38 protein-coding genes, 2 tRNA genes and 1 pseudogene (2 of these 41 only partly in view) are annotated in these 57,671 nt (G+C 44.6%); 22 read left to right on the forward strand and 19 right to left on the reverse strand.

The annotated features are described in order from the left end of the window. The 5 genes in view from SKC38_RS01130 to SKC38_RS01150 are tightly spaced (at most 32 nt apart) and all read right to left on the reverse strand, a layout consistent with a single transcriptional unit that may run on beyond the window. Positions 1 to 96, reverse strand: partial view of an Ig-like domain-containing domain gene (locus tag SKC38_RS01130; RefSeq protein WP_377974364.1) — the start only. The gene continues 1,527 nt to the left of window position 1, outside the view; the window shows 96 of its 1,623 coding nt (coding positions 1-96); it begins with the start codon at positions 94 to 96; its stop codon lies beyond the left edge, outside the window. Then, on the reverse strand, positions 89 to 973 hold the full coding sequence (locus tag SKC38_RS01135) for a class I SAM-dependent methyltransferase (RefSeq protein WP_377974366.1): 885 nt from the start codon (positions 971 to 973) through the stop codon (positions 89 to 91). The genes SKC38_RS01130 and SKC38_RS01135 overlap by 8 nt, the downstream gene beginning before the upstream one ends. A gap of 2 nt (positions 974 to 975) precedes the next feature. Next, positions 976 to 2,835: a tRNA uridine-5-carboxymethylaminomethyl(34) synthesis enzyme MnmG gene (gene mnmG / locus SKC38_RS01140; protein WP_377974861.1), complete on the reverse strand. Its 1,860-nt coding sequence runs from the start codon at positions 2,833 to 2,835 to the stop codon at positions 976 to 978. 32 nt (positions 2,836 to 2,867) lie between these two features. Next, positions 2,868 to 3,278: an rRNA maturation RNase YbeY gene (ybeY, locus tag SKC38_RS01145; RefSeq protein ID WP_377974368.1), complete on the reverse strand. Its 411-nt coding sequence runs from the start codon at positions 3,276 to 3,278 to the stop codon at positions 2,868 to 2,870. Positions 3,279 to 3,300: 22 nt separating this feature from the next. Beyond that, complete coding sequence (locus SKC38_RS01150; RefSeq protein WP_377974370.1) at positions 3,301 to 3,654, reverse strand: YraN family protein; 354 nt, start codon at positions 3,652 to 3,654, stop codon at positions 3,301 to 3,303. Positions 3,655 to 3,724: 70 nt separating this feature from the next. Here SKC38_RS01150 and lipB point away from each other — a divergent pair, with 70 nt between their 5' ends. Beyond that, on the forward strand, positions 3,725 to 4,474 hold the full coding sequence (gene lipB, locus SKC38_RS01155; protein ID WP_377974371.1) for a lipoyl(octanoyl) transferase LipB: 750 nt from the start codon (positions 3,725 to 3,727) through the stop codon (positions 4,472 to 4,474). Further along, entirely contained in the window at positions 4,464 to 5,177 is a 714-nt protein-coding gene (locus SKC38_RS01160; protein WP_377974372.1) for a 3'-5' exonuclease, read from the forward strand. Before lipB ends, SKC38_RS01160 begins: the two co-directional genes overlap by 11 nt. Here SKC38_RS01160 and SKC38_RS01165 read toward each other — a convergent pair. Genes SKC38_RS01165 through SKC38_RS01175 form a run of 3 tightly spaced genes read right to left on the reverse strand, consistent with a single transcriptional unit; the run spans position 5,172 to position 8,325 of the window. Next, on the reverse strand, positions 5,172 to 5,807 hold the full coding sequence (locus SKC38_RS01165) for an LbetaH domain-containing protein (protein ID WP_377974374.1): 636 nt from the start codon (positions 5,805 to 5,807) through the stop codon (positions 5,172 to 5,174). The genes SKC38_RS01160 and SKC38_RS01165 overlap by 6 nt on opposite strands. Before the next feature lie 3 nt (positions 5,808 to 5,810). After that, positions 5,811 to 6,995 (reverse strand): M14 family zinc carboxypeptidase, encoded by a 1,185-nt coding sequence (locus SKC38_RS01170; RefSeq protein WP_377974376.1) that lies wholly within the window; start codon positions 6,993 to 6,995, stop codon positions 5,811 to 5,813. Between the two features lies 1 nt (position 6,996). Then, on the reverse strand, positions 6,997 to 8,325 hold the full coding sequence (locus tag SKC38_RS01175; RefSeq protein ID WP_377974377.1) for a chloride channel protein: 1,329 nt from the start codon (positions 8,323 to 8,325) through the stop codon (positions 6,997 to 6,999). On the opposite strand from SKC38_RS01175, the gene SKC38_RS01180 reads away from it, so the two are divergent. Genes SKC38_RS01180 through SKC38_RS01190 form a run of 3 tightly spaced genes read left to right on the forward strand, consistent with a single transcriptional unit; the run spans position 8,326 to position 11,932 of the window. Further along, entirely contained in the window at positions 8,326 to 9,741 is a 1,416-nt protein-coding gene (locus SKC38_RS01180) for a DEAD/DEAH box helicase (protein ID WP_377974379.1), read from the forward strand. It begins immediately after the preceding gene. A 10-nt stretch (positions 9,742 to 9,751) separates the two neighbouring features. Continuing rightward, complete coding sequence (locus tag SKC38_RS01185) at positions 9,752 to 10,435, forward strand: tetratricopeptide repeat protein (RefSeq protein WP_377974380.1); 684 nt, start codon at positions 9,752 to 9,754, stop codon at positions 10,433 to 10,435. 6 nt (positions 10,436 to 10,441) lie between these two features. Further along, positions 10,442 to 11,932 (forward strand): GH3 auxin-responsive promoter family protein, encoded by a 1,491-nt coding sequence (locus SKC38_RS01190; protein ID WP_377974382.1) that lies wholly within the window; start codon positions 10,442 to 10,444, stop codon positions 11,930 to 11,932. Between the two features lie 151 nt (positions 11,933 to 12,083). On the opposite strand, the gene SKC38_RS01195 is transcribed toward SKC38_RS01190, so the two are convergent. Both SKC38_RS01195 and SKC38_RS01200 read right to left on the reverse strand, forming a co-directional pair. Then, complete coding sequence (locus SKC38_RS01195; protein WP_377974384.1) at positions 12,084 to 12,593, reverse strand: gamma carbonic anhydrase family protein; 510 nt, start codon at positions 12,591 to 12,593, stop codon at positions 12,084 to 12,086. A gap of 10 nt (positions 12,594 to 12,603) precedes the next feature. Beyond that, on the reverse strand, positions 12,604 to 13,116 hold the full coding sequence (locus SKC38_RS01200; protein WP_377974385.1) for a KdsC family phosphatase: 513 nt from the start codon (positions 13,114 to 13,116) through the stop codon (positions 12,604 to 12,606). On the opposite strand from SKC38_RS01200, the gene SKC38_RS01205 reads away from it, so the two are divergent. The 10 genes and pseudogenes from SKC38_RS01205 to SKC38_RS01250 all read left to right on the forward strand — a co-directional run bounded on the left by SKC38_RS01205 (position 13,109) and on the right by SKC38_RS01250 (position 24,702). Then, positions 13,109 to 17,626, forward strand: a complete 4,518-nt coding sequence (locus SKC38_RS01205; protein WP_377974387.1) for a hypothetical protein — start codon at positions 13,109 to 13,111, stop codon at positions 17,624 to 17,626. The two genes, SKC38_RS01200 and SKC38_RS01205, sit on opposite strands and share 8 nt — an antisense overlap. A gap of 1 nt (position 17,627) precedes the next feature. Further along, a complete protein-coding gene (locus SKC38_RS01210) occupies positions 17,628 to 18,407 on the forward strand; it encodes a lysophospholipid acyltransferase family protein (protein WP_377974389.1) in 780 nt (259 codons plus the stop codon). Then, a complete protein-coding gene (gene recO, locus SKC38_RS01215) occupies positions 18,397 to 19,083 on the forward strand; it encodes a DNA repair protein RecO (RefSeq protein ID WP_377974390.1) in 687 nt (228 codons plus the stop codon). The genes SKC38_RS01210 and recO overlap by 11 nt, the downstream gene beginning before the upstream one ends. Further along, positions 19,080 to 20,546 carry a M61 family metallopeptidase gene (locus SKC38_RS01220; RefSeq protein ID WP_377974391.1) on the forward strand — a complete coding sequence of 489 codons (1,467 nt, stop codon included), beginning with the start codon at positions 19,080 to 19,082 and terminating at the stop codon, positions 20,544 to 20,546. The genes recO and SKC38_RS01220 overlap by 4 nt, the downstream gene beginning before the upstream one ends. A 79-nt stretch (positions 20,547 to 20,625) precedes the next feature. After that, positions 20,626 to 20,958: a helix-turn-helix domain-containing protein gene (locus tag SKC38_RS01225; protein WP_377974393.1), complete on the forward strand. Its 333-nt coding sequence runs from the start codon at positions 20,626 to 20,628 to the stop codon at positions 20,956 to 20,958. A gap of 30 nt (positions 20,959 to 20,988) precedes the next feature. Then, the gene (gene hemB / locus SKC38_RS01230; RefSeq protein WP_377974394.1) at positions 20,989 to 21,960 is read left to right on the forward strand and encodes a porphobilinogen synthase; all 972 of its coding nucleotides are present in this window, start codon (positions 20,989 to 20,991) and stop codon (positions 21,958 to 21,960) included. Between the two features lie 2 nt (positions 21,961 to 21,962). Then, positions 21,963 to 23,132 (forward strand): AIR synthase related protein, encoded by a 1,170-nt coding sequence (locus SKC38_RS01235; RefSeq protein WP_377974396.1) that lies wholly within the window; start codon positions 21,963 to 21,965, stop codon positions 23,130 to 23,132. 107 nt (positions 23,133 to 23,239) lie between these two features. Next, positions 23,240 to 23,554, forward strand: coding sequence for a 50S ribosomal protein L21 (rplU, locus tag SKC38_RS01240; protein ID WP_377974398.1), 315 nt, complete (start codon positions 23,240 to 23,242; stop codon positions 23,552 to 23,554). Positions 23,555 to 23,592: 38 nt separating this feature from the next. Then, positions 23,593 to 23,850: pseudogene (rpmA, locus tag SKC38_RS01245) on the forward strand (50S ribosomal protein L27); the annotation flags it as partial. 258 nt (positions 23,851 to 24,108) lie between these two features. Next, positions 24,109 to 24,702, forward strand: a complete 594-nt coding sequence (locus SKC38_RS01250) for a NifU family protein (protein WP_377974399.1) — start codon at positions 24,109 to 24,111, stop codon at positions 24,700 to 24,702. Between the two features lie 228 nt (positions 24,703 to 24,930). Here the strand turns inward: SKC38_RS01250 and SKC38_RS01255 are convergent, their stop codons facing one another. Both SKC38_RS01255 and tpiA read right to left on the reverse strand, forming a co-directional pair. Continuing rightward, positions 24,931 to 25,608: an HAD family hydrolase gene (locus SKC38_RS01255; protein ID WP_377974401.1), complete on the reverse strand. Its 678-nt coding sequence runs from the start codon at positions 25,606 to 25,608 to the stop codon at positions 24,931 to 24,933. Positions 25,609 to 25,698: 90 nt separating this feature from the next. Next, positions 25,699 to 26,460 (reverse strand): triose-phosphate isomerase, encoded by a 762-nt coding sequence (tpiA, locus tag SKC38_RS01260; protein ID WP_377974402.1) that lies wholly within the window; start codon positions 26,458 to 26,460, stop codon positions 25,699 to 25,701. Between the two features lie 111 nt (positions 26,461 to 26,571). Here tpiA and SKC38_RS01265 point away from each other — a divergent pair, with 111 nt between their 5' ends. From SKC38_RS01265 to SKC38_RS01280, 4 genes are read left to right on the forward strand one after another with little or no spacing between them, the layout of a single operon-like run. Beyond that, complete coding sequence (locus SKC38_RS01265; RefSeq protein WP_377974404.1) at positions 26,572 to 29,691, forward strand: glycoside hydrolase family 3 N-terminal domain-containing protein; 3,120 nt, start codon at positions 26,572 to 26,574, stop codon at positions 29,689 to 29,691. Beyond that, a complete protein-coding gene (locus SKC38_RS01270) occupies positions 29,691 to 30,566 on the forward strand; it encodes a TIGR01777 family oxidoreductase (protein ID WP_377974405.1) in 876 nt (291 codons plus the stop codon). Before SKC38_RS01265 ends, SKC38_RS01270 begins: the two co-directional genes overlap by 1 nt. Then, the gene (locus tag SKC38_RS01275) at positions 30,559 to 31,140 is read left to right on the forward strand and encodes an LOG family protein (protein ID WP_377974407.1); all 582 of its coding nucleotides are present in this window, start codon (positions 30,559 to 30,561) and stop codon (positions 31,138 to 31,140) included. Before SKC38_RS01270 ends, SKC38_RS01275 begins: the two co-directional genes overlap by 8 nt. Continuing rightward, positions 31,122 to 32,732 (forward strand): OmpA family protein, encoded by a 1,611-nt coding sequence (locus tag SKC38_RS01280; protein WP_377974409.1) that lies wholly within the window; start codon positions 31,122 to 31,124, stop codon positions 32,730 to 32,732. Before SKC38_RS01275 ends, SKC38_RS01280 begins: the two co-directional genes overlap by 19 nt. 413 nt (positions 32,733 to 33,145) lie before the next feature. Here the strand turns inward: SKC38_RS01280 and SKC38_RS01285 are convergent, their stop codons facing one another. Further along, positions 33,146 to 34,357: a helix-turn-helix domain-containing protein gene (locus SKC38_RS01285; protein WP_377974411.1), complete on the reverse strand. Its 1,212-nt coding sequence runs from the start codon at positions 34,355 to 34,357 to the stop codon at positions 33,146 to 33,148. Between the two features lie 177 nt (positions 34,358 to 34,534). On the opposite strand from SKC38_RS01285, the gene SKC38_RS01290 reads away from it, so the two are divergent. Next, on the forward strand, positions 34,535 to 48,808 hold the full coding sequence (locus SKC38_RS01290; protein WP_377974413.1) for an Ig-like domain-containing protein: 14,274 nt from the start codon (positions 34,535 to 34,537) through the stop codon (positions 48,806 to 48,808). Between the two features lie 24 nt (positions 48,809 to 48,832). Next, a complete protein-coding gene (locus SKC38_RS01295; RefSeq protein WP_377974414.1) occupies positions 48,833 to 49,723 on the forward strand; it encodes a PorP/SprF family type IX secretion system membrane protein in 891 nt (296 codons plus the stop codon). 64 nt (positions 49,724 to 49,787) lie between these two features. Here SKC38_RS01295 and SKC38_RS01300 read toward each other — a convergent pair whose 3' ends face one another. The 4 genes from SKC38_RS01300 to SKC38_RS01315 form a co-directional block, all read right to left on the reverse strand. Beyond that, positions 49,788 to 50,786 (reverse strand): glycosyl transferase, encoded by a 999-nt coding sequence (locus SKC38_RS01300; RefSeq protein WP_377974416.1) that lies wholly within the window; start codon positions 50,784 to 50,786, stop codon positions 49,788 to 49,790. Positions 50,787 to 50,934: 148 nt separating this feature from the next. Continuing rightward, positions 50,935 to 52,182: a serine hydrolase domain-containing protein gene (locus SKC38_RS01305; RefSeq protein WP_377974418.1), complete on the reverse strand. Its 1,248-nt coding sequence runs from the start codon at positions 52,180 to 52,182 to the stop codon at positions 50,935 to 50,937. Positions 52,183 to 52,472: 290 nt separating this feature from the next. Further along, a tRNA-Leu gene (locus SKC38_RS01310) sits at positions 52,473 to 52,558 on the reverse strand. Positions 52,559 to 52,603: 45 nt separating this feature from the next. Next, positions 52,604 to 52,676: transfer RNA gene (locus SKC38_RS01315), tRNA-Gly, on the reverse strand. 99 nt (positions 52,677 to 52,775) lie between these two features. Between SKC38_RS01315 and SKC38_RS01320 the strand changes: the two genes are divergently transcribed. Next, positions 52,776 to 53,246, forward strand: a complete 471-nt coding sequence (locus SKC38_RS01320; RefSeq protein ID WP_315574624.1) for an Lrp/AsnC family transcriptional regulator — start codon at positions 52,776 to 52,778, stop codon at positions 53,244 to 53,246. 3 nt (positions 53,247 to 53,249) lie between these two features. On the opposite strand, the gene tgt is transcribed toward SKC38_RS01320, so the two are convergent. Further along, a complete protein-coding gene (tgt, locus tag SKC38_RS01325) occupies positions 53,250 to 54,383 on the reverse strand; it encodes a tRNA guanosine(34) transglycosylase Tgt (protein ID WP_377974420.1) in 1,134 nt (377 codons plus the stop codon). Positions 54,384 to 54,656: 273 nt separating this feature from the next. After that, a protein-coding gene (locus SKC38_RS01330) for a PVC-type heme-binding CxxCH protein (protein WP_377974422.1) crosses the window boundary here: on the reverse strand, positions 54,657 to 57,671 show its 3' portion. It continues 591 nt past the right edge of the window; only the last 3,015 of its 3,606 coding nucleotides appear in the window; its start codon lies off the right edge, out of view; the stop codon is at positions 54,657 to 54,659.

The raw sequence follows: 57,671 nt of genomic DNA on the forward strand, positions 1-57,671 counted from the left end.
TGGAGGACTTGCAGTTTGTGCACAACGCTGAAACATGCTCAAGCTAATGAACAGGATAAATGTGACGAATGCGAGTTTTTGCACGAATTTAGGCATGTTCAAAAATATAGATATTACTTGAATAATTACCTGTTTTGAAATAGGCCATTAGGTTAGACCAAAGGCCGACGAAAAAAGAAGTGATTAATTTCTTGCTTCCGGTTTTGTATTCGTGACTCAACAGTGCAATGTAAAAACTGTCGAAAATTTGGCCATGTTGTTTGGCTAATTTAAATCCGTGTTTTTTGGCAATTGACTGAATGGTTTCAGGATTGAAATGATAAATGTGTCGTGGAACATCATAGGCCGCCCAAAATTCTTTAAAATAATCCGCATCAAAAGATTTCGAATTGGGTAAGGCTAAAAGCAATTTACCCCCTGGATTTATGCGTTTTTTGAAGAACTCAAAATAGGCGTCGATTTCATACACATGTTCCAAGACATGCCACAAACTGATCAATTCAAATTGAGGTTCTTCTGGGATGGCCTGTAAATTTGGGAATATGCTTTGACCTGTTAATGCTGCTGCACGCGCTGCCGTTTCGGGATCGAGTTCCATGCCAAAGGTATTCCAACCGTCTTGTTGGCATGCATGTAAAAAGTGTCCATTGCCACAACCGATATCCAATAAATTTTTAGTCCCCTTTTGTTCGCCTTGAATCAAATTTGTTTTTTGTTTCAAGGTTATTTTTCGAACCGCGTGGTAAAGCTTATTGATGAATCCTTTTTGCGTATTGCTGTGGGAGATGTAATTCTCCGACTGGTAAAAATAGCTAGCTTGTTCTGCTTCCGGTCGTGGGTTTGTGAAGAGTAAATCACATGCTGCACAACGAACGATGTTGAAGGTATTTTTTGAAACGGTATAGTCTTTGGCTTGTAAATGTGTGGTCATTTCTGACGAACCACATGCCGGACAGTTTTGTAATGTCTCCATAATTAACGACCCATAAATAAAAGTAAAATCGAAACGTCAGCGGCAGACACACCTGAGATGCGGCTCGCTTGACCAATGGTTTGTGGACGAATCGATTTAAGTTTAATGCGCGACTCTGTGGACAAGGTTTTGATTTTGTCATAATCGAAGTTCGCCGGAATCGCCAAATCCTCCATGCTCTTCATCTTGTTTACCATCAAGCGTTCTTTCTCAATGTAGCTTTCATACTTGACAATAATTTCGACTTGCTCGAGCACTTCTTGCGAATATGCTTCTTTGATACTTTGCCCAATTTCGTGTTGGAGAATTTGTTCAAAACTTAAGTCGGAGCGCTTCAATAAATTAATCAATGGCGCCCCCTCCTTCAATGTTGCTGTACCTTGTTCTTGCAACCAATCGTTGATTTCCGCAGGCTTCACTTTCGTTGTTTGAATGGTTTCAATTAACGCAGCTACTTGTTCCTTTTTGTTCAGGTAAGTATCCAAACGTTCTTGCGTAGCCAAACCCAAGCCGTAGCCTTTTTCGGTTAAGCGCTCATCAGCATTATCTTGTCTTAATAAGGTTCTAAACTCTGCGCGAGACGTAAACATGCGGTAAGGCTCATCCGTACCCTTGTTGATTAAGTCGTCAATCAAAACGCCAATGTAAGCCTCCGATCTCGATAAAGTAAACGGTGCTTTTTTGTGTGCTTTTTGATGCGCATTGATACCAGCCATTAATCCTTGGCAAGCAGCTTCCTCGTAGCCTGTCGTTCCGTTAATTTGTCCGGCAAAATATAAACCCGAAACACGTTTCGTTTCTAAAGTCGCATTCAATTGCGTTGGTGGGAAATAGTCGTATTCGATCGCATAACCCGGTCGGAACATTTTCGCATTTTCAAATCCAGGGATTAAGCGGATGGCTTCGAATTGAATGTCTTCTGGAAGGGATGTTGAAAATCCATTCACATAAATTTCAACGGTATTCCACCCTTCGGGTTCTACGAAAATTTGATGGGAATCTTTGTCGGCAAAGCGATTGATTTTATCTTCTACGGATGGACAATAGCGCGGTCCTAAGCCTTTGATTCTTCCTGCAAACATCGGACTTCGATCAAATCCTTTGCGAAGCACTTCGTGTACTTTTTCATTCGTATGTGTAATCCAACATGAGCGCTGCTCTTGGATAGGTGTCTTCGTCAAATAAGAAAAGGAGCTTGGGTTCTCATCTCCTTTTTGTTCTTCCATTTTGGAATAATCTAAACTCCGACCATCCACACGCGGTGGCGTTCCTGTCTTCATCCGACCTGCTTCAAATCCCAATTGAACCAATTGTTCTGTGATGCCGCCAGCCATGGGTTCAGCCATTCTTCCTCCGCCAAAATGTTTTTCCCCAATATGGATTAAACCATTTAAAAATGTACCATTCGTTAGTACAACCGTAGGTGCAAAATACTGCATTCCCAATCGGGTGTTCACTCCTTTCACTTCGTCGTTTTCAACGATTAAGCCTTCCACAGAATCTTGCCAAAAATCAACATTGATATTTTGTTCCAAAGCCCAGCGCCATTCTTCTGCAAAACGCGCGCGGTCCGATTGGCATCTTGGCGACCACATCGCTGGCCCCTTCGAACGATTCAACATTCGAAACTGAATCATAGTTTTGTCGGAAATGATTCCCGACATCCCTCCTAGGGCATCTACTTCACGAACGATTTGACCCTTTGCCACACCCCCCATCGCCGGGTTGCAGGACATCTGGGCAATCGTTTGCATGTTCATCGTAATCAACAACACCTTTGAACCCATTTGGGCTGCTGCATGCGCCGCCTCACAGCCTGCATGCCCCGCTCCTACTACGATTACGTCATATGAATTCTGCATCATCTTCATTTATGTTTCACGTGGAACACGTATTATCTTTTTGCCAAATAGTAATTTTCCTTATTCGTCATCTGGTCTTTGTCGGCCTTCGCCTTGTCCTTGTACCCACAAAGATGCAACAGGCCATGCACCATGACGCGTTGCAATTCGCTTTCTTCTGTCCCAAATTTTTGCGCATTTTCCAGGATGCGATCATAGGAAATAAAGATGTCTCCTTCAATTATTTTAGGGTCATCCGAATTGTCAAACGTCACGATGTCTGTGTAGGTATCGTGTTGCAAATAATTCTGGTTAATCTCCAATAAATAGCTGTCGGAGCAAAACACATAATTCAACTCTCCTATCTTTTTTTGCTCTTCTTTCGCAACCGCTTGCAGCCATTGCTTGTGCTTGATTTTGTCTTGCAGCTTGAAAGAAACGTCTTCTGTATGGAAACTGATCATATTCGTTTATTAAACCGCGAATTTACGAAAAAGCATCCTCGAAATGCTCGATTTTAACAGCTTGTGGAAAAAAAGTAATGGAAATCGTATCAAACTGTATTTCGCCATGCCATTTTTCTTCCAATTGAAAGCTTTCTGCCGCGTGGTGATAGCGCCGAATTTTGCCTTTTCCTATTTGTTCTTCGGGTTCCCCATAGCAAATCGAATGTTTTGATTTGATTTCAATGAAGAATAACCGTTGGCTTTTTTGCGCAACAATATCTACTTCTGCCTGGCCGCTTCGGTAGTTTTTGTCACGGATATAATAACCCTGTTTTCGTAAATAATCAGTTGCTAGATATTCTGCCCTTTTCCCAAGCCTTAAATGTTTCGCCATTCTTGTATATTTGCTTTCCCAAAAGAACAGGTTTCTTTGGGGCGAACATAACAGTAAGCTGATAATCTCGATGCCAAATAAAAATGTCCAATTTGTTGATTTGGGACTTGTGCCCTACAAGGAAACCTGGGATCTCCAAGAGTCCTTGATGGCGCATACGGCCGGCATTAAATTGGCAAATCGAAATGTGGCTGAGTCGGACTTGAAGTCTACCCCCAACTTCCTTTTGTTCTGCGAACACCCACATGTTTATACCTTGGGAAAGAGCGGGGACGAGTCTCATTTGTTGATGCAAGAGTCTTTTTTGCATACGATTGGCGCTAGCTTTTTCAAGATCAACCGTGGTGGCGATATTACCTATCATGGGCCGGGCCAACTGGTCGGCTACCCAATTTTAGACCTAGAAAACTTCTTTACAGATATTCATTTATATCTCCGCATGCTGGAAGAAGCCATCATGCGAACATGTGCCCACTATGGTTTGGTGGCTGGGCGAATCGAAGGCTTGACTGGTGTGTGGATTGACCCAGAATCTGACAATCCACGAAAGATTTGTGCTTTTGGCGTGAAGGCTTCTCGTTGGATCAGCATGCATGGATTTGCCTTAAATGTGAATACTGACCTATCCTATTTCGGACATATCGTGCCGTGTGGTATTGCAACTAAGGGCGTAACTTCTTTACAGCAAGAGCTAGGCCAAACGATGGACTTGGACGAAGTTAAGCGCCTTGTTTTAGCGAATCTTCAAGCGCTTTTCTTATTTACACCCCAACATGTTTCACGTGAAACATTGCCTAAGCTAGAAACGAATGAACTTTAAAAACACGCTTTTTCTTGATATTGAAACCGTGTCTGGAAAATCGGATTTTTCCCAGATTTCTGAAAAGATGCAAGAATTCTGGCTAAAAAAAGCGAAGAATTTATACAACATTGATGCCTTAAGCCTGGAAGACCTGTATGCTGATCGCGCAGCATTGTTTGCTGAATTTGGCCGGGTAATTGTGATTGGAATGGGCTTTTTGTATGTCAATAAGGACCAACAGCTCAGTATGAAGGTGAAAACCATTGCGCATCATGATGAGAAAGAGCTACTAAAAGAGTTCGGCGCATTTATTAACAAGACATACAAGTCCAAGGAATTGACGCTTGTGGCACACAATGGGAAAGAGTTTGATTTTCCGTATTTGTGTAGAAGAATGTTGGCAAATAATCTTGAAATTCCCAAAGCCCTTCAAGTTCAGGGTAAAAAACCATGGGAAATTATTCACCAGGATACCATGGAAATGTGGCGATTTGGAGATCGAAAGAATTATACTTCCTTGGAATTGTTGGCTGAAATGATGGGAATTGAGGGCGCGAAATCAGATCTTTCGGGCGACCAAGTACATGATGTATACTATAAAGAGGGTAATTTAGCGCGGATTGAATCCTATTGCATGGAGGATGTTATTGTGGTGGCCCAACTGTATTTGCGGTTTCATTTTATGAACCTCGTTGAGCCACACAACATACAAAAACTATAGTATTTTGGCAGGATTTCCGAAAGCACGCTTGCAAGCTGGAATATTTTCTATTACAACAGAGCCTGCTCCGATGGTTGCACCCTTCCCTATTTTAATGCTGCCAACGATTGTCGAGTGAATTCCTACAAATGCATTTTTATCGATTTGTGCTTCTTTCCCGATAACTGAACCTGCGCCGATTTGACTAAATTCTTCAATACTTGCACCTGTTTCAATGATTGTACCTGGTCCAATAATGACGTGATCTGCAATCTTTGTTTCTGCTCCTAGCACGACATTCGCGCCAATGAATATTCCATAAGCTAAGCTCTTCACATTGGCAATTTGCGCACTTGGATGTATCGCGTGAACCGGTTTTGTTTTGCGATCTTCTTCGATTAATTCGATCATTTTCTTACGCTCGGTTGGGTTTTCCAATGCCACAAATACGGCACAAGACTTTCCAATTAAGCCCCAATAACTTTCATCTTCAGTTGTTCCCAATACAGGAATCTCACCAATCATGGTGTCTTTTTTCTTAAGGTCATCGTCAAGAAAACCATAGATTACGACGTTATTTTGTTGGAATATGTGTGCTACTTCAAGTGCAAATGGATTTACTCCAATAATGATTACGGGTAATGATGTCATATATTATTTTATTTTGGCTGTAAAAGTACGTAAATCAAAAGAGGTTTCTCCTGCTTTTGTAAAGATCAAATCACTTATTTCTTGTCCTAATTGAATCGGTTGATCGAATATCCATTGGCTTGCGTCTTGGGTTTCTAATGCATGCATGTTGGAAAGATCTCCTATTTCTTCGACTGTCCATGTGTAATTAATTTGTGTCTGTCCACTTGCCGTTTCTTTCAAGTTTAGACCAATGTCAGCACGAATTTTTCCTGTTGAATCTAAAGGTGCCTGTGTTAGTTTTATGTCGAATATTTGGCGTTCGTTTGTCGCTAAAGCTTCATACGTTTCGATGTCTTCTTGTTGGTAAGTGCCTGTTGCAATACTGTAAAAGGCATCTAATAATATCGCGGCATTGAGTTGGCGTAAAGATTGTTTTTCCAAGTCCCAGCCTGCACCACCTGACTCAAGTAAAAGTAATCCGTAACCTCTTTTTTGAAAGTTATCTCCGAATGCACGTGGATTAAATTCGTCGGTCCATTTAGCTACTTTATTGGGTATTTTTTCTTGTGTTAATCGCGTCAATCGATTGGCTAATTTACCTGCGCGAAGTCGTGAATCTGTCCAGGTTCCTGCCTCATCTCCAGCCGTTGCAAGGAAGGCAATGTGCGTTTGATTTGCCGAATTTCCTACGGAGTATAATCGATTTTGATCGTGTAAATTAAAGGCAAATGTAGGTTGTATGCGGTCTGCCCAATCAGATAATAATCTCGCTTCTGGGCTATAACAATGTTGAGCATCGCGGTTCATATCAATTCCTAATGCCGTTTCACGAGTCCATTGAGAAGCCCCATCCGCGTTTAAATAAGGTATGAAGGAAATGCTTAGATTCTGATGCAATATTTCCCTGATTTCAATAAATCTTGAGTCATTTGAGTTGATAAAGTTGAATATATCGCACAATGCCATGGTTGCCGTTGCTTCATCGCCATGCATTTGAGACCAAGCAATAATTTGAATGGGACCTTGGCCAAATTTCACTTCATGAATCGCTCTTTTTTCAAACGTTTCCCCAATTTTCGTTACCTGTAAATAGGGAGATTTTGTCCATTCTTGTATAAGTTCTTGCCATAAACTTTCGTCAAAACGACGCTTTTGAATTCGTGTTTCTTTGTACTGTGAATAGTTGTCGAAAAAGAAATGGTACATATTAAAATGGGAGTTTAGGCATGTAAGTTGCCCATGTTTGTGATTTGAAAATTCCTTTATTCTCGGAGAAATAGATAACAATGAAGGTAACAATGAAGTAACAAAACCAGGCATCTTTTCCGAATAGTTCAACACCCATGCACATTGCTGCGATGGGCGTTTTTGTTAATCCCATGTAAAGGCAGGTGAATCCCAAGGCAGCTAAAAAAGGAGCCGGTAAATTGATTAGATCTGAAAAACTTGCCATGGCATGTGAGCCGATTAAAAATAAGGGCGTTGCCTCTCCCCCTTTATAGCCGAGTCCAAGACTCAAGCAAGTCGCTATGAGTTTTTGGAAAGCGTATGTTCCCGCTTGAAAATTTTCTTCAAAGGGTCTTAGTAAATATTCGGAACCCAATCCGATGCTCTCTTGAAAAAAGGGAAATTGAAAGAGCGCTAGTAAAATAAGGCCCGCGAGAATCGCTTTTTGGTAAGCCTGTATGGGTAATTTATCAGATGCAAAATAAATAATCGATTCTAAGCGCGAATAGATGCGTGCGATTATGGCTAAAAAAAGGCCTATAAGCGCTAATTTGGCCCAAAATACGGGTGAAATCTCAGGTAATAAAATGTGGGGATACAAAACGTGTTTTGTGCCGTACACGTGGAGACTTACGAGATTTGCTGCAAAAGCGGTGGATAAGCATGCAAAAACTGAGCGAAAATGAATTTTGCCAACTTCTTTAATTTCGAGTCCGAAAAAACATCCGGCCCAAGGTGTTCCGAAAATTGCTGCAAAACCTGCACTCATTCCGGCGCGTAGCCAAATGGATTTTTCCTCTTGCGATATATTGAATGGCTTAGTACTCGCGTTTGCGATCGAGCCGCCCATGAATACTGCTGCCCCTTCCCTACCTACAGATGCTCCAACCAAATGACTTAGCCAGGTGCTGGCCAAAGTATAAGGTGCTTGGAAAAAAGAAGTAACCTGGGTATCCCCGTGTAGCTGCTTGATGAGGTCGTTTGTTCCTAATGTGGTGAAAGACCATTTGCGCATCCATACAAGTATTAAACCAACCAAAGGAAGTCCTAGTAAAAAATAAGTTTGTCGATTTTCTGCGATGAGTTGCAAGCCCCAGAGGAAAAGTGATGCAACACTACCGCTGGCGAAGGAGATGATGGCCCATAATAGGAATCTAATGCCCCAAATTCGCATGATTAAGAGAATTTTTGTTTCAAAGGTAGGGAATTTTATTTTGCCTACCTTTGTCGTGGAATTGTGATTGGGCGCCGGCAGCGTTCGCGAACGGAGTTCCACGAAGGAAATTGTCCCTTCATCAAAATTAATCATATGACTGATTTTTCTTCGCTTGGTTTAAACCCTCAATTGTGTCGCGCCTGTGACGCTTTGGGCTATGTTACTCCAAGCCCCATACAAGAGAAGGCGATTCCTCTTATGTTGCAAGGACACGACGTCCTTGGCATCGCACAAACCGGCACAGGAAAAACGGCTGCCTATGCATTGCCGATATTAATGCGTTGTAAATACGCCCAAGGGAAAAATCCTCGCACCTTAATTTTAGCACCCACACGTGAGTTGGTCATGCAAATTCATGAGGTGATGGTCGGCTTAGCAATTGAGACGGATTTACGCATTTTGGCATTATATGGCGGATTGGGACCTAAAACCCAAATCCAAACCTTAGAAGCGGGCGTTGACATTTTGGTTTCTACCCCCGGTCGTTTCTTGGAATTATACCGCAAGGACGCGATTGTCGTTAAGGAATTAAAGATTTTGATTTTGGATGAGGCGGATAAAATGATGGACATGGGTTTCATGCCACAGATCCGCGAAATACTCGAGAAAATCCCTTACAAAAAGCGTCAAAACGGGTTGTTTTCCGCGACTTTCCCAGAGAAAGTAGAGAACTTATCGCATGAGTTTTTGGAGTTTCCTCAAAAAGTGGAAATTACCCGACAAGCCACTCCAGCTAGTCAGGTGACCCAATTTGTTTATGAGGCCCCGAATTTAAGTACGAAAATCAATGCTTTGGCCTATTTTCTTAAGCAAGATCGTTTTGAACGTGTGATGGTTTTTTGTCGGAGTAAGGACGTTGCCAATCAGGTTGAAAAGTTTTTGATCCGCAAGGTTTTATCGGAAGACCAAGTGCGTGCGATTCACTCGAATAAAGGCCAAAATACGCGTATCAATGCAATGCAGCAGTTTCGCGAAGGCTTAATTCGGGTGTTGGTGACGACAGATGTGGCAGCGCGTGGCATTGATATTCCCAAAGTTTCCCATGTCATCAACTTTGATGTTCCTTTGATTTACGAAGATTATGTCCACCGGATTGGTCGGACGGGTCGGGCGGATCAGGTAGGCGAGTCGATCACTTTTATTACCCTAGCGGAGCAATATCACTGGGCAAAGATTGAGGAAATAATTCAGCAAAAGATTGAAATTCAGGACCTTCCGGCGGAAATCAGCCGAGAAGAGACTCCGTTTGTGGAGCAACAAGATATGTTGCGGGCGGTCGACGATCAACGGAAACGCGAGGATCCCGATTTTAAAGGCGCGTTCCACGAGAAAAAATGGGTGATCAAAGCACGTGCGAGTGGGCAAAAGGTTCCTACGCGTAAAGCGGTGACAAAAACAGGCCCAAAAGGGGGTGCGGTTTCAACACCAAAACCACCCCAACGGAATAATCGTCCTGGAAAAAACGCAAAATTTCGCCCAGGAGCACCATCATCTAAAAAGAAAAGGTAGATTTGCAGCGATGAAAGTACTACTAATTAGTTTGTTTATGTTCGTTGGAAGCTTAGCGATGGCCCAACAAACAGCAGCGCCTAAAGAGGCAAAATACTTGCCACTATATGGTCAAAAGGCCTTATCCGCCAAAGACCAAAAGGAATTAACCCAATTCGTGGAGTCTTGTGATGCCAGTTTTGGTTCACGTAAAGAGGCAGTGGAATTCTTTTCTGAGCGCGCTTGGGAATTCGTCTCTTCGGGACATTTGGACACCGCAACTTATCGATTTAATCTAGTTCAAGCGCTTGATAATCAGGCTGTTGATTCCTATTGGGGATTGGGCGTGATTACTTTTCAACGACAAGATTTTCCTAAGGCCATCGAGTTTTTATCCAAAGGTTTGGCATTAGATAGTACGCAAAGTATTCTTCGCGTTGACTTAGCGATTGTAAAATTGAGTTGTTATTTGAAGTCCATGGATTGTGGTACTTTGGATGAGACAGATGCATTATTGCAAAGAGCTCTGTTACAAACACCGAATTATGCAACGGCTTGGATGAAGCGAGCGCAAGTGGCCTATTTACAAGAGAAATATGAAAATGCCTGGGCCTATTTGCATGAGTGTAGGAAGCTGGATATCACGCAGTTGGATTTAAATTTAGGACACAGTTTAGCGGAAAAATTGCCTGATCCGCAAGGCGTGTTTAAGTAAATTACCATGGGAATTCGATCCTTTTTTGCGAAACCTTTTGCGCGCAAGGTGGTAAAAAAACACCAAAAGAGTCACGCGCAGGCGATTCAAATTCAGGAAAATTGGCTGAAGAATAACCTCAAAAAAGCGGAGCAAACCATCTTTGGTCAGGCCTATGAATTCGATAAAATTCGTAATTATTTAGAATATAAAATCCGTGTTCCCATCGCTGAATACGAGGATTTAAAGACTTATATTGATGAAATGGTATTGGGTTCTCCCAATATTTTATGGCCGGGAAAACCTGCCTATTTTGCCAAAACTTCAGGTACAACTTCCGGTGCGAAATACATTCCGATTTCCAAAGAGTCGATGCCATTTCACATTACGGGTGCACGCGACGCCTTGTTGCATTATGTGCACTATTCAGGCAATTCCGCATTTTTAGACCAAAAACTGATTTTTTTGTCGGGCTCTCCGGAGCTTGAGTCGAAGCATGGAATTCCGACAGGTCGCTTGTCGGGGATTGTCAATCATCACGTTCCTAGCTATTTGCGTAGTAATCAATTGCCATCTTATGAGACAAATTGCATCGAAGATTGGGAGGAGAAATTAGAGGCGATTGTGCAAGAAACCATCCAACAACGTATGGGTTTGATTTCGGGAATTCCGCCTTGGGTGCAGATGTATTTTGATCGTTTGGAAACTTTATCGGGTCAAAAGATCGGAGATTTATTCCCTGATTTTCAATTGTTTGTCACGGGAGGGGTAAATTTCGAGCCTTATCGCCAGAAATTGATGGATTCGATTGGTCGGGAAATTGATGTCGTAGAAACCTATCCAGCATCGGAGGGTTTTATCGCATTTCAGGATTCAACGGGTGAGGAGGGGTTATTGTTGAATGTTGATGGAGGAATCTTCTTTGAGTTTGTGCCAACTGATACCTATTTCACGGCGACGCCAAAGCGTTTAATGCTTTCGGAGGTTCAATTGGGCGTGAATTATGCTTTATTGATGTCGACGAATGCGGGACTTTGGTCATATTCGATTGGAGATACGGTAAAGTTTGTGTCCCTGAATCCGTTTCGTATTGTGGTGACGGGTCGAATTAAGCATTTTATATCGGCATTTGGGGAGCATGTGATTGCGGAAGAGGCGGTACGTGCGATGGCTGAGGCATTAAAGGCCTGCCCGGAGTCAAGTCTTGTTGAATTTACTTTAGCACCGCAGGTTAATCCATCGGCTGGTGAATTGCCTTACCACGAGTGGCTGGTTGAATTTGCTCAGGCACCGCAGGATCCTACGCGTTTTCAAGCCGTTTTAGAGGCATCTATGACCGCTCAAAACATCTATTACAAGGATTTGATTACCGGAAAGGTTTTGCAGCCTTTAAAACTCACGATTTTGAAGCCCAATGCTTTTATTGATTATATGAAATCGCAGGGGAAATTAGGGGGTCAAAATAAGGTTCCACGTTTGGCGAATGATCGTGTGATCGCGAATGGCTTGGGGAGGTAGGAGAGGCAGTTGTCAGTGATCAGTTGTCAGTCCAGAGGGAAATAGTCCGGAGTATTTTATAACCCCAGACTTTAGTCTGGGGAGTTATGTGCGTTCGTGGGATCCCTAGGCTAAAGCCTAGGGTTATAAATATCAGTCTAACGTCCAACGTCTACTTCTGCCACCCCGCATATTCCAAATAATTCATCGCGGTTCGCATGAAAACCTCAGCGGCTTCAGGGCTCACAGGTTTGAGTAATTTGGCTGGGTTTCCGGCATAGATACTACCGGCAGGAACGCGAGTATTTTGGGTTACAACAGCACCTGCGGCAATGATGGATCCCGTCTCGATTAGCGCACCGTCCATGATGATGGCACCCATGCCCACGAGGACATAATCTTCGATGGTACAGCCATGTACGATGGCATTGTGTGCGATGGACACGTAATTTCCAATATGCGTTTCGGTTTTTTGGTAGGTACAATGAATCACCGCACCGTCTTGAATATTGCTGTAATTGCCTATGCGGATGCGATTCACATCCCCACGAACGACCGCATTATACCATACCGTGCAGTGTGTACCAAACGTCACATCACCTACGATGGTCGCGTTCGCTGCCTGCCAATTTTCTTCCCCAAATTGCGGCGAAATACCCTTTATTGGAACAATTAATGCCATTTTCGTATTGTTAAGCAGGCCATTTGCCCTGTAATTTCATCACTTTTTCAATCACATCTCGCACGGCTCCTTTGCCTCCGCCAAAAGGCGAGACATATTTACAAGCCATTTGAATTTCAGGAATGGCATCTGCCGGGCAAGTACTCAATAATGCCGGTCGGGAAAGAATTTTTAAGTCTGGAACGTCGTCGCCCATGTATAAAACCTCCGACTCGTCAATTCCCATTTTGTTCAACCAACCTAAATAAGTTTCCAATTTATCCTTGCCGCCCAAACCAAAATAAATGTCCTGAAACTTCAGGTTTTCCAATCTTTTTTTGACGCCCTTATGGCCTCCGCCAGTAATGACACACAAATTATATTCCGCTTCTCGAGCCTTCTCAATGGCATATCCGTCACGTATGTGAAAAGTTCGGTAATGTTCCCCGGTTTCCAAGACATGAACACTTCCGTCTGTCATGACGCCGTCAATGTCGAATACAAAGGCCTTAATTTGCGCAAATTGCGTGAGTACGTTGGACATATTGATTGATTTGAATGGTAATTTACATAAATCTGCGGAAAGACTTGATGCGATTCGTGATGGCTTTTTTGTATTTTTACCCCTTATGAGGCTTTTGCGAATAATTTTCTGGGTTGGCTCTTTGGCATTTTTGCCTACCTATGCCCATGCCCAACAAAATGCAAACGCCTCTCTTGTCGCCGATTTATGCTCGAGCATTAGCCAAAGTAAGTTTTCAGACGCGCCTGTTGTTGTCAACCAATTGCAAAGTCTTTATGCACAGCAACCGCAAGCGGAATTTTTTATGCGGGCCCAACAAATGCGCGCGGCGGGTTATAAAACTCCTTCGTTTTCTTATTTGTTTGCACGAACGTTTTTGCAAGCAAATCCCAATTTACAGAAGGAGCTATTAAACCTCGTACCCCTTTTCGCTGAGCGAAAAGTAGGCAAACTCGCGCTTGATTTTTACGAACAAGTGGATGCTTGGCAGTATAATCAACAGCTGTTACAAACGGGAAATTATGCCATCCGTGTGCAAGGAAACCTGTCGGTTCGTTGGCAAGATGCGGATAGTACCTTGGCGCCCACCGACAATTGGGATACGCCTTCCGATGAAAGCCCTGCGGAAACGTGGATTCAATATCAAGTGAAAAGCCCGGGGCCGGTTTTGGTTTGGACAGATGCAATTTGTGAATCGCTCATTGGAAAGGATAGTCTTCGGATAACTGCGAAACAGGTCTTATTTTCAGTAAAAGATCGTTTGTTTTTTGGTCAAAACGGGCTCGTGGAACAAGGAAATTTGGCCTTACCGTTATTTCAAATCAACCCGCGCAAAGGCTATTTGCTCAGCGAGGAAATGAACTGGAAAGTAGGAGATCGTTCCATTGTGGGGGCACTGCGGATGCAATTGAAAAAGAAGGCGGGTGCTAAGCAATTTGACCTAGAGTTTCGATCCAAACAATTTGTTAGCGAGGCTTTACAAGGGAAATATTTCAAAGGTTTTGGTCGCTTGCTGGTACGTGGCAATCAATTAGGTTTGCTTGGTTCCAAAGAAAAACCCGCTCGGTTGGAGATATGGGGCCCCCAACGGAAATTGGGTGAAATTTTGACGTCGCAAGCCTTGATGCAGGCTAACGAATCCATTCAGATTAAAGAAGGTGCATTTATTGGTTATGTCGGGAAAAAGGATTCGCTTTACCACGGGTTTGTGACTGCGAATTGGATTCCAGCAGAGGCTGCTTGGCACCTCAAACCCACGCAAGAAGAAATTCGTTTTGAAGATAGTTTTCATCAGGTTTCGATTTCTGCCGACTTAGGTGTTCTACACGCAGAAACACAAAAAATGGATTTTTTCCGTTTGTCGGGGAAAAGCCAAAACCCCGCCTGGGTCGAGTCTTTTGACTTTTTTGATGCGGGCAGATTGGATAGCCAGCAGGGCATATTAACCTATGATCCGATTCGGATATTGTATAACCATTTGGCTATGATTAAACGAAGTCATGCCAATTTGTATGATATCGCCGAGGCTAATAAAAAGGACCCCAAACTTCTACAAGGCGGTTTTCAGCAGTTCAAACATGCTGGATATTTGAATTTTGACGAGCTGAGTGGCGACGTTTCTTTCACGCGTTTGGGCCGTCATTATGCCCAAGTGAAATATGCACAAAAAGATTTTGATCGGTTTTATGTACCCTCGTTTGGGGGGATGTTGGCAAAGGATACGGCGAATATTTCCTTGGATTTAGGCCAACAAAAACTCGTCATTCGCGGCATTAAGGAAGTCATGGTGTCGGATTCTTTGAAGGCGAATTTTATTCCTTCGGATAATCAGATTGTGTTTGGTCAAGGGCGCGATTTTGATTTCATGGGAGAAATTAAGATTGGGAATTACCGCTTCCGTGGCCAGGGATTCCGCTTTAATTTCACGGATTATTCGATTAATCTTCCTCAGATTGATTCGATTACCTTCGTTCGAAAGGGGACGAATCGTGAGCTGGGGGGGCAGTTTCGCTACGAGGCTGGTCATATTCTATTAGCACCCCCGAACAATAAATCTGGCCGACTAGGTCTTGCTGCATTTCCTAAATTGATTATTCCGAAAGGGGTTGTCTCCTATTTTGATGAGCCTTGGCGCGCGGCAGGCGTTTACAGCAAAAAACATTATTTTCAAGTTCCACGCATCGAGCTAGACAGTTTAACCCAGAAGGAAATTACGTTCGAGGGAAGTTTCTATTCGGATGGCCTGTTTCCCACATTTAAGGCTTCTTTGGTATTGATGCCAGATCAGAGTTTTGGCTTTTCGTACAATCAAAAATTGCCGTTTAGCATTTACCGCAACAAGGCGATTTATCAACTAAAAAGTCCCATGTTGATGAATAAAATAGGTCTTTCTGCGGCGGGTTCGATGACGTATCAAGGGCTCATTTCGAATCAAAAAGAGTCACATTTTTACCCGGATTCCCTGATTGCAACAAGCATCGAGGCAACGATGCAAGGGAAAGGGTTTCCTGATATGCAAATGGGGGAGCACCGTTTCACATGGACGCAAGAAAGCGATAGCCTTTGGATGCATCCATTTAAACAATCCATTTCATTGTATAAAAAAGAAGTGCAATTGATTGGGTCGCTGGGCATGCACCAAAAACAAGTTTTCGGTCGGGGGAATTTAACCTTGCAAGACGGGATTATGGAATCGTCCAATTTCCGGTTTGATGCTTCTTTGTGGACTGCATCGGAGGCGAACTTGAAAATCGGTAAACAAATGGCGCTATTCCCGCCCTCTGTTTTCATGGATCGGGTGGCGCTCGAGGCAAATATGTCAACTCATAAAGTCATGATTCGTCCTATGAAAGGCGACATGGGGTCGGCGATTACATTTCCGTATGTGGCATATCAAAGTTCATTGGCTGATGCGACTTGGGATTTGACGAATCAGAAGTTTTTGATGGGGGGCCAAAAGGGTTTCGAGCTAAAAAGTTTGGATAGTACGGGTGTTGCGGGGTCTATGATTAAGGCAACAAATGCGTCTTATGATCTGAAAGCGCAGTATTTGGCATTAAGTGGTGTGAAAGAAGTTGAGGTTGGTTCGGCATTATTGTATCCTGAAAAAGGTATTCTGGGTATTCAAAAAGATGGGGCTTTCAAGCCTTTTTCGGGTGCCAAAGCGGTTCTAAACGGCAAACATTTGTTGAAGGATTTAAAGATTTCTGAAGGAAATTCCGCCGGCTGGAAAGGGGAGGCTAATTACCAATTTCCACGCAGCGACGGGGATACCGTGGCGGTTGCATTGCGGAACTTTCATTTTGAAGGGAAAAGCTATATCACGGCTGATGGACTTTTGTCGGAGAAAGTGCCGCTGCGTTTCAGTAAACATCAGCAATTCAAAGGGGAGGTTTCTTTGGATACGCGCTTGCCTAATTTGAACTTTAAAGGATTTATTCGACCGGTGATTGGTTTGCCTAATTTCCGCGCGGCGTGGATTCCTTTTGAGAGCAACAAAGGTGAAGAACCGCATTTGGTCTTGAACAAAGATTTACATGATGAGGCCGGTCGGCCGATTACCGCTGGAATTTTTATCAATGCGCAAAACCGATTGTATCCGACATTTTTAAGTCCTCAATCGGATGATTTGGATCCCGTATTATTTCAGGCGGAAGGGGATGTGATTGAGGCGAATGATCGCTATGAGGTAAAGGGAAAGCAGACGCAGATGCAATTGTTTATTGATAAGCATCGAGTAGAAGCAGAGGGTCCGATCCAATTGTTTACGGGAAATCAGTCCATTCGGGCCTTTGGGCATTTAAATATGTCAACGGATAGTTTGTTGCCGCGTTTGGATACCTGGGTGAATTTACAATTTCCGTATCCAGCCAAATTGTTGAAGGTGATGGGCGATCGCATCGTCAAATATTTGTTGGACGAGGGAATTCAAAGTGACCCTGCGGATGACCCAGAGCGTCGGGATGCTTATTTAAACCGAGCAGAACAAGTATTAGGAAAAGCGATTCCGGAGGCAATGCGGACCAAAATGGATCAGGTGCACATGGCCTTGGATAAAGTGGCACCGGAATTCGCTAATTCGATTAACTTTTCGGGGGTTTCATGGGTTTGGTCTCCAAACACATCTGCTTTTTATTCGGTTGGCGGAATTCCTTGGGTAAATGTGGGTCCGGTGGACGTGAATGCGACGGTTCGAGGGTATATGGAAGTGATTAAGAAACCGAGCAAAGAGGAGTTTTATGGGTATTGGGAACTATCTGAAGATTTATGGTATTATTTTGCCTATTTCAATGGCGAGTTAGGTGTTTATTCCTCGGATCCCGCCTTTTTGGCCAGTATTCGAGAAGCGGTTAAATCAGATAAAAAAGGTAAATTGGTCGTTGTGGAAGCTGCGGGAGATGAGAAAGATGCATTTGTGAAGCGATTCTTGGCATATTATCGAGGAACCACGCCTGCGAAAAAAGTGAAAAAAGCAGCAGCCCCAGTTAAATCAACGGCACCTGCAACGAAGTCGAAAAAAGGAGGATTTTAATATGAGTCAGTCAAAGTTGGCCAAAGTGTTTCGTTTCATGGACACGCTCGGATTGGGAGAGCGAGACCCCTTTGGCAATCCCATATTGTTTAAGCGGATTGTGATGATGATTTTGGGCTTTATTTCCTATAATCGATTAACGGTTTACAACAAAACGAAGATTACGGGAACGGAGCATTTGGAAAATTTGCCCAATGAAGGCGTGCTTTTTTTACCCAATCACCAGACTTATTTTATGGATGTGGTGTGTTTGTATCATATCTTTTTTTCGGTCAAATGGGGTTTTCGGAATACGTTAAATTATCCGTTTTATTTATTGGCCCCTCGTTCCAATCTTTTTTATGTGGCGGCTTCTGAAACGATGAAAAATGATGGTTTATTGCCAAGGGTTTTTGCGCAGGCGGGAGCGATTTTGGTGAACCGCTCTTGGCGAGCCGAGGGGGTTGATGTGAAGCGCGAGGTAGATTTGGCGGCGGTCGAGAAGATTGGGAAAGGCTTAAAATTCGGTTGGGTCATTAGTTTTCCACAGGGAACGACACGTGCATTTGCTCCTTTGCGGAAGGGAACGGCGCATTTGATCAAAGGAGAAAATCCGATTGTGGTGCCGGTGCGTATTAATGGGTTCCGACGGGCATTTGACAAAAAGGGATTATTGATGCGGAAGCGTAATACGACGCTGACGGTCGAGTTCCGTGAGCCGATTCGCTTTTCGGCAGATGCGACGACAGAGGAAATATTGACTCGTTTGCAGCAGGAAATAGGCTTGGATCATGCTGAATAAGACCAAAGGAATCGTCATTCAATACATGAAATACAGGGAATCATCCCTGTTGGTGACCATATACACCGCCGAATTTGGCATCAGTTCCTATGTGGAAAATGGTGTGCGTTCAGCAAAGGCCAAACATAAAATTGCCTTGTTTCAGCCATTGACCTTATTGGATTTAGAGGTATATCACAAGCCGGGAAAGGGTTTGCATCGGATTTCAGAGGCCAAATGCTATTATCCTTATCGAAAGATTCCCTTTGATATTGCTTCATCGAGTATCGCCCTGTTTTTGACGGAGGTATTGAGCAAGGTGTTGCGGGAAGAAGAGGCGAATCCGGTGTTGTTTTCATTTTTGGAGGAGTCTTTTCAAATATTGGATCAAGGGAAGGGGCATTTGGAGAATTTCCATTTGCAGTTTTTGTGGCGTTTGAGTGAGTTTTTGGGATTCCATGCGGGTCAGGTGGCGGAGTTTTTGGATCAATTGCGGGAGGCTGGCGTTCAGGGGATGGGGGATTTAGAAGCTTCGACTGTGCAGGAATTGTTTGATGCGGATTATGGGGATGGCGTAGGGGTTAATCGGGTGCAGCGTGCGGCGATTTTGCGGGCGTTGATTTATTATTATGGCTTGCACATGGAATCCTTTGGGGAATTGCGGTCATTGCAGGTTTTACAAGAAGTATTGTCATGAGGACGTTGAAATATCGAATAAAGCCATCGTTTCATGCGTTGGATATTGAGTTGACATTTATGCCTTCGCGCACTGGGCCGATGGCATTGCATTTGCCTATTTGGCGGCCGGGGCGCTATCAGGTGCAACATTTTGCGAAAAACATTGCGACGGTGACTTGTTCAGATGCACCAGTGGTGAAGTCGGATTTGTCCTCTTGGACAGTTGATATTCTGGAGTTGAAACCCATCACGGTATCCTATCGCTACCATGCGGAGCAGCCGGATGCGGGGGGATCTTGGGTGGATGATTCGATGGTTTACATCAATTTTGTGAATTGTTTGTTGTTTCCACATCGCGGGGAGAATCGGGCATGTGAGGTGGAGGTTATGTTACCGCCGGCGGGGTTTTCGCCGACGGAGGAGCATGCATTTGCTGGCGCTTTACCGGCGAAAATCACGCCGGCAGGGGGTTACGAAATATCCTGTGCATTAAGGACTTACGGAAATAAATTTCGGGCAAAATCGTATCGCGAACTGGTCGATTCGCCATTTCTGGCTGCGCCTCAAATCCATACACATGCTTGGAAAACCCATGGGGTGAAATTCTATTTACAAGGCTTGGGCCCAAAGACGCATTTTTCGGACCGATTGCTCAAGGCCTACCAAAAATTTGTTGCCTATCAGCTCGATTATATGGGGGAATTTCCTGTTCGAGAATATCGTTTTATGTTGTGGATTTGCCCTAAGCCATTTTATCACGGAGTTGAGCATACGAAATCGACAATGATGGTCATGGGTCCGGAGGATCGGGATTCTTATGAGGATTTGATCGGTTTGGGTTCGCATGAATTGTATCATGTGTGGAATGTGGCGACGATCCGACCAAAAGCGTTATTGCCCTATAATTATACCAAAGCGGTTATTTTTGACACGGGTTGGATTGTTGAGGGGATTACGACTTATTTGGGGGATTGGTTTTTGTGGGCATCGGGTGTGGTGAATGCGGAGGAATATGTGAATTTATTGGCCGGTAATTTGAAATTACATTTTGAGCGGGATGGAGCCTCTAAGCAGTCTTTGATTGAAAGTTCGATTGATTTGTGGTTGGACGGTTATGGTTCAGCCTTGCCGGGTAAGCGAGTTTCAATCTATTTTAAGGGGGCTTTGGTGGCTTTAGGTTTGGATCTTTTGATTCGTCGGAAATTCCAACATGCCAAATCGCTCCGCGACGTTATGTTGTTGATGCAGGAACGCTATGGCCGATTAAAAAATGGGTATACTCGTCAAGAATTTTACGCTTTGGTGGAAGAAGTTTACGAAGAATCCTTGTCGGAATTCTGGACTCGTTGGGTAGAATCCTCGGAGCCCTTACAAGGGGAAATTGCGGCACTTTTGGAAGGTGTAGGCTTACGTTTTGAGTCGGAAGGCATTTTGACAATTTCAGACTCGCTTCGGCTTCAAGCCTTCGGCGCATCACAATAGGAAAAATTATTTCGATAAACGACTTATTTTGTCGGCGAAGTCATAACGGTTGAGTATATACGATTCATTATCTTGCCTTATGAAAAAATATGCATCAAGACTCCGGAAGATTCGAATTTCTCACGAGTATAGCCAGGAGTATATGGCATTAAAATTGGGTATGGCGATTTCGACCTATTCCAAATTAGAGCAAGGTAAGACAGAGCTGACCTTGACACGGCTCGTGCAGTTGTCGGAGATTTTGCAATTTAATCTTTCCCAATTTTTTGATGAGGAGCCCGAAGTACAAGTGGCAGAGAATGTCTATGCGGGCTATGGATTTGTAACGCGCGCGGAATTTGTCCAGCATGTTGATAAATTACATTTGTTGGAGCGACAATTAAGCAATATCCTTTCCCAACTGCCGCAATAATTCCTACCTTTGTGCCTTAAATCATTCGATATGTTACAAAGGCCGCGTAGAAATCGTCAGAGTGCAGTCATTCGAGACATGGTGGAGGAGACTCGCCTGTCGGTGAAGGATATGTTATTTCCCTTGTTTGTTCAGTCGGGTTCGGGTAAAAAGACACCGATTGTTTCTATGCCGGGCATACATCGTTATTCGCTTGATTTATTGTTGAAGGAGATTGAGGAATGTGTTGAATTGGGTATTCGCTCGTTCGCCTTATTTCCGCAAGTGGAGGAGTCGTTTAAGGATTCCGTTGCCTCTGAAAGTTACCGAAAGGGTTCTTTGTATTTAGATGCGATTCACGCCGTTTCGAGCCGTTTTCCAGAAATTTCTTTGTTGACTGATGTTGCCATGGACCCTTACAGTTCAGATGGGCATGATGGGATTGTGAAAGACGGTCAAATTTTGAATGATGAAACTTTGCCGGTACTTGCCAAGATGGCGATTGCACAAGCGCAAGCGGGTTCTCGCTTGATTGGACCTTCGGACATGATGGATGGGCGTGTGGGCTATTTGCGGGAGGCATTGGACTGTGCAGGATTCTCGAATGTGGGCATTATGGCTTACACGGCTAAATATGCGAGTGCATTTTATGGCCCTTTCCGGGATGCATTGGAGTCGGCACCTAAATTTGGGGATAAAAAGACTTATCAAATGAACCCCGCGAATCGTCGGGAGGCCTTAATCGAATTGGAATTGGATGAGGCGGAAGGTGCGGATTTCTTGATGGTAAAGCCGGCTTTGGCCTACCTAGATATCATTGCATTGTTGCGTGAAAATAGTCATTTGCCCATTGCGGCGTATAATGTTTCTGGAGAATATGCCATGATTAAAGCAGCTGCGCAAAATGGCTGGTTGGACGGCGAGAAGGCGATGTTGGAAAGTTTATTATCAATTAAACGGGCGGGTGCGCAGGTAATTCTGACGTATTTTGCCAAAGAATTTGCTCAATTAAATCAAGCGTAAATATGTCAACCGATCGCTACATGCAACGGGGAGTTTCGGCTTCTAAAGAAGATGTTCACAAGGCTATTGCCAATTTAGATAAGGGTTTGTTTCCGCAGGCTTTTTGCAAGATTTCACCTGATATTTTGGGTGGAGATGCGGATTATTGCAACATCATGCATGCCGATGGGGCAGGAACGAAATCGTCTTTGGCATATTTGTATTGGAAGGAAACGGGGGATATTTCGGTTTGGAGAGGGATTGCGCAGGATGCGGTCGTGATGAATACAGATGATTTAATCTGTGTGGGCGCGACGGATCAAATGTTGCTTTCGAGTACAATTGGTCGGAACAAGAACTTGATTCCAGGTGAGGTGATTGCGGAGATTATTAATGGGACCGAAGAGGTGCTGGAGATGTTGCGGGAGAATGGTTTAGGGATATATAGCACAGGAGGAGAGACGGCAGATGTGGGAGATTTGGTGCGTACCATTATTGTGGATAGTACGGTGATTGGTCGGATGAAGCGTTCGGATGTGATTTCGAATGGTAATATTCAAGCCGGCGACGTGATTGTGGGATTGGCTTCGGATGGGCAAGCGACTTATGAAAAGACATATAACGGTGGGATGGGTAGCAATGGATTGACCTCTGCGCGTCATGACGTGTTGGGGAACTATTTGGCTGGAAAATATCCAGAGAGTTTTGATCCATCGGTGCCGTCTGATTTGGTTTATTCCGGTTCACGCTCGTTGACGGAAGCCGTTCCAGGAACACCGTTGAACGTAGGCCAATTGATTTTGTCCCCAACGCGGACGTATGCGCCGGTAATCAAAGCGATTTTGGGCTCATTAAGAGCGCAGATTCATGGGATGGTGCATTGTTCGGGCGGTGCGCAGACGAAAGTGATGCATTTTGTGGAGGGTGTTCATGTGATCAAGGACAATTTATTTCCGATTCCGCCGCTGTTTGATTTGATTCAAAAGGAGAGTGGTACGAGTTTTCAGGAGATGTATAAGGTGTTTAATATGGGACATCGGATGGAGATTTATGTGGCGCCGGAGTTTGCGGATGAGATTATTCAGATTTCGGAGTCATTTGGTATTCCAGCGCAGATTGTGGGGCGTGTGGAGGCGGCTCCAACGAAGAAATTGACGATAAAAAGTACTTACGGAGAATTTATTTACGAATAAGGCTTTGCTTTGTAGCAAATCCTTATTATATTTGCGACCCCATTTAAAAGGCTTTGTAAAGGTAACGACCTGGCCTCGTGGGATTGTTTCACTTAAATACATATAAAATGTACGCAATCGTAGAAATTGCCGGGCAGCAATTTAAAGTAGAAAAAGACCGTACCGTATATACCCACCGTTTGGCGGGAGCGGAAGGCGCTGCACTGGTTATCGACAAGGTATTACTTGTTGACAATGACGGAAAGATTTCCGTAGGAGCACCCACAGTAGCTGGTGCGACTGTTCAAGCTAAAATCGTAGCACACGTTCGTGGCGAAAAGGTTTTGGTGTTCAAAAAGAAACGTAGAAAGTCTTACCAAAAAATGAATGGACACCGTCAAGATTTGACGCAAGTGTTAATCGAAGGTATCTCAGTTAAATAATTGAAAATTAGCGTTTAATACGCATAAAATAAAAAAACATGGCACATAAGAAAGGCGCCGGATCGTCGAAAAACGGGCGCGAGTCACATAGTAAACGCTTAGGCGTTAAGTTATTTGGAGGCCAAGCAGTTATCGCGGGGAACATCATTGTTCGTCAACGTGGAACAGCGCACAACCCAGGTGAAAATGTTGGTCTTGGAAAAGATCATACATTATTTGCTTTAGCGGATGGTGTAGTAGCATTCAAAAAAGGATTTAAAGGTCGTTCATTTGTGCACGTATTGCCAGCAGTGGCAGCGGCAGCACCAGCGGCACCGGTAGCGAAGAAAGCTCCAGCGAAAAAAGCAGCTCCAGCAGTGGAGGCGGCTCCAGTAGCTGAGGTTGCGGTAGAAGCAGCTCCAAAAGCAAAGAAAGCGCCTACTAAGAAAAAAGAAGCTGCAGCTGAGTAATCAATTGTAAATTTCTGAGAAAACCTGACATGAAAGTGTCAGGTTTTTTTTATTTTACGAAACCTTATTGGCCATTCGGTGGTTTAGGGACTATAACTCCATTTTATGCTTACCTCGACAGTTACCATTTATACAGAATCTACGCCCAATCCGCATTCGATGAAATTCGTTTTTAATGTGGAATTATTGCCCGAGGGCATGTCATTTGACTATACCCAACCAGCAGATGGATTGACCAAAGAGAAAAACTCGCCTTTAGCGGTAGCATTATTTGGCTTTGAATTTGTTCGTCGGGTGTTTATCACGAATAATTTTATCACGTTAACGAAGACGGAAAATGCAGCCTGGGAGGATGAATTGTTTGGGATTAAGCAATACTTGAAGAAATATTTCGCGGAGAAACAGCCTGTATTCTCGTTGCCTGCGTCTGAATTTGCGGCAGAGGGGGATTCTTCGGATTCTGAGATTATCATCCAAATCAAACAAGTTTTAGAGGAGTATGTGAAGCCTGCAGTTGAATCAGATGGGGGTGCTATCACGTTTCATTCATTTGATGAATCAACAGGTCAAATGAAAGTTTTATTGCAAGGTTCTTGCTCTGGATGCCCATCATCTCAAATGACGCTTAAGGCCGGTATTGAAACCTTGATGACCCGAATGGTACCTTCGGTCAAAGAAGTTGTCGCAGAGGGCGTTTAAATAAGTTTATTGGACAATATAGCTCTGGCTTGAGCGTTGAAGCGGTGTAGACGCTGCCGGGGTCACAGACCCCGGCAGCGTCACCTTTTCACCCCCACTTACCGGAATAACCTTTCTGCTAAACAAACTGATTATTTCCCGCCTCCAGGCTGCTTAAATGGCATAATGATTCTCATTATTATCAAGATGTTGATAAACTGCCTACCCCAATCCCTTAAAATTTTCTAATTATAAAAATGAGAGAACCTCGTCCAATTGTTCGATCTCGCGGAAGTTCACATGTTCCACCGGATGGCTCACCATTTCATGTGCCCAGGTCGTATGAAAGGGTATATGAACACCATGTCCCCCTAATTCCAAGACAGGTAAAATATCGGATTTCAACGAGTTTCCAATCATAAAAAACTGCTCCGGAGCAATGTCTAAATGACGAATTAATTTTTGATAATCTTCCGGCTTTTTGTCCGACATGATTTCAATGTGATGGAAATATTTGGCGAGGCCCGACTTTTTTAATTTTCGCTCTTGATCGAGCAAATCACCTTTGGTAGCAACCACAAGGCGGTATTTTGTTGACAGCGCCTCTAAAACAGTCTCTACATGCGGAAGGATTTCAATGGGTCTTTCGAGTAGTTCTTTCCCTATTTCCAAGATTCGATCTGTACCTTCAGCGGATAAATTTCCACCCGTAATTCGAATGGCTGTTTCAATCATGGATAGCATAAAACCTTTTACCCCATAGCCATAAAGCGCCAGGTTGTCCATCTCGGTTTTAAACAATTCTTGTTGGGTTTGATGCATCGGTAAATAGTCCTCAAACAAGGCAGCAAAGGTCTCTTCGCTTTCACGAAAATAGGGTTCATTTACCCAAAGCGTGTCATCTGCATCAAATGCGATTACCAACATACTGATATACTTTTTTCGACTATAAAACGTTCGGAGGAGTAACGCTGCCGGGGTCTTCAGACCCCGGCAGCGTTTACCCGCCAAACAAAATTAAAACGACTTCGCTATCGTAATGAAATCCGCCGCGATCAACGAAGCACCACCGATCAATCCGCCATCCACATCCGGACCTGCGAAAATCTCTTGTGCGTTTTTCGCATTGCAAGATCCACCATATAAAATCGAACAATTATCTGCTACCGTTGCGCCGTATTTGGCAGCAATGTGAACACGTAAATGTGCATGCATTTCCTGCGCTTGCTCAGCCGAAGCCGTCAAACCCGTTCCAATCGCCCAAATAGGCTCATATGCAATCACCACTTTACCGAACTCCTCAGCCGATAAGTGAAATAAACTCGCTGTTAATTGATCCGCTACATAAGCCAAAAACTCACCGCCTTCACGCAAAGCTAAACTCTCTCCGCAACAGAAAATCGGTGTGATTCCATTCGCTAATGCTGCATCCACTTTCGCAGCTAATTGTTCATTCGACTCCGCGAAATATTCACGACGCTCCGAGTGACCGATCAACACATATGGAATTGCAGCTGATGCCAATTGCACCGCTGAAATCTCACCTGTATACGCTCCTGATGCTTTTTCGTGGCAGTTTTGTGCCGCAACAGCCAAATTATCAATGCCCTCAATCACCTGAGAAACACCTGTCAAATACAAGGCTGGCGTCGCCATAATCACTTGTACATCCGCCGGAACCTCCGACTTCACTAATTGCGCTACCTCAGTAGCCAAAACGAATGCCTCAGCAGCCGTCTTATTCATTTTCCAGTTTCCAGCAACAATTTTTTTTCTCATACGTTCATCTAATTAAGCTCCAAAAATACAATTCCTTTCCCGCTTACGAAAATCCAAGCAATAAAATCGCAAAGATTCCGTATTTTCACAATCCATTACCTCTTTTTACACATGATCAAACGCATTCTACTTGCCTTCATTTTCATCGCCTCAGGCATAAGCGCATACAGTCAAACCGACCTATTTCCTCATACCAAATCCAAATGGGTAGATTCCGTCATGAAAAGCTTGTCGGTCGACCAAAAAATAGGCCAGGTCCTCATGCCACGTGGAAATACCAATGCAACGTATGACACAACCCGACTTTACGACATCGTGAGAAATTACCATGTAGGGGGATTTGTGCTGTTTGCGGGCTATCCGACTAATCAGGCGAATTTGGTTAATAAGCTACAATCCATGTCTAAAGTGCCTATGTTCATCGGGATGGATTTGGAATGGGGACTAAACATGCGTTTGGACTCCACGGTCCGTTATCCCTACCAAATGACGCTCGGGGCGATTCAAGGCAACGATGCGCTCATCGAGAAAATGGGTTTTCAAATCGCCCAACAGTGCAAACGGATGGGTGTGCATATCAATTACGCACCGGTTGTCGACGTGAATAATAACCCGAACAATCCTGTCATTAATTTCCGCTCTTTCGGCGAGAACCGTGAGGCGGTAACCTCTAAGTCTTTGGCCTATATGCGCGGCCTGCAAAAAGGTGGAATTATTACCTCTGCCAAACACTTTCCAGGCCATGGAGATACGGGCGTCGACTCCCATTTTGATATTCCTGTGTTGACGCATAGCCGCAATCGACTAGATTCTTTAGAACTTTTCCCTTACCGGGAATTAATCAATAAAGGTCTTCAAGGGGTCATGGTGGGCCATTTAAGCATTCCTTCCTTGGACACAACAGCCATGCTTGCTTCGACGATGTCTAAGCCTATCGTAACAGGTTTGTTGCGCGATTCGTTGAAATTTGAAGGCCTCGTTTTTACGGATGCCATGGACATGAAAGGGGCGACAAAAATGTTCCCGGAAGGCCAAGCGAACGTGAAAGCGTTCCTAGCCGGAAACGATATTTTAGAAACGTTTTTGGATGTCCCTGCCGCATTTAATGCCATCAAAAAAGCCCTAACAGAAGGCGAAATCACAGAAGCAGAACTCGACAAACGCGTTCGCCGCATCTTGAATGCCAAAGCCTGGGCGGGCTTAGATCAGTACCAACCGATCGAAACCAAAAACTTAATTGACGAACTCAATCCATTGCAAGCGGATTTGTTGAAACGTAGCTTGGCAGAGAAATCAACCACAGTTCTTAAAAACCCCTTTGACTTAATTCCATTGCGCCGTTTAGATACCTTGAAAATTGCCACCCTGGCGATCGGAAAGGCAAATTATGGCGGGGTATTCCCAACAGAGTTCCAGAAATTGGCCCAAAATTACGTCGAAATGGAGCATTTCTATTTGGATGAAACGAGTGCCGACTCGACGATTACTCGCGTAGAAAATGCCTTGAAAAATTACAATGTCGTGTTGATGGGCTTGCACGGAATTTCTTACCGACCAGCAAATAATTATGCGATTAAACCGCAGATTCAGGCTTTGGTGAAGCGTTTTGCGACCCCGAAAACCATATTGTCTTATTTCGCGAATCCATTTACCCTGAAGTCTTTTGAGAACTTGAAGAATTTGGGAGGCTTGGTTTTAACTTATCAGGATGGAGTGGCTCAGCAAGAAGCAGCAGCATCCGTGATTTTCGGTGGAATTGCGGCAGAAGGTAAAATGCCGGTGAGCGCGTCTGCGGATTACCCAGCTGGCATGGGGATTATCACACCTAGTTTGGGCCGTTTGCAATACAATGTGCTTCCGGAAGCGGTGGGCATTTCGGGTAAATATTTGAATAAGCAAGTGGATTCTTTGGCACAAAAAGCGATCGATATCAAAGGTGCTCCGGGGGTTGTGGTATTGATTGCCAAAGAAGGCAAGGTGATTTACCACAAGGCGTTTGGTACTCAAACTTATGAATCCAAAGAACCTTTGAAAAAGACGGATATCTTTGATTTGGCATCTATTACCAAAATTTCTACCTCGATTCCGGCTTTGATGAAATGGCAGGATCAAGGAAAATTTACCTTGGAAACGACCATGGGGGAATTGATTCCGGAATTTGCGCAAAGCAACAAGAAGGATTTGAAGTATTTGGATGTCTTGACGCATCAAGCGCGCTTGCGGGCATGGATTCCTTTTTGGCAGGATTACATTGATAGCACCGACATGATTGTCCACAGTAAAAAGTTCAATCAGCGTTATGCCAAAAACGATTTGCAATACTCGTTTGTGGAAAAATATTTGACGAAAGCGGCAGGTGAGGAGCGCATCAAAAAAATCATTCGTACACAGAAAAACCTGTGGGATTCATGTGTCGACATTAAGTCCGAAGTAACACGTTGGAAGCCGAGAACGCTTTCATATGCCACTTCAGAAGAATATCCAATTCAAGTTGCCCCGAACCTTTGGGCGCATCGCAGCATCAGCGCGCAAGTAAACGATGCGATTAAAAACTCGGCACTGCGGGAGAAAAAAGAATATGTATACTCGGATTTATCGTATTATTTATTGCCCCAAATCGCTCCGCGCATCACCGGTAAAACCTGGACAAATTACCTTTCCGAGGCTTTTTACAAACCTTTAGGAGCGAGTACTTTGGTGTATCAGGCGGAGAAGTATTTTCCGTTAGCACGCATTGTCCCAACTGAATATGATTCGCTATTTCGCAAGACCTTGATTCATGGCAAAGTGCATGATGAAGGTGCAGCATTATTGGACGGTATTAGTGGCCATGCGGGTTTGTTTGGCAATGCAAATGACCTAGCGAAATTGATGCAAATGTATTTGCAGAATGGCTATTATGGAGGCCAACAATTCATCGAGGAGAAGACGATGAAGCAATGGACTTCGTATCCGCTTTCGGTGGAAGAAAATTCCCGTCGGGGAGTTGGTTTCGACAAACCGGATCGTAAGAAACCTGGCATATCAGCGGCGCCATCTGCGAGCGGGGCGAGCTTTGGCCATTCAGGATTTACGGGAACTTATACTTGGGTAGATCCGAATCAGGATTTGGTCTATGTTTTCTTGTCGAATCGCGTTTACCCAACCCGAAATAATAGCAAAATTTCTGATGCGAATATCCGCACAGGGATTAATGAAGTGATTTACCAGGCGATTAAAAAAGGGAATTAATGCGCATTCTCATCACCGGCGGAACGGGTTTTATCGGGCAAGAACTACAGACATATTTACATGCGCTGGGACACCAAACGCGTGTATTATCGCGTCAGGGTGGTTGGGATATCGACAAAGGATTTCTGGTGGCGGATGCTTTGGATGACATTGATGCGATTGTGCATTTGGCCGGTGCTGGGATTGCCGATAAACGCTGGTCGGAGGAAAGAAAAAAGGAATTGATTCATTCGCGAGTGGCCTCTACTCGCTTGTTGGCAGAAGCCTTAAAAACGCGAAATCATCAGGTGCATACCTTTGTGTCTGCATCGGCGGTTGGGTATTATGGGGCGGATTCTGGGGATGTACTTTGTAAGGAGGATACTTCGGCGGGCGCCGACTTTTTAAGTGCTTGTACGGTTGCCTGGGAAAAGGCGGTGGATGAAATACAGGGCTTACGCGTGGTGAAATTGCGCATAGGCTTGGTTTTGGGTGCGAATGGGGGAATATTCCCCGTATTAGCCCGACCGATTCGTTGGTTTGTCGGCGTGATTTTAGGTAAGGGGACCCAAGGGCAATCGTGGATTCATATTCAGGATTTAGTTAAAATGTTTGCATGTGCGCTGACGGATGAGCATGCACACGGTGTTTATAATGCGGTGGCGCCAAATCCGGTAACACATGCGGAGATGACAAAACAGATTGCGGCGGCTTATCACAGACCGATTTGGTGGCCTAAAGTTCCGGCTTGGGCATTGCGTTTGGTACTGGGCGAGATGGCCGTTTTAGTTACAGGAGGAAATTTTGTTTCTTCGGAGAAAATACAAACAGAGTTAAATTTTACGTTTACATACACGCGGCTAGCGGACGCGTTAACACAAATTATACATGTCTAAAACAATTTTAGTTTATTGTGGCTCATCAAAAGGGCACAACCCGATTTACGAAGCAGAAGCAAAAGCCTTAATGCAGGCGTTCAAGAAGCACGATTGCAAATTGATTTTTGGTGCGGGGAGTGTGGGAATCATGGGCGTTTTGGCAGATGAATATTTACGTTTGGGCGGTCATGTGATCGGGGTGATTCCGTCGTTTATGGAGCCTTGGGAAGTGAAGCATACAGGTATTCAGGAATGTTATGTCACGGAAACGATGCACAGTCGGAAGCAGAAAATGGCTGAGCTGGCGGATGGCGTAATTGCTTTGCCGGGAGGTTTTGGCACCTTGGATGAGTTGTTTGAGATGTTGACTTGGAAGCAATTGGATTTACACCAAATGCCTATTTCCATTTTGAATACGAATGGCTATTATGATCATTTATTAGCGCAATTGCAGCACATGGTGGATGAAGGATTTTTGAAATCGCCTAATTTAGAAGCTTTGCAGGTGGAGACAAATCCAGAGGCTTTGGTCGATTACATCATGGCCTATGAGCCAGAGAAAATGGAGAAAAAATGGATTTATCGCGGCTAATTTGCCTTTTTTTATTGGTGTCATTTGTGGGTTTCGGGCAGCAAAAGTCGGAGAACTTAGGCTCTGCTGTGAACTCGGAATACGCGGAGTTGAACCCCGTTATGGCTCCAGATGGCAAGACGCTGTATTTTGGTCGGAAGAATCATCCATCTAATCGTTTTGGAACGCAGGGTTCAGAGACGGTGGCGGGATCGCAGGATATTTGGTTTAGTGAGCGTGTGGGGGATGTTTGGAGTACGGCGCGTCGAATGCCGGATGTATTGAATCGAGATCAATACAATACGATTTTATCGATTTCTCCGGATGGCCAAACGATATTATTGAAGGGTGCCTATATCAATGGTGTTTATGAATCGCGTGGTTTTTCTACGGCCAAAAAGATTATCGGTGGATGGTCTATTCCCGAGAAAATTAACATTCCGGGCTATGAAAAGCTGAGTCGGGGTAAGAATGAATATGCCTATTTAGCGATGGATGGGAAGGCGCTTTTATTAGCTTTCGCAGAGAAGAAAAACAGTGATCGGGATGATATTTATGTGAGTTTATTGGGGGATACGGGTTGGTCGAAACCCGAGAATTTAGGGGACGGAATAAATACGGAGTTTTCGGAAACAACGCCATTTTTGGCGGCGGATGGTCGGACGCTGTATTTTTCGTCGGACCGACCGGGCGGCCTAGGTTCACAGGATATTTACATGTCGAAGCGATTAGGCAATGGATGGACATCGTGGCGCAAGCCTGTTAACATCGGTCCGCCGGTGAATACAAGCGGTTATGATGCCTATTATACTTTGGCTGCTAAAGGGGATTATGCTTATTTTTTATCATCGACGGAGACAGGGAAGAAGGATATTTTTCGGATTGCGATCGAGCCTGAACCGGAGCCTGTTGTTGCGGAGGCGCCAAAGCCCATCTTGCAACAAGATGTTAAATCGAGTCCACGAATTGGTTCTTCGGAGACATCGGAGGCAGTTGTATTGCTAACCGGAAAAGTGAGTGATGCTGCAGGCAAGGTGCCTTCGGGTGCTTCGGTGAGTTATGAGGATTTGAAAACGGGTAAGATCATTGGGCAAGCGACGCCGGATCCGGGAACGGGGCAGTATAAATTGGTCTTACCTTATGGAACGAATTACGGGATTACAGCGAAGGCGAATGGCTATTTACCTAGTTCGACGCATTTGGATTTAAGCCAATTACGCGGCCGGTATTTGGAATTAGATGGTCGGGATTTAGCCATGTCTCCTATTGCCAAAGGAAGTACGGTGACGGTTAATAATCTATTCTTTGAGCTGAATAAGGCAACTTTAACGGCGGAATCTGAGCCGGAATTGAAACGAATGGTTCAGGTGATGTTGGACAATGTGGCTTTGCGAATCGAGATTAGTGGGCATACGGATAATACGGGAACCGATGTAATTAATGATGCCTTGTCACAGGCGCGTGCGGATGCAGTTAAGATTTATTTATTGAATGCAGGTATTCCGGCGGGAAGAATACAATCGAAGGGCTATGGCTCTAAGCGTCCGAAGGTTTCGAATGATACGGAGGAAGGAAGAGCGCAGAATAGACGGGTGGAGTTTTCGATTTTGTAAGTCATCAGTCGCTAGTCGTCAGTGGTCAGTCCGGAGGCAAAAAGAATGGTTTATCGTTTATAGCCCCAGACTTTAGTCTGGGGATCCCTAGGCTAAAGCCTAGGGTTATGAAGTTGGTGTACGCAGTAGCTAGTCGCTAGTCGTCAGTGGTCTGTCAGGAGGAAAAAAGAATGGTTTCTTGTTATTAGCCCCAGACTTTAGTCTGGGGATCCCTAGGCTAAAGCCTAGGGTTATGAAGTTGGTGTACGCAGTAGCTAGTCGCTAGTCGTCAGTGGTCTGTCAGGAGGAAAAAAGAATGGTTTCTTGTTATTAGCCCCAGACTTTAGTCTGGGGATCCTAGGCTAAAGCCTAGGGTTATGAAGTTGGTGTACGCAGGTGCTTTTGCTAGTCGTCAGTGGTCAGTCCGAAGGAAATTAGTCATTACCAGATGACATCTCTTCACTCTTAGCTCCCAACTCTTCCCTCTTTTCCAGGTATTCCCCCGGGGAACAACCTATCTCAGCTTGAAATGCGGAATAAAAGCTTGAGCGGGAACTGAATCCGGCCATTTGGCCAATACCCTCAATACTCAAGTGCTCAAACTCAGCAGAATTCATCAATTGTATTGCATATTGAATTCGAAGGCTCGTTTTTAATTTGGGAAAACTTTGTTTGAATAATACCCGAATACAGTATGAAATGTGGTGCTGCGGTGCTTTGAGCGCTGCCGCCAAGTCTCCTATGGAGAAATCTGGATTTAGGTAGGGTTTCTCTTCCGCTAAATATACGTTGATTTGATCCCTTAATTCTAAAAATGGATTGTCTTCCTCGTCGATATCTTCTAGCGACTGTGGAGTCGGATTTTTTTCTTTAGGTCGTTCTGACGTCTCTTTGTAGGTCGGGAATCCATACAGAATTTGCGGAAATATTAGGAGGCTAACCGAAAGTAGCAGGAACATAATTCCTCCTAGATTATGTATCAAATTCAGCGTATTATAGGTTTCTTTTGGCGTTTTCTCAATAAAATCAATCGTAATCATCCCAAATGCAATTAATAGGATAATGAGCGTGATAAAAAACATATTCAGCCAGCGATAGGTCAATAAATACTGCTGGGTCGGAATGGATTTTTTTAATTGAGGCCTGTATTTCCAAATCCTGTAATAGCTAATGAGTGTGTAAATCATCAATAAGGAAATGCGCAGAATGTAATTCGCAGATATTGGAAAAATGAAATTAACACGTGCGAATTTCAGTTGGTCTATATCATTTAATATACGCTGTGCGATCTCCATTTTCTCAGAAAATGGAGTCAGGTAATAGGGTATATTTCCGACGAAAACGATGGCTGCAGGAATGAAATGCAAGAAATCAGTCGGTTTCAATATATAGGTATCTCGAATGATGCCGAGTACATAGAAATACAGTAAGGGGCCGGCCAACATCATGAAAGGGGAAAAATTGCCATAAAAGATGGCTAGCCAAAAAGCTGAATTTCCGAATACCGAAAAGTAATGTGTTAGACTGTAAATGGATATAAGAAATAGAAATCCCCCTAAATAGATGGTGTTTTTATTTTCCTTCCAATTATAGATAACGAGAATGACCGAAATAAATAAACTCAACAGGGAGTTAAATAAGAACATATTTTTTAGAACAACACGGTTTGAATAAACACCTACAAAGTTATCAGATTTGTCGAATAATCCGCTTGAGATGTCCTGATTTTAAAAAGTAGGACATGTACTTAATTTTTAAAGCGGATTTTGGGCATCAAAAAAAGACATTTGTGTGGGAATAATCCAATGTTCTATTAATTACACATGACAATTCGATTTACGCGTTTACTTGCCCTAATCTTTTTATTGGGCTCACTTCATCAACAAACTTTTGCTCAGTCGGTTAATTATATCATCAATCCTAATACGGATGGCGGTTTCGAAGGTGCGCATGGTTGGACTTTTTTAAATGGCATTCAAGCCAATCAATGGCAAGTAGGCCCAGCTGTTAAATCTGCAGGTTCAAATGGAGCTTATGTCTCGAACAATGCAAGTACACAAACATTGACAAGCCCGCAAGCGGGAAACTCGATTGTCTATATGTATAAGGACATCGCGGTCCCTTCCAATGCTACTTCGATTAATTTATCATTCAAATGGAAAAACCCGGATGGGTCTTCCTTCCCTCCGCGCGTGTTGTTCATGCCAGTTTCGGATTTGCAGTATTTGCCTACGGGCGGGGATTTTTACCGAACGAGTACCTCGGCCTTGACCACATTTTTGCAAAACCAATCAACGTGGCAAACGTATACAAACAGCGATCCTTTACAAAACGATCGAACCTCAACTTACCTATTCTTTACGGGTTATAACTTAAAGCCGGGTACAACGTATCGGGTAGTTTTTGAGTGGGCGGCATTTGATCAAAATTATTATATTCAAAACCCGCCTATTTGTACATTGCCTACGTCGGCAACGATTGTTCCAACGGGAAACAATATTGTTTATGATGCCAACCATGTACAACAATGGGCGGCTAACACTATTTACACTTACCATGTTGATTTACCTGGTGGCGGGGCCAATTATATTATTGAATGGTCGTTTGACAATGCCACAATTGTCTCAGGTCAAGGAACTCAGGATGTTACGGTGCGAACAAATAGCTCTATTCCTTCGGGAACATCTTACAGCCGAGTTAAAGTTTATTGCCCTACGCCGACCTATACCTTTGGCGGATATAACGGAGGTAATTTAGCGATTGATGAGGTTGCATTGACTTATGTGGCGGCACCTGTGATTTTGACGACAAGTGCTACCTCGGGGGCCGTAGGAAGCTCCGTAACATTAAATGGACAGTTTTTTGGCGATGATGCGGCTCATAATATTGTGTACTTAGGAGGTTCAAAATGTACGATCACATCTGCAACATCCACAAGCATCACGGTCACGATTCCGGCGCACGCGAAATATGATCATTTCTCTGTGGTGAATACCGCCACTAACTTGACTGCGATTTCACAAGCCAAATTCTTGCCCAAAAACACCGGATTAGCAAATGCCAAATATTCGAGTTTGGCGAACACGTCCTTTTTAGCGCCTATTTCATTTTCTACTCCCGAGGCTTTAAACCCATCCCAACGATTGGCAGTTGCTGATATTGACCAAGACGGAAAACCGGACTTGGCAACTTATTCTTCAGCTGGCGTTCCTCAAGTTTTGCGAAATACGGCAACGACGGGTGTTGTGAATTCGAGCACATTTGCTGGCGTGACAGCTGTTGCTGGCGTGACAGAAACGTATTTCCCTAATGCTTCTCGGTCGGTGATGGCTGCCGACTTGAACAATGATGGCAAGATCGATTTGGCTACAAGTAATGGATTGTCTGCTGCAGGAGGATTCGCGAATATGAATTCAAGCACGAGTGGTTCCATCAGTTTAGGGTCTTACCGAAGCATCAAAGCACCCAATGGGGATTATTTCGTGGATGCCGCGATGATTCCCTTGGACGTTAATAACGATGGTAAATTGGATATTTTTGGACTCAATGGTCAGTCTATCCTAGATATCACAAATGGGGTTAACTATAATTCCGGTTACTATTTAACTCAAAATACATCCTCAGGAACAACGTTTACGAGTACAACCGGAAAGTCTGCCAATGCGAGCGCTTGTAAATCATGTACGGATTACCTGTTAGTAGGGCCTATGTATGCTGCCGACCGGGCAGATTTGAATGGTGATGGGAAGGTTGATGTTGTGGTGGCGGGATCTGCGATAAATGTTTTGAACAATACCACCAACCCAGGTTCATTGACTTTGACGGATTTCAAATTTGATAATTTCATGATTCGCATGAATTCAAATGGCGGAATAGCAAATTCGGTCAAAGTTGCCGATTTTGACAGCGACGGTCGTTTGGATATCGTCTATTCAAATAGTACGACCAAGCAAGTATCTGTGTTAATGAACACCTACAATGCGACGGGGACCTTAAGTTTTCCATCAGCGGCGAGTAATTTTGCAACGCCCGACTTATTGAATACGTATATGTTGGCCGTAGGGGATATGAACGGGGACGGGAAGCCAGATATTATCGTATCTGATTATTCTTCAGCAGGTGGATTCTCAACAAAAATTGCCTATTTGGCAAATACCTCAACGATTGGAACGATTTCTTTTGCACCAGCCGTGGTTGTTGCGACGACTGCAAACCGAGTTTATCACCAGTTGGAATTACTGGATGTTGACGGTGACAATAAATTAGATATCGTAGCGACCCAAGTGGCGAATGCGGTGGATGTTTATCGGAACATGACCGGTGAAGCCGGGTCAATTGGTTCTGATCAAACCATTTGCTCGGGGGCATCCCCAGCCGCATTTACAAGTATTGCTGCGGCGAGTTATACGGGAGGCACCTTGACTTATAAATGGCAAAAATCAACAGATGGAATAAACTTTACGGATATTGCTGGTGCGACATCGACAACCTATGCCTCTACGGCATTGACACAAACCACTTGGTTTAGACGTGGGGTGACGAATCCGGGGGATGCGAATAATTATTATTTTACAACACCTGTACTTGTGACAGTTACAGCATTGCCTACAGTGGATGCAACGGTGCCAGGGGAAAGATGTGGTGTGAACGGAACCGTGGCACTTTCAGCAACTGCTTCTGCAGGAAGTACGATTGAATGGTTTACGGCGAGTGTAAATGGAACCTTTTTGGCAAGTACTGCAAATTTTACAACACCAAGTATTTCTTCATCAACCAATTATTACGCGGGAGCCATAACACCCAATGGATGTAAATCTGCTGTTAGAACAGCTGTTTTAGCGACGGTGATAACAGGCTTGCCTACAATATCTTCCACAAATAATTTACAGGCTTCCGCTACGCGTTGCGATGCAGGTTCTGTTACATTAACAGCGACTGCTTCTACTGGTGGAGTTACGATTGATTGGTATTCTGCTCTTACGGGCGGAACCTTGTTGGGAACAGGAACATCATTTGTTACACCTGTTATTTCTGCGACGACAACCTATTATGCACAGGCAACCAATTGCAATGGCATTAGTTCTAGTCGGACCGCAGTCGTAGCTACAATTTTAAACACGCCATCCGTAACATCTGTAACAGGTGGAACTGTATGTCAAAATACGACGGTGACCTTGCGCGCGACTGCTTCAACGGGAGGAAATATTCGTTGGTACGATCAAAGTACTGGAGGAAGCCTCTTGTATACAGGCTTGAATTATTCCTTTACGCTTTCTGCGACTGGTAATAAATATGCCACAGCATTTGTCACTGGAAATGGTGCATCTTGTGAGAGCCCACGCACTGCCGTTACGGGAACCATTATCGCCTTGCCTACGATTACCAGTACGACGCCTGGATCGATATGTAAGCCGGGTTCCACAACGATTAGTGCAACTTCTGCCACCGGAACAATTACTTGGCACAGTGCAAGTTCCGGAGGATTTACGTTAGGAACAGGTAACGCTTATGTTACACCAGAGATTGGTAATATGCCACGCGTGAGTAATTCGATGCCTCAGACGTATTGGGCGATGGCAACAAGCCCCGTGGGTTGTGTTAGCCCTCGTTCTGCAGTCGCGGTTACTTATACGGGCGCCTCGATACAAAATACGATTTCAAATTATGCATTTGTTACGAATTCAACGAATCAGAAAATCGTTGCAGGGGGCTTAAGTGGCCAAACTTCTTATGTATGGCAACGTAGTACGGATGGAGGTTTAACCTATACAGATATTACTGCTAGCATGGATGGGATTACCTATTCAGGATTTTCGGGTACGACAGGAACTTCTTCTACCTTAACCTTATCTTCGGTTAAAAAAGAATTTAATGGATTTATGTACCGGATTGCCTTGACTGCCTCAGCGGGTTGTACTTCTTACAGCAATGGTTCCGTTGTCAATGTTGCAGATGTATTTGGATCTTGTTCCAATTCCTATTCGGTTAATAACTACATTAATTATGCCGGTATTACCTATTTAAATCCAAGTTCGGGCTCTTATAATGTTCCTGGAGATCAGGGAACTTATGATTATAATATGAACTGGGTCTATCCTGACGTAACTTATTATTTCAATACCTCTAGTGCTGGAAGTTTATCTGACCAAGGACAATACGGGGGTATCGATACGAAGTCTGGTATCGTAGCAAATCAAATTACTTTAGATTTTGGCTCTATTTATCGAATTAATTCGATGGTTATAGGTGGTATTGGAGGATTTACACCTGATCCCAATTCACCATATGCAAGTAACTGGGGTAAATATAGCTTAGAGGATTGGAATGGAGGATCGATTGAGTATAGTCCTGATAATGTCAATTGGTATACCTTAGAGAACAATTTGTCTAATACGGAATATGAGTCGGCATTTAATGGATATGGTAGTGGATATTTTCCTGACCGAACATTTACAGAAGTCGAAGCGCGTTACATCCGGGCGACCAAATGGGGTTCTGGTGCTGGATTAAGTCATTTGCAATTTAAGGGTTACGGATTAAATGTTGTTCCTTCAATTAAAACCGCTCCATCGAATATTACAACCAGTGAGGGGGGTGTTGTAAATGTGACAGTTTCGCCATTTACACCGGGTACTAGTTTAAGTGGGTCTGGTTGGTCGGGCCCTTCATTTAGTTTCTTTGGCGGTGAGCAAAACACACTTACCATATCATCTGTAACAAATTACGATGCGGGTCAATGGGTTTATTCAGCTACAGATGGCAATGGATGTGAGGTAAGCACAAGTTTTAATTTGAACGTTGTTGCACCCTTTTATTCTTCAGCAACAGGTGCGGCTGGGCAATTGCAAAGCTTGGCCAATTGGGGCTCCAATGCAAATGGTATCGGCCCAGCTGCTCCGAGCAATTTTACTTCCGTTTTCTTGCTAGCTAATGGAGCAGGAGGTTCTTATACCTTTGCTTCTGATTGGTCAGTACCTGGGACATTGCGCTTAAATGGGAAAGTGTTAACATTAGGTGTTAGAAATTATACAGGTGGAATTGTTTCTGATGGTGGGGCGAATGTCAATGCCTCCGGTGTGCTTGCTTACGTAAATACCAATAGTACGGGTATGATGAAACTGCCTGTTGGAAATTTTGAAACAACCTTCCCGATTGGTGTTGGGAACGCCTATGCTCCGGTGACCATGGTTAATAATGCAAGCGCCTCTGAAATTTATGCTGCACGGGTCGCAACCGGGGTTCTTTCAGCGGGAACGACAGGCACAGCTTTAACCAATGTTGTGAACAAAACCTGGTATTTAGGAAAAACTTCTGCAAACTCAACAGGCACAGGTACGGATTTAATTTTCAGTTATGATCCTGCGGACGTGAGTGGAACAGTCGTAAATCCTGTTTTATATAGCTATGTAGGTGGTGCTTGGGTTGCCCAATCCGTGGCCTCTACGACCTTTGAGGATGATCCTGTGAATTCAAATCCAAGCAATAACACGCCATACAAGCGTGTGATTTTCCGCGGATTTAAAGGAACGATGACATTAGCCGGGTCTTTATTCATGATTGGAAATCCCTCGCCTAGCATTACATCTTTTACACCTACTACATCGGGTGCAACGACAAGTGTCGTGATTACAGGTGCTGGGTTTACCGGTGCAACAGCTGTAAGTTTTGGAGGTACGGCAGCTACTTCATTCACGGTGAATAGCAATACACAAATTACGGCTGTTGTAGGAACAGGGACTTCGGGTTCTGTACAAGTAACGACACCAGGTACCTTGGCCACATCCGCGAGTTTAAGTGGATTTACTTTCGCCCCTGCACCTACGATTGCTTATTTTAATCCAATTCGTGCGAATGCGGGTACGACAGTGACAATCAAAGGGACCAACTTAAGTTCAACGAGTGCTGTTTCTTTTGGTGGAACGGCCGCTTACAGTTTCACTGTTGTAGATAATAACACAGTCACAGCAGTTTTACGTAATGGCACTACTGGGTCTGTTAGCGTAACAACATCAGGTGGTACAGCAAGCCTAAATGGATTCGCGTATGGAACCCCTTATTCGTCGGTTGATTTATTAGCAGGATGGAACCAAGTTAATACCTCTTCTGCAACTTACCCTTTAGCAGCGACCTATACAAAATCGGGCGCGGTTGCATCGGCTTCTACAACACAATTGGGTATGTCGAGTCCAAATAGTACATACAATGATTGGGCAAGTACTAATTATTCGGCGATTAATTTATCGTCTTTTGTAAGCTATTCTGTTTCAACGAGTGTTGGTACGAAGTTTACCCGTTTTGTTTTGGGGGGATTAAATAGTCGATTTAATTCTAGGTTGCAGTTGCGCTCAAGCGTTGATAATTTCGCGAGTTCTTTAGGGGAATTTACATCCGCTGCGGGTGGAGGATATGGTTTAACCTCAGTAGATTTAGCTAACATAACTACGCAACCATCTGGAACAATAGAATTTCGAATTTATGCGTATCAAGGATATCCTACCGAGTATTTTAGTCTTGTTGATGGTAATAATTATAGTCCTACAGATAACACGAACCCTACACTAAGTGGAGCGTATAACGTTATGGTCTATGGTGCGACACGCACAGTACCGACCTTAGGTTCGCTTGCCAATGTAGATAAGTTGGTTTCCGATCCAATCTTCTCGATCGCAACGCCTACTTCAAATAGTAACGGAACCTTCACCTTTACGAGCAGCAACACAGCGGTTGCCACGGTATCCGGGAATAATGTTACCCTTGTGGGACCGGGTGTTACGACGATTACAGCGAAGCAAAATGCGACGGAAGACTATGCGGAGGCAACAACAACCTTCACTGTAACAGTTACGAAATATGCCTCCATTCGTTTGACGCCAATCAATAAGTTAATTGGGGATGCGAACGTTACATTGGGCGTAACATCAGATTCGCCAGGTGCGATAACTTATTCGGGATCTGTGGCGAATGTGTTCTCTGTAAGCGGGACAACGTTGACGGTGGGAACGACTGCTGGTTCAGGGACAATTACTGTATCGCAAGCTGCGAGTGGTATCTACGCGGCAACTACGGCTACAATTCCGGTAACGGTATCGGATCCTTCGAAATTAGCTCCAACGATCACTTGGGTTTCCGGTTACAATAAGACAAAAGGCCAACCGTCCTTTGCCTTGCCAGTGCCCGTTTCAACAAGTAATGGAACCTATACCTACTATTCAAGCAACCCATCCGTTGCGACCGTTTCTGGGAATACCGTTTCGATTATCGGTGATGGACAAACAACCTTGACCGCGATTCAGGCTAGCACAACAAACTATCGTTCGGCGTCGATTAGTGCACCGTTGATCGTAGGATTGGTTTCCAATACCACCCCAACCTTGAGTGGATTTGCGAATCAAACTAAGACCATTACGGATGGAACTTATACGATAACTGCGCCAACATCAGCCAGTTCAGGGGCGTTCACGTATATCAGCTCAAATCCTGCAGTAGCAACGATTTCCGGGACAACCGTGACGTTAGTAGGATTAGGAACGACGACCATTTCTGCGATTCAAGATCCGGCAACGGGATATAATGGAGGTACAACCTCAGCGACATTAACAGTACTCAATCCGAATATTCCAATCATTACTTTTGCGCCAAGCGCATCGTGGACAAGAGGGTCTGCTATTACAAATTTATTGCCAACATTCGTTTCGGGCGCTGCGGCAACATCCTATAGCATTGCGCCACCACTTCCTGCTGGCTTAAGTTTTAATACGACGACGGGAGAAGTTTCCGGAACGCCTTTAAGCTTAAGTGCTGCTCGTGATTATACAATTACCGCATCCAATGTTGGGGGATCAACATCCGTTGTGACGAGTTTGGCGGTATTAGAACCTGCCCCAACGGCTTTAAGCATTTCGGTTCCGTCGATTTACTTATTAGGCCAAAGCATTACGCCTGTTGTTCCTACAAATAGTGGAGGTGTTGTGAATACCTACAGCATCAGCCCAAGTTTACCAGGTGGTTTGGTATTCGACCCTGCGACTGGAACGATTTCAGGTGTACCTGCCGAGCTTAAAGCAGCTACCACGTATACGATTACTGCGACCAACTCAGGTGGCTCAACCACAACGACATTCACTCTGACCGTCAATGATGTCGCCCCAAGTACCTTGAGTTATGCCTCACCGATTGTGCTGGAAAGAGGAATTGCCATATTACCGATTGGGCCAAGTACATCAGGGGGAACAATTACTTCATATAGCATAAGTCCAGCATTATCGGCCGGATTATCATTTAATACGACGACAGGGGTTATTACAGGAACACCTACTGCGGTAACGGCTCGGACAACCTATACCATTGTTGGTTCTAACGTAACTGGTTCATTGACTACAAGTATGGACATCATTGTGAATGATGCGCCGCCAGTCAATTTCACGTATTCAACGCCACCTATTTATTATTTGAATACCGCAATTACCCCATTGACTCCATCAAATAACGGTGGAACCCCAGCGGGATATACTATCTCGCCAGCTTTACCAGCGGGATTAAGTTTCAATACATCGACCGGGGTCATTTCGGGTACGCCTACCGCGATTACGGGTTCTGCAACTTATGTGGTGACAGCCTCCAACTTCGTGGGATCTGTTTCCCAAAACGTCGTGATTGAAGTCAAGGATTATGCACCGGTGAATTTGGTATATCCATCGGCAACGCTTACAGCAACGAAAACGGTGGCGATTAGTCCGTTGACTCCAACCGTCGGCGGAGGCGCAGTCATTACCTATACCGTTAGTCCAGCGTTGCCGGCAGGTTTGTCGATTAACACGAGCACAGGTGTGATTTCAGGTACGCCTACAGCATTAAGTCCATCGGCGAATTATACGTTGACCGCCAACAACGGAACGGGCTTTACAACATTTGCCATGAACATTACCGTGGTCGATGTAGCGCCATCGCAATTAAGTTATGCGACTCCGGTAGGTTTGGTACGAACCCAAGCGATGACGAGCTTAAGCCCTTCGAGTATAGGCGGTACCGTTATTAGCTATACGGTTGTTCCGGCCCTGCCTGCAGGATTACTTTTGAACTCGACAACCGGGGTTATTTCAGGTACGCCAACCGCCGTTACGGCGCAAGCAACGTATACGATTACAGCGACCAATACGGGAGGCTCATCGAGCTTTGGTGCCGTGATTCGTGTCTTTGAATTCAATGATCCAAATCTTGATACTGATGGAGATGGTATTATCGATTCGGCCGACTCTTGTCCATTGTTATTTGGTACAGCACAATTGAATGGTTGTCCGGTAGACTCCGACGGGGATGGATATTATGATGCCATTGATGATTGGGATGATGATAACGATGGTATTTTAGATACGGCAGAAAATGCTGCTTGTAATCCGGCTAGCGCGTCTTGCGATACGGATGGTGATACTGTTCCAAACCGCTTGGATTTAGATTCCGATGGCGATGGCATCAAAGACGTGATCGAAGCAGGAGGTACAGATGCAAATAATGATGGTAAGGCAGACGGAGCGATTACAAGCCCCGGCATTCCCGTTTCTGCAGGAAGTGGTTTGGCAACGGTTGATACTGATTCAGATGGAATTGCCAATCCTTATGACCTAGATTCAGATGGTGATACTGTTTTAGATGCGGTTGACCAATGTCGTTTAGTCGCCGGTTCTGTTCTTTTGAACGGTTGTCCGGTAGACTCTGATGGAGATGGGGTGTTTGATACCTTGGGGGATTTGGATGACGATAATGATGGTATTTTAGACACGATTGAAAATGCGGCATGTAACCCATCGAGTATATCATGTGATACGGATGGGGATAATATTCCAAACTACTTGGATTTAGATTCTGACGGCGATGGCATCAAAGATGTGATTGAGGCAGGTGGAACCGATGCAAATAATGATGGCAAGGCAGATGGTCCGGTCAATGCATCCGGTATTCCATCTACGGCAGGAACGGGCTTGACACCTTCGGATATTGACGGAGATGGACTCCGTAATCCTTATGATTTAGAAAGTGATGGGGATGGTGTCTTGGATGCGACTGAGGTCAACGACAATACGAATCCGCGCAATAATTGTTCGTACCTATTGATTCACCGGACTGTTGCGACATCTACCGCTTGGCAACAAGGGGATTGCGATGGAGATGGTGTAATCAACTTGAATGATACGAATCCATTGTTGGCCCTTGCTCAAAATGATTTCTTTGGGCCTGTGGTCAACGGAAGCATTTCGGGTAACGTGATGTTGAATGACGATTTTGTTCCTGGAGCGAATATCAGTTTAACTCGTCTAAATGGAGGATTTGCAGGAACAGCAACGGGAACTGTTGTGCTTACGCCTACGACCGGGGTGCTGACATATACGGCAGGTTTGAATGAACCAGCTAGTGTGGTGACGATTGGTTACCAAGTGTGTAATACGTCGACAAGTACATGTGCAACCGCGATAATCTCTGTTCGCATCACGCGTGATAACCCAACGCTTTCGAACTTCCCTGCCATCACGAAAACAATCCGAGATGTGGCATTTACGATTACTGCGCCTACAAGTTCAGCGGGAACAGGCGCTATTACCTACACAAGTAGCAATCCTGCCGTTGCAACAATCAGTGGCAATACGGTGACTATCGTGGGCATCGGTACGACGACGATTACAGCGACGCAAGCGCAGGATAGTAATTACAATGCAGCGAGCATCACGACGATTATGACGGTGTTGATTGGGGATTCTGATGGGGATGGCGTGCCAGATACGGACGAGCAAGCGCAAGGTACGAATCCGTACGATGCGGGAAGTTTCTTGGATACAGATGGCGACGGGGTGCCGGATTATATTGAAAACCAACAAGGCACAAATCCGAACAGCGCGACAAGTTTCTTGGATTCAGATGGGGACGGTGTTCCGAATTATGTAGAGCAACACCAAGGGACAAATCCAGCGAATATTTCGAGTTATTTAGATAGCGATGGCGATGGCGTTCCAGATTATGTGGAAATACGCCAGGGTACTGATCCGCGTAATGCGGGAAGTTTCTTGGATTCCGACCGCGGAGGCATTCCAGATTACGTGGAAACACGGCAATCGACAAACCCATTGGTCGCACCTGACACATTGCATGATGCGGATGGGGATGGTATTCCGGATTATTTGGAAGGATTTGACCCGAATAACCCCGTTGCTTCGACGGATACAGATGGGGACGGTATACCGGATTATTTAGATACAGATGCAGATGGCGATGGTATTCCAGATGCGACGGAATTAACGCATGATACGGATGGGGATGGTGTGCCAGATTTCCAAGAGATGTTGGACGGTACCAATGCTAATAACCCAGCAAGCTTCAAGGATTCTGATGGGGACGGGGTTCCGGATTATGTAGAAATTGCCCAAGGAACAGATCCTTTCAATTCAACGAGTGTTCGTGATACCGATGGGGATGGCGTGCCAGATTTCGTTGAGACCCAACAAGGTACTAACCCGAATAACCCAGCATCTTCGCGGGATAGCGATGGAGATGGTATTCCAGATTATGTGGAGAGTCGGCAAGGAACGAACCCGAACGCCGCAGGTGACGTGGTTGCTGATAGCGATGGCGATAGTATTCCAAACTACATCGAGGGTTATAATAGTCAAAGTCCAAGTTCTTCTCGCGATAGCGATGGTGACGGCACAGCGGATTATTTGGATTTGGATTCTGATGGGGATAACATTCTTGATGCCACTGAGCGAACGACGGATACCGATGGAGATGGAGTGATGAATTATCGCGATTTAGATAGTGATAATGATGGTATTTTAGATGCCTTAGAAGGGAATACCGATTTAGATTCAGACGGAACGCCTAATTACTTAGATTATGATAGTGATAATGACGGAATATTTGATCCTTGGGAAGCCGTGAATGATTATGATGTAAATCTAGACTATAATTGGGATGGTCGCATTTCGGTAGCTTCAGGCGCATTTGTTGATGCGAATGCAAATGGAGTCATAGATAATTTAGAGACCCGATTTGGGGGAAGACCCATTGTTCCATACGATAAGGATCGAGATGGCACACCTGATTATTTGGATCGTGATTCTGACAATGATGGACTTACCGATTTATTTGAAAGAATGAATGATAATGATCAAGACGGTTTGCGCAACTATCGAGACGATGATTCAGATGGCGATGGAGTGGGTGATATGTATGAAGGCTCTAATGACATGGATCGTGATGGGAAATACAATTTTGAGGATTTAGATAGTGACGAAGATGGAATTCCAGATGGTTGGGAGGGAACTGATCGTTGCTGGACGTGCAAAGATTCGGACAAAATAGACAATAACGAAGATGGTTGGGATGATCGGATTCAGTTTGTAAATCCATCGCCAAAAGATACAGATGGCGATGGTCAATTTGATTTCTTGGACACGGATAGCGATAATGATTGTATTCAAGATGGAGCTGATGGATTAAATGATTTAGATCGTGATGGTATTTTAAACTTCAGGGATTTGGATAGTGATAATGACAGCATTCCAGATTCGGTAGAGGCACTAACTTGTGCCAAACCAAGCGATACCGATGGCGATGGCACGCGCGATTTTGAAGATTTTGATTCGGATAATGATGGCATGCTTGATGCATTTGAAGCTGGAGCAAACGGAAGAATGCCACAGGATTTTGATAACGACGGCAAGCCTGATTACCGTGATACGGATTCGGATAATGACGGAATCTCAGATCTAGTGGAAGTAGGCCCAACGCCTAAAATGCCTGCTGATACAGATTCGGATGGAATGCCAGATTACCATGATTTAGATTCCGATGCGGACGGTATTTCGGATGCCATAGAGACCAATGTGGATACGGATGGGGATGGTACGGCCGACTTCCGTGATTTGGATTCAGATAACGATACGATCTTGGATTCGATTGAAAAAGCAATCGATACGGATGGCGATGGTTTGTTGAACTTCCGCGATTTGGATTCGGATAATGATACGATTTTGGATTCGATTGAGAAGGCCATTGATACCGATGGTGATGGTTTGGCAAACTACATCGATTTAGATTCCGATGGGGATATGATTCCGGATGCGGTGGAGAAAACGGTGGATACGGATTCCGATGGCAAACCAAATTATGTGGATTTGGATTCCGATGGAGACAAAATTCCGGATGCAATCGAGGCCGGTTTGAAACCCGCGACACCTGTAGATACGGATGCTGACTCAAAACCTGATTACGTGGATTTAGATGCAGATAATGATGGAATTCCTGATACGTATGAGGCGGGAGTTAATCCATTGGCACCTGTTGATACAGATCGCGATGGTGTATATAATTTCCGTGATTTGGATTCAGACGGCGATACGATTCCGGATGCGGTGGAGTCTGGCATAACGGGAAGTATTTCCTCGAATATAAGTGGGGATGACATTACTAATTACCGTGATTTGGATACGGATGGAGATGGGATGGCCAATTACACCGATACGGATTCAGACGGCGACGGTATTTCAGATCAGATTGAGGCTGGTAAAGATCCGAATCATCCGGTGGACACCGACAAAGATGGCAAGCCCGATTACGTGGATGTGGACTCCGATAATGATGGTGTTTCGGATAAAGAGGAGGCTAATTTGATTAATGGGGTTCCAGCAGATACGGATAAAGATGGTATCCCAGATTACTTGGATTTAGATACGGATGGTGATGGAATTTTGGATGCCGTTGAAGATGATTTGAATTATGGTGCGTTGCCAGACTGCGATCACGATGGTATTCCAAACCGTTTGGATAAAGACGTTTGTGAAACATTTACGACGCAAGGATTCTCGCCAAACGGTGATGGCAAAAATGACACCTTTATTATTCCGGGAATTTTAAGTCGGCAGCCAAACCGAATGACGATCATGAATCGCTCAGGTCAGGTGGTTTATGATGCAGAAAATTACAAAAATGATTGGGCGGGTAAAGGCTCAGACGGACATGATTTGCCGGATGGTACCTATTACTATGTGTTGGATTTCTTTGGCAAATATCCAACGGTGTCGACCTATGTGTACATCAATCGGTTGAAATAATTGATTGAAATAAGAAGAGATAATATGATAAAGCATAAACTAGTTCAATTAATTTCTATCGTGTTCGTGGGCATGAGTTTACCTGCGCTGGGGCAAGTTGACCCGATATACAGTCTATATCGGTTCAACCCTCAAAACATTACGCCTGCGCACGTGGGAGGATATGAAGGAACGGAAATTACGGTGATGAATCGCCAGCAGTGGATGGGTATTGAAGGCGCTCCTAAAACCATGGGTATTACTGCAAACATGAAGTGGGGGAAACAAAAGGGGGTTGGAATTGTGGGCTTACTAGATGAGGCCGGCCCGATGAAAACGGTTCATGTAGGCCTTGATTTTGCTTACCATGTACGCTTGAATGAAGACTGGTCATTTTCAGGAGGTATTCGTGGCGGCGTCGGTAATATGACCTTGAATTTCAATGGTATTCGATTGCCTCAAAGTGGTGATGAGGCATTTGCGACAGATCGTTCCACCGGAATGCAAGTAAATACCGGTTGGGGTGTGAAAGTTTACAAAGGTGATGGCCTATTTTTCTCCGTATCACAGCCACGTATGTTTCGCTATGATTTTGGGACAACGGGTGCGGCGTATAAAGACAGCCCGAGTTTCTTCGTGATGACAGGGACAAAATGGCCTGTTTCGGAAAAGTTAACACTTTATCCAAGTGCTTTGATTCGATTAGCGACAGATTTGCCGGCTAGTTATGATGTGAATGTGGTGGCTAACATGCATGGTAAATTGGATGCAGGCCTTGGGTACCGCGGAGGCGAGAGTATAGGAATTCGATTAGGCGTTCAGATGACCAAAGTTTTTTACTTGGGTTATGTGTATGAATTGCCAACTTCCCAAATCAGTAAAATGACGAGTCAATCGCATGAGCTAGCCTTGCGAGTGCGTTTGGCTAAGAAATAGACAGTAAATTTTAGAACACAGAGTTAGAAAAGTCGTGCGTTTTTAATTCACGACTTTTTTGTTTCTAGGCGTTCTCAATGAGCTGAATGATCCAGCGGAAGGGCATGCTGGCGTATTTGCGGACGCGCAAATAGCGTTTAACCGGTGCTTTTGCAGCCGGTTTAATGTAGTAGCAGCTGCATTTTTTTAATTCTTTGTGGCCGTTAGCGATGAGCGCTTGAGCGTAATAATCGAATAAACTGGCAACGTCCCCTTTTTCTTGGAAACTATAACGGTCTTGGTATTTGGATATTTCGGTTTGTTTTTCAGGTGAATAACCGGAGAAATGGAAGAATATCAAGGGATATTGATTGTTGACTTGGTAGGGCTCGTTATCGTTTGTTATTTGGCGTTCATGCAGATTCCAATAGGCCATGTTTAACCCGAGGTGTCGGCTGACGAACACATCTTCGTAGAAAATAGGGGCAAAATTCACCCACAATTGATCCACAAACATGCCATTTGCCAAATCGATGTAGCATTGATCAAAAAGTCGGTCCTTCCACCATTGCAAGAACTGATGCGTTGTATCGCTGCGTTTGGTTCCAATAAAACCTAGATTATATAATCCCGTGTTTAAAAGCCCACGTTCATTGGGGCTACAGGCGTCATCCGGGTAGGCTAGCAGCGTATGAGGCGTTAGGAAAAGGCTATGATCTTTCAATCCTTTTTCAACTTCTGTGAGCGGTTGGTAGATGATGATGTCTGGATCAAAATAGTGCACAAATTGTGCTTCAGGGTATTGTTGATAGACATAGTCCAAAAAGTACGGTTTAACGGCCGTATTTAGTTCGGTGATGTCATAACGCGCGCACATCTCGTCGAGGTCTTCTACGCCAATTGTATGCAGTTCTACGAGGGTGTATGGGGGTAATAGGTTCTTGTCGACATGCGAAGCATCAATTCTGTCCACCAAACCGATTAAAAACGTATAATCGGGGTTATGTTTCATTAGCGAATCGCCGAGCGTTTTGGCTTGGGCGAGGTAGTTAATGGAACAGATGGTGATGACGATTTTTTGCATGCTTCAGATTATCAGTTTCAAAAATACGAAATGTAAATTGAAAATCGTTAGGGCTTTGGCGCCTGGCGTGACCACGCTGCCGGGGTCAGCGACCCCGGCAGCGTTCGCCACCGCACGGGCCAGCAGGCGCCAAGCCTGCGTGACAAGGCTATTTTTTCAAACTGCCGTAGATGATGTTTTCGATTTTATCACCATAATCCCCGTGTGAATTTGGCGTATGTTGCGTCATGATTAATGCGACTATTTTCTCTTTGGGATCTACCCAGTAGGTGGTGCCATAATAACCTCCCCAACCATAACTGCCTTCGGAAGTTACATTCAGTTGCGCAGATTTTTTGGACGTAATGCTGAACCCTAAGCCAAAATCATCATTTCCCATGTTGATCTGCGGGCTGGTCATGAGTTCAATCGTTCTCCGACCTAAGATTTGTTTGCCATTGTAAACACCCCCGTTCAACAACATTTGCAAGAACGTTGCGTAGTCGAAAGTCGACATGGAAAGTCCAGCACCGCCTGAAAAGTAGGTGTGCGGATAAAGTGGATAATTCGGGTCTAAATTGCGGAAATTAGGATCCCAAGGGATAATTTGTTTGTCGGCATTCTCCGTGTAAACCTTTGGCATACGCGATGATTTTTCTAAAGGAACCGTAAAATAGCTGTCCTTCATTCCCAACGGTTCAAAAATATTTGCTTTGAAATAGTCTTCCAGCGTTTTACCTGTGATGACCTCCACTAAACAACCCAATAAGTCCGTATTCAAGCCATAAGTGAACTTTTCGCCGGGTTGGTGTGCCAATGGCAAGCGCCCCAAGGATTTCATTTTATCGAGTAAAACCGCGTTGAAATTACCTAAGCCTGAAGGAATCCCCGCTTTGGCATAAATGGCTTGCATCTTGGGAGAACCAATCGCCGCGTAGTCGATTCCGGAGCGATGGCTCAACAAATCGCGAATGGTAATTTTGCGTTTCGCAGGCTCCGTCGTGTAGGAAGAATCCGCGGGATTAAAATCTTTGAGCACTTGTTGGGTCGCGAATTCTGAGATAAAATCTCCTACGGGTTGATCTAAACGCAATTTCCCTTGTTCGAATAATTGCATGATCGCCACACTCGTAATGGCTTTCGTCTGACTCATGATGCGGTAAATCGCCTCGTTGGTCATCGGTTTTTTATTCGCCAAATCGGCATAGCCATTCGACTTAAAGTAAACCACAGAATTGTCCTTGATGACTAAGGTTGTGGAGCCCACCATCCAGTTTTTTTGGATGTATTCCTCCATCACGGTATCGATGTAGGCCAAACGCTTGTCATCCATTTGTGGATGCGATTTTTGAATAGGGGAGAGGATTTGCGCCGTGGCAGCAAAGCCCGTTAGGAGTAAAAACAGAATTTTTTTCATGGATAGGTTATTATGACGTCGCAAACTACGGATTGTGTGGGGGAGATGCAAGGGAATTGAGTTAAGAGCTAAGAGTTAAGAGGTGTGGATGTCCTTCGGACGGAAATTAATAACCCTAGGCTTTAGCCTAGGGATCACTAGGTTCACCTGACCCCCAGACTAAAGTCTGGGGTTTTAAAAAACCCTTTAGACTGACGACTAGCGACTAGACGCGAGGTATCGCGTCTCTACAACGTCTAAAAACAAAAAAACCTTCCAAGTTTCCTTAGAAGGTTTTTAGTCGATTTATGTACCTGGGATGGGAATCGAACCCATACGAGCGTTTCGGCTCACAGGATTTTAAGTCCTGCGTGTCTACCAGTTCCACCACCCAGGCAGCCCTGTAAAACTTAAAAGCACCTAGAGGTGCCTTCTCGTTTTGAGCGAAAGACGGGGTTCGAACCCGCGACCTCGACCTTGGCAAGGTCGCGCTCTACCAGCTGAGCTACTTTCGCGTTTTGTGGGTACAAAAGTAGAACCTTAAAGTTATTTATGCAAGACCTAAGGCAAAATTTCCTTAAAAAATCTTTATTTTTGTTTTTTCAAATCAACAAATGAGCATCACCAAACTCGATCAGATCGATCATAAATTATTGGAAATTCTTCAGCAAAACGCGAAGATTACCAATGCGCAATTATCCAAAGAAATCGGTTTATCGCCGGCTCCCACCTTGGAACGGGTGAAGAAATTAGAAGCTTTGGGAATCATACAAAGCTATCACGCTCAGGTAGATCGCGATAAAATCGGATTAGGCGTAAGCACGTTTGTGACGGTAACGTTGACAGGTCACAAAAAGCAAGTAACGGAATCTTTTGTGCGTCAAATCAACCAAATTCCCGAGGTGATCGAGTGTCATCACGTGACAGGTTCTGGTGATTTTATGTTGAAAATTATCTCGAAAGATATCTCTACCTACCAAAAATTGATGTTGGAAAAAATCAACGAAATCGAAGAAGTAGCTGCTACCTCCACGATGGTGATCCTTTCTAGCTTCAAAGAAAGCAAGGTTTTGCCTATTCCTTGATGGCTATAAGCGGTTCATGAACTGCGGAATCATCCGATTTTTCCATGCGGTAAAGGTGCCTGCTTGAATTTCCTTGCGGGCCTCGCCAACCATCCATAGGTAAAAACGTAGATTAAACACACTCGCGATCATTGGTCCCAAAAGCTCCTCACAGCGCACCAAATGGCGTAAATAGGCTTTGGTATATTGCCCATGGATATCTTCTGCAAAGTGTGGGTCGATCACCGAAAAGTCATTTTTCCACTTTTCATTTCGGATATTGATAAAGCCCTGCGTCGTGAAAATCATTCCATTCCGCGCATTTCGCGTAGGCATCACACAGTCAAACATGTCGATTCCGAGCGCAATTCCTTCCAAAATATTCGCCGGCGTTCCCACACCCATCAAATATCGAGGCTTGTCTTTGGGTAAAATATCAGTTACCTCATCGGCCATTTTATACATATCTTCCACCGGCTCACCCACAGAAAGTCCACCGATCGCATTACCAAAGGCGTCTTTAGAGGCGATGTATTCCGCGGAAACTTTACGTAAATCCGAATAAACACTACCCTGTACAATCGGGAATAATGCCTGGTTGTAGCCGTATTTAGGAGTCGTTTCGTCGAAGCGCTTGATGCAACGATCCAACCAGCGGTGCGTCATGTCCATTGACTTGCGCGCATATTCGTAGGTACATGGATAAGGCGTACATTCGTCGAAGGCCATCATGATGTCCGCTCCAATCGTGCGCTGAATATCCATCACGCCCTCCGGACTGAAAAAGTGTGTACTGCCGTCGATATGCGACTTGAATTTGACGCCCTCTTCTTGAATTTTCCGACCGGTTCCTGCCAAAGAATAGACTTGGTAGCCACCGGAATCGGTTAGGATGGGTTTATCCCAACCGTTAAATTTATGCAATCCACCCGCTGCTTCGATGACGTCGAGGCCGGGTCTAAGGTATAAATGGTATGTATTTCCCAAAATTATTTGGGCATTAATGGGTTTTGATAATTCGGAAATGTGGACCGCTTTAACCGTTCCTGCGGTACCTACCGGCATGAAAATGGGTGTCTCAATGACCCCGTGATCTGTCTCTAACTTTCCTGCCCGCGCCTTGGAATTCGGGTCTAGCTTTTCAATTTCGAACTTCATGCGGCAAAGGTACGAAAATAGTCACAAGTCGCTAGTCGCTAGTCCGGAGGGAAATAGTCCGAAGTTCGGAGGGGGTTAGTTCGGAGAGGGTTGGTCCGAAGTCCGAAGGGAAATAGTCCGGAGGGGATTAGTCCAGATGGTTTTTTTTATAACCCCAGACTTTAGTCTGGGGAGTAGGTGCGATCGTGAAATCCCTAGGCTAAAGCCTAGGGTTATAAATTTCCGTCCGAAGGACGTCCACATCTCTTAACTCTTAATTCTCAACTCTTACCTCTATTCCACTTTCATCACCCCATTCATAATCCGCCAGTGCCCCGGGAAAGTACATAAGAACGGATAATTACCCGGTACGCTCGGAGCTTTGAAGACCACTTTCACCCGACCATCCGATTCAACCAAAGGTGTAAATGCTAATACTTCCGGCATCGAAGGAATGTAGTTTTTCGCTGCGCCGTCAGCGGCGGTAATCATCTTATCTGCTGCCAAACCTATTTTTTCTTGGCTTCCCAATGCTCCTAATACCCAGTTGTGCTGCATTGCATCCACATTTTCAAAAATCAATTCCACCGTCGCACCAGCCGGAACTTTGAATTCCGCCGGGCTATATTTCATCGCTTCCTTGATCGTTTGAATCGTGACCTTCACCACATTGCCTTTGGCACCTGTATTTGGAATTTCAATCTTCCATGCATTCGCCAAGCGCTCCCACATCTCCACATCTTGTGGACGAACCACTTTTGCCAATGCCACGAAATAAGCTTTATTTTCTTCCGAAAGCTCTGCCGCCCGACGGGTATTCCAAGTGCCTGCCGCTCCTTTCAAGGCCACGCCCATCGCGTTGCTTTCCGGATTGCTGATTAAACGCAATTTGTCAACGACCTGATTTCCTGTCCATTCGGTCGCACCAGCACGGAAGATTTTTTCCACCATGTAGCTCGATAAAGTCGACGTATTATTCACCGCAATGGCTTGTCGGTACCCGTTATTTCCTCGATTCGATTCCGCGATGCTCGCCTTCGGATCCAAGGCAATTTCCATCGTATAATTGCCCGGATTTTCTGCGGTCCAACCTAAATTTCCCGTCCACGGGCCATTGTTTCCTTTAATCACGGATACCGTTTCACCAGGTGCAATGCCATCCTTGAAGGTATAAGATTCCATGTCGATCCGACTGCCCATTCCCTCAATTTTGATGCTCATAGGAACCGGGATTTCCTTCGCTAGTGCTTGTGTCCCGCGGTTTTTCACACGAACAACAAAACTGGCTCCTTCACGTAATTTGAAGTTACCTCCTTTTACTTGAACCTCTTCTATGACTAAATCAATGCCCGAAGTAGAGCCGTCCACAGATGGATTTTTCAAGTCTTTGGCTAATTTCTCTGCGACCGTTTGTGCCGATTTAGCTCCTTCCGTTTTGATGATTCCATCGATACGTTTTTGATTCGCCGCCATCGCCCAAGCCGTCAATGCATCCGGAATCCAACGGTCCTCGTTTTGTTGGCTTGCAGCCATTTTCTTCATCACGGCAGCATCGATCACTGGACTGCTCGGCATCTCACTTAATGCCAAAATGCTGTTCAATACAACCAATGAATCACGGTCATTCAATAAACCAAGCGCTAGAATTGCTTTCGCTCCCGCCTCCGTACGAGGTAATACCTGCACCGCTTGCTTACGAACCGCTGCACTGCGATGACGCAAGGCTTTGACAGTTACATCGAATGGCAATGCGTTTAAGCCTTCTAATGTTCGCAAGGCATGAATAGCTCCCGGCGCCAATCCGATTTCGTCCATGCGAGCGGATGAAACCAAAGCGATCAATGCAGGAACTACATCTTTATTTCCGCGTTCCACTAATAATCGTTGAGCCGTCAAGCGCCAGAATAAATTGTTATTCGATAGGGCTTGAACGCAAGCTTCGGGTGTGCTTAAATCCACTGGCGTATATGCCGGAGCCTTGTTGTAGCCTACTCGGTAAATCCGTCCATGCGTGAAATCTCGCAAATCCGTATCATAAGCATTCCCACCACCATTTTTGAATCCTTGTGGCACAGGATTATGCTGAATGATGTAAGAATACCAGTCGGCAACCCAAACGGCACCATCCGGACCCACTTGTGCAAATACGGGCGATACCCATTCATCCGCTCCAGCGAGCAAATTAAAGGCCTCTTGATCGCTAAAATCAGAGCCTTTGGCAACTTGTCGGTTCTGGTGAATCACGTGTCCCGTGGGTTCAGAAACGAAGGCGATTTGATTCCAATAGCTCTTTGGAAAGGCTCTAGCGGTGTAAAAATTATGTCCTGCTGCGGCCGTAAATCCACCAAAAACGTCTACTTGACGTACTTTTTGCGTAATCGTCCGCATGTCTTTGTGCGTATCCGTGTTTTTGGAACCGTTTAAGGACATTGGGGCATGCCAGATGTTGCGATGTGGAATAGGCATGTACCAACCATGTGCGTTGTTTGCCGTAGAACCAAACACATCTCCCGCTTCATTGAAATCAAATCCCCAGGTATTGTTTGACGTTGTCGTCATGTGTTCCATTTTCGAACCATCGGGTTTGAAACGGAAGAATGCCTGGGCAAATTGCAAGGAATCCGCCCCTACTTTTCCCTTGTATCCCGAATAACCAATACATCCCCAAATCCAGTTATCAAAGCCATAATGCAAATTCGACGGTCCCGCGTGCGTGTCGCCTGTGCCGAAGCCCGTGAATAAAATTTTGCGCTCATCGGCCTTGTCATCACCATTCGTATCCTTCAAGAAAATCATGTGTGGCGCCTGCGAAATAATCATTCCGCCATTCGCAAATACCATGCCGGTTGGGATGCTTAGACCATCTGCCCATTTGGTAAATTTATCAGCCTTTCCATCCTTATTCGTGTCCTCACAAAGCAAGATGTAGTCACTTCCGCCGGTCTCTTTGCGCTCGTTCGGGTAGTCTTTGGTAATCAACACATACAAACGTCCTTTGTGATCCCAAGCCATCGCAATCGGGTGCATGACGTTCGGTTCTGCGGCGAATAATTGCAAGTTGAAGTCTACCGGAACTTGAATGAATTTAGCAGATTCCTCCGGGCTTAAAGGCAATTGCTGCAATTGAGGCCCTTCGCGTTTCTCGTAATTCGGTAAATGTGCCTCGCGGTATTTCAAGGTAGGCAAGTTAAGCGCTGCCAAAATTGCCCGCTTTTCAGGGCCAACCGCATGCAAAATGCCTTGCGTAATTAGGTCTTGAAAACCGGTTGTATTCCACGTTCTTTCATCGTGGCCATAAGCCGTGTAAAA

Source organism: Aquirufa echingensis, assembly GCF_042714525.1.
In the GTDB taxonomy this organism is placed as follows: domain Bacteria; phylum Bacteroidota; class Bacteroidia; order Cytophagales; family Spirosomataceae; genus Aquirufa; species Aquirufa echingensis.

Coding starts and splice junctions, on each gene's coding strand:
- SKC38_RS01135 (WP_377974366.1), bottom strand. CDS start 973: ATGGAGACATTACAAAACTGTCCGGCATGTGGTTCGTCAGAAATGACC.
- mnmG (WP_377974861.1), bottom strand. CDS start 2,835: ATGCAGAATTCATATGACGTAATCGTAGTAGGAGCGGGGCATGCAGGC.
- ybeY (WP_377974368.1), bottom strand. CDS start 3,278: ATGATCAGTTTCCATACAGAAGACGTTTCTTTCAAGCTGCAAGACAAA.
- SKC38_RS01150 (WP_377974370.1), bottom strand. CDS start 3,654: ATGGCGAAACATTTAAGGCTTGGGAAAAGGGCAGAATATCTAGCAACT.
- lipB (WP_377974371.1), top strand. CDS start 3,725: ATGCCAAATAAAAATGTCCAATTTGTTGATTTGGGACTTGTGCCCTAC.
- SKC38_RS01160 (WP_377974372.1), top strand. CDS start 4,464: ATGAACTTTAAAAACACGCTTTTTCTTGATATTGAAACCGTGTCTGGA.
- SKC38_RS01165 (WP_377974374.1), bottom strand. CDS start 5,807: ATGACATCATTACCCGTAATCATTATTGGAGTAAATCCATTTGCACTT.
- SKC38_RS01170 (WP_377974376.1), bottom strand. CDS start 6,995: ATGTACCATTTCTTTTTCGACAACTATTCACAGTACAAAGAAACACGA.
- SKC38_RS01175 (WP_377974377.1), bottom strand. CDS start 8,325: ATGATTAATTTTGATGAAGGGACAATTTCCTTCGTGGAACTCCGTTCG.
- SKC38_RS01180 (WP_377974379.1), top strand. CDS start 8,326: ATGACTGATTTTTCTTCGCTTGGTTTAAACCCTCAATTGTGTCGCGCC.
- SKC38_RS01185 (WP_377974380.1), top strand. CDS start 9,752: ATGAAAGTACTACTAATTAGTTTGTTTATGTTCGTTGGAAGCTTAGCG.
- SKC38_RS01190 (WP_377974382.1), top strand. CDS start 10,442: ATGGGAATTCGATCCTTTTTTGCGAAACCTTTTGCGCGCAAGGTGGTA.
- SKC38_RS01195 (WP_377974384.1), bottom strand. CDS start 12,593: ATGGCATTAATTGTTCCAATAAAGGGTATTTCGCCGCAATTTGGGGAA.
- SKC38_RS01200 (WP_377974385.1), bottom strand. CDS start 13,116: ATGTCCAACGTACTCACGCAATTTGCGCAAATTAAGGCCTTTGTATTC.
- SKC38_RS01210 (WP_377974389.1), top strand. CDS start 17,628: ATGAGTCAGTCAAAGTTGGCCAAAGTGTTTCGTTTCATGGACACGCTC.
- recO (WP_377974390.1), top strand. CDS start 18,397: ATGCTGAATAAGACCAAAGGAATCGTCATTCAATACATGAAATACAGG.
- SKC38_RS01220 (WP_377974391.1), top strand. CDS start 19,080: ATGAGGACGTTGAAATATCGAATAAAGCCATCGTTTCATGCGTTGGAT.
- SKC38_RS01225 (WP_377974393.1), top strand. CDS start 20,626: ATGAAAAAATATGCATCAAGACTCCGGAAGATTCGAATTTCTCACGAG.
- hemB (WP_377974394.1), top strand. CDS start 20,989: ATGTTACAAAGGCCGCGTAGAAATCGTCAGAGTGCAGTCATTCGAGAC.
- SKC38_RS01235 (WP_377974396.1), top strand. CDS start 21,963: ATGTCAACCGATCGCTACATGCAACGGGGAGTTTCGGCTTCTAAAGAA.
- rplU (WP_377974398.1), top strand. CDS start 23,240: ATGTACGCAATCGTAGAAATTGCCGGGCAGCAATTTAAAGTAGAAAAA.
- SKC38_RS01250 (WP_377974399.1), top strand. CDS start 24,109: ATGCTTACCTCGACAGTTACCATTTATACAGAATCTACGCCCAATCCG.
- SKC38_RS01255 (WP_377974401.1), bottom strand. CDS start 25,608: ATGTTGGTAATCGCATTTGATGCAGATGACACGCTTTGGGTAAATGAA.
- tpiA (WP_377974402.1), bottom strand. CDS start 26,460: ATGAGAAAAAAAATTGTTGCTGGAAACTGGAAAATGAATAAGACGGCT.
- SKC38_RS01265 (WP_377974404.1), top strand. CDS start 26,572: ATGATCAAACGCATTCTACTTGCCTTCATTTTCATCGCCTCAGGCATA.
- SKC38_RS01270 (WP_377974405.1), top strand. CDS start 29,691: ATGCGCATTCTCATCACCGGCGGAACGGGTTTTATCGGGCAAGAACTA.
- SKC38_RS01275 (WP_377974407.1), top strand. CDS start 30,559: ATGTCTAAAACAATTTTAGTTTATTGTGGCTCATCAAAAGGGCACAAC.
- SKC38_RS01280 (WP_377974409.1), top strand. CDS start 31,122: ATGGATTTATCGCGGCTAATTTGCCTTTTTTTATTGGTGTCATTTGTG.
- SKC38_RS01285 (WP_377974411.1), bottom strand. CDS start 34,357: ATGTTCTTATTTAACTCCCTGTTGAGTTTATTTATTTCGGTCATTCTC.
- SKC38_RS01290 (WP_377974413.1), top strand. CDS start 34,535: ATGACAATTCGATTTACGCGTTTACTTGCCCTAATCTTTTTATTGGGC.
- SKC38_RS01295 (WP_377974414.1), top strand. CDS start 48,833: ATGATAAAGCATAAACTAGTTCAATTAATTTCTATCGTGTTCGTGGGC.
- SKC38_RS01300 (WP_377974416.1), bottom strand. CDS start 50,786: ATGCAAAAAATCGTCATCACCATCTGTTCCATTAACTACCTCGCCCAA.
- SKC38_RS01305 (WP_377974418.1), bottom strand. CDS start 52,182: ATGAAAAAAATTCTGTTTTTACTCCTAACGGGCTTTGCTGCCACGGCG.
- SKC38_RS01320 (WP_315574624.1), top strand. CDS start 52,776: ATGAGCATCACCAAACTCGATCAGATCGATCATAAATTATTGGAAATT.
- tgt (WP_377974420.1), bottom strand. CDS start 54,383: ATGAAGTTCGAAATTGAAAAGCTAGACCCGAATTCCAAGGCGCGGGCA.